Origin of the sequence: Streptomyces sp. NPDC059452, assembly GCF_042750035.1 — a bacterium.
GTDB lineage: Bacteria > Actinomycetota > Actinomycetes > Streptomycetales > Streptomycetaceae > Streptomyces.
The window spans coordinates 1-56654 of sequence record NZ_JBHYVE010000029.1; the positions used below are offsets into that span (position 1 = coordinate 1).

Annotated in this window: 51 protein-coding genes, 1 pseudogene and 1 riboswitch (1 of these 53 running past the window's edge); of the genes and pseudogenes, 34 read left to right on the plus strand and 18 right to left on the minus strand. The window is 71.2% G+C overall.

What is annotated here, in order from left to right; all coding sequences use genetic code 11:
• Positions 1-95: 95 nt before the first annotated feature.
• The 3 genes and pseudogenes from ACFW9Z_RS29785 to ACFW9Z_RS29795 all read right to left on the minus strand — a co-directional run.
• A pseudogene (locus tag ACFW9Z_RS29785) lies at positions 96-958 on the minus strand (IS5 family transposase); the annotation flags it as partial.
• A gap of 53 nt (positions 959-1011) precedes the next feature.
• Positions 1012-1704, minus strand: coding sequence for a class I SAM-dependent methyltransferase (locus tag ACFW9Z_RS29790; protein ID WP_384645780.1), 693 nt, complete (start codon positions 1702-1704; stop codon positions 1012-1014).
• 89 nt (positions 1705-1793) lie between these two features.
• Entirely contained in the window at positions 1794-2393 is a 600-nt protein-coding gene (locus tag ACFW9Z_RS29795; RefSeq protein ID WP_384645682.1) for a DUF3043 domain-containing protein, read from the minus strand.
• A 330-nt stretch (positions 2394-2723) separates the two neighbouring features.
• Here ACFW9Z_RS29795 and ACFW9Z_RS29800 point away from each other — a divergent pair, with 330 nt between their 5' ends.
• The 5 genes from ACFW9Z_RS29800 to ACFW9Z_RS29820 all read left to right on the plus strand — a co-directional run bounded on the left by ACFW9Z_RS29800 (position 2724) and on the right by ACFW9Z_RS29820 (position 9415).
• Positions 2724-3506 (plus strand): PspA/IM30 family protein, encoded by a 783-nt coding sequence (locus tag ACFW9Z_RS29800; protein ID WP_384645684.1) that lies wholly within the window; start codon positions 2724-2726, stop codon positions 3504-3506.
• Positions 3507-3516: 10 nt separating this feature from the next.
• Positions 3517-3795: a hypothetical protein gene (locus tag ACFW9Z_RS29805; protein ID WP_384645685.1), complete on the plus strand. Its 279-nt coding sequence runs from the start codon at positions 3517-3519 to the stop codon at positions 3793-3795.
• Positions 3796-4074: 279 nt separating this feature from the next.
• Complete coding sequence (locus ACFW9Z_RS29810) at positions 4075-5346, plus strand: sensor histidine kinase (RefSeq protein WP_384645686.1); 1272 nt, start codon at positions 4075-4077, stop codon at positions 5344-5346.
• The gene (locus tag ACFW9Z_RS29815) at positions 5343-6056 is read left to right on the plus strand and encodes a response regulator (RefSeq protein ID WP_384645687.1); all 714 of its coding nucleotides are present in this window, start codon (positions 5343-5345) and stop codon (positions 6054-6056) included. Before ACFW9Z_RS29810 ends, ACFW9Z_RS29815 begins: the two co-directional genes overlap by 4 nt.
• Before the next feature lie 194 nt (positions 6057-6250).
• Positions 6251-9415 (plus strand): efflux RND transporter permease subunit, encoded by a 3165-nt coding sequence (locus ACFW9Z_RS29820; protein WP_384645689.1) that lies wholly within the window; start codon positions 6251-6253, stop codon positions 9413-9415.
• 62 nt (positions 9416-9477) lie between these two features.
• Here ACFW9Z_RS29820 and ACFW9Z_RS29825 read toward each other — a convergent pair whose 3' ends face one another.
• Together ACFW9Z_RS29825 and ACFW9Z_RS29830 are read right to left on the minus strand one after the other, a co-directional pair.
• On the minus strand, positions 9478-9672 hold the full coding sequence (locus ACFW9Z_RS29825) for a DUF397 domain-containing protein (RefSeq protein ID WP_384645690.1): 195 nt from the start codon (positions 9670-9672) through the stop codon (positions 9478-9480).
• Entirely contained in the window at positions 9669-10496 is an 828-nt protein-coding gene (locus ACFW9Z_RS29830; protein ID WP_384645691.1) for a helix-turn-helix domain-containing protein, read from the minus strand. The genes ACFW9Z_RS29825 and ACFW9Z_RS29830 overlap by 4 nt, the downstream gene beginning before the upstream one ends.
• A gap of 148 nt (positions 10497-10644) precedes the next feature.
• Between ACFW9Z_RS29830 and ACFW9Z_RS29835 the strand changes: the two genes are divergently transcribed.
• Positions 10645-10944, plus strand: coding sequence for a hypothetical protein (locus ACFW9Z_RS29835; protein ID WP_384645693.1), 300 nt, complete (start codon positions 10645-10647; stop codon positions 10942-10944).
• A gap of 13 nt (positions 10945-10957) precedes the next feature.
• On the opposite strand, the gene ACFW9Z_RS29840 is transcribed toward ACFW9Z_RS29835, so the two are convergent.
• A complete protein-coding gene (locus ACFW9Z_RS29840) occupies positions 10958-13453 on the minus strand; it encodes a tetratricopeptide repeat protein (protein WP_384645694.1) in 2496 nt (831 codons plus the stop codon).
• A 292-nt stretch (positions 13454-13745) separates the two neighbouring features.
• On the minus strand, positions 13746-14924 hold the full coding sequence (gene nadA, locus ACFW9Z_RS29845) for a quinolinate synthase NadA (RefSeq protein ID WP_384645696.1): 1179 nt from the start codon (positions 14922-14924) through the stop codon (positions 13746-13748).
• Between the two features lie 251 nt (positions 14925-15175).
• Between nadA and ACFW9Z_RS29850 the strand changes: the two genes are divergently transcribed.
• Positions 15176-15532 carry an iron-sulfur cluster assembly accessory protein gene (locus tag ACFW9Z_RS29850; RefSeq protein WP_003969624.1) on the plus strand — a complete coding sequence of 119 codons (357 nt, stop codon included), beginning with the start codon at positions 15176-15178 and terminating at the stop codon, positions 15530-15532.
• A gap of 86 nt (positions 15533-15618) precedes the next feature.
• On the opposite strand, the gene ACFW9Z_RS29855 is transcribed toward ACFW9Z_RS29850, so the two are convergent.
• Both ACFW9Z_RS29855 and ACFW9Z_RS29860 read right to left on the minus strand, forming a co-directional pair.
• Positions 15619-17049, minus strand: coding sequence for a hypothetical protein (locus tag ACFW9Z_RS29855; RefSeq protein ID WP_384645697.1), 1431 nt, complete (start codon positions 17047-17049; stop codon positions 15619-15621).
• A gap of 462 nt (positions 17050-17511) precedes the next feature.
• Entirely contained in the window at positions 17512-17709 is a 198-nt protein-coding gene (locus ACFW9Z_RS29860) for a hypothetical protein (RefSeq protein ID WP_384645698.1), read from the minus strand.
• A gap of 157 nt (positions 17710-17866) precedes the next feature.
• Here ACFW9Z_RS29860 and ACFW9Z_RS29865 point away from each other — a divergent pair, with 157 nt between their 5' ends.
• Complete coding sequence (locus tag ACFW9Z_RS29865; protein WP_384645699.1) at positions 17867-18841, plus strand: carbohydrate kinase family protein; 975 nt, start codon at positions 17867-17869, stop codon at positions 18839-18841.
• On the opposite strand, the gene ACFW9Z_RS29870 is transcribed toward ACFW9Z_RS29865, so the two are convergent.
• Positions 18842-20224 carry a cysteine desulfurase/sulfurtransferase TusA family protein gene (locus ACFW9Z_RS29870; RefSeq protein ID WP_384645700.1) on the minus strand — a complete coding sequence of 461 codons (1383 nt, stop codon included), beginning with the start codon at positions 20222-20224 and terminating at the stop codon, positions 18842-18844.
• A gap of 272 nt (positions 20225-20496) precedes the next feature.
• Here ACFW9Z_RS29870 and coxB point away from each other — a divergent pair, with 272 nt between their 5' ends.
• The 4 genes from coxB to ACFW9Z_RS29890 all read left to right on the plus strand — a co-directional run bounded on the left by coxB (position 20497) and on the right by ACFW9Z_RS29890 (position 24976).
• Complete coding sequence (coxB, locus tag ACFW9Z_RS29875; RefSeq protein ID WP_384645701.1) at positions 20497-21468, plus strand: cytochrome c oxidase subunit II; 972 nt, start codon at positions 20497-20499, stop codon at positions 21466-21468.
• Positions 21465-23201, plus strand: a complete 1737-nt coding sequence (gene ctaD / locus ACFW9Z_RS29880) for a cytochrome c oxidase subunit I (RefSeq protein ID WP_384645702.1) — start codon at positions 21465-21467, stop codon at positions 23199-23201. Before coxB ends, ctaD begins: the two co-directional genes overlap by 4 nt.
• Positions 23198-23596: a cytochrome c oxidase subunit 4 gene (locus ACFW9Z_RS29885; RefSeq protein ID WP_384645703.1), complete on the plus strand. Its 399-nt coding sequence runs from the start codon at positions 23198-23200 to the stop codon at positions 23594-23596. Before ctaD ends, ACFW9Z_RS29885 begins: the two co-directional genes overlap by 4 nt.
• A 126-nt stretch (positions 23597-23722) precedes the next feature.
• Positions 23723-24976 (plus strand): Ig-like domain-containing protein, encoded by a 1254-nt coding sequence (locus ACFW9Z_RS29890; protein WP_384645704.1) that lies wholly within the window; start codon positions 23723-23725, stop codon positions 24974-24976.
• Between the two features lie 57 nt (positions 24977-25033).
• Here ACFW9Z_RS29890 and ACFW9Z_RS29895 read toward each other — a convergent pair whose 3' ends face one another.
• Complete coding sequence (locus ACFW9Z_RS29895) at positions 25034-25435, minus strand: hypothetical protein (protein ID WP_384645705.1); 402 nt, start codon at positions 25433-25435, stop codon at positions 25034-25036.
• Between the two features lie 187 nt (positions 25436-25622).
• Here ACFW9Z_RS29895 and ACFW9Z_RS29900 point away from each other — a divergent pair, with 187 nt between their 5' ends.
• From ACFW9Z_RS29900 to ACFW9Z_RS29925, 6 genes are all read left to right on the plus strand, one after another.
• Complete coding sequence (locus ACFW9Z_RS29900; RefSeq protein WP_384645706.1) at positions 25623-26243, plus strand: heme-copper oxidase subunit III; 621 nt, start codon at positions 25623-25625, stop codon at positions 26241-26243.
• Positions 26244-26298: 55 nt separating this feature from the next.
• On the plus strand, positions 26299-27108 hold the full coding sequence (locus ACFW9Z_RS29905) for a c-type cytochrome (RefSeq protein WP_384645708.1): 810 nt from the start codon (positions 26299-26301) through the stop codon (positions 27106-27108).
• Entirely contained in the window at positions 27105-28157 is a 1053-nt protein-coding gene (locus tag ACFW9Z_RS29910; protein ID WP_384645709.1) for a Rieske 2Fe-2S domain-containing protein, read from the plus strand. Before ACFW9Z_RS29905 ends, ACFW9Z_RS29910 begins: the two co-directional genes overlap by 4 nt.
• Complete coding sequence (locus ACFW9Z_RS29915) at positions 28154-29800, plus strand: cytochrome bc complex cytochrome b subunit (RefSeq protein WP_384645710.1); 1647 nt, start codon at positions 28154-28156, stop codon at positions 29798-29800. Before ACFW9Z_RS29910 ends, ACFW9Z_RS29915 begins: the two co-directional genes overlap by 4 nt.
• 123 nt (positions 29801-29923) lie before the next feature.
• Complete coding sequence (gene trpD, locus ACFW9Z_RS29920) at positions 29924-30988, plus strand: anthranilate phosphoribosyltransferase (protein WP_384645711.1); 1065 nt, start codon at positions 29924-29926, stop codon at positions 30986-30988.
• A gap of 75 nt (positions 30989-31063) precedes the next feature.
• Positions 31064-31181, plus strand: a riboswitch (SAM riboswitch).
• A gap of 208 nt (positions 31182-31389) precedes the next feature.
• Complete coding sequence (locus ACFW9Z_RS29925; RefSeq protein WP_384645712.1) at positions 31390-32772, plus strand: aminotransferase class V-fold PLP-dependent enzyme; 1383 nt, start codon at positions 31390-31392, stop codon at positions 32770-32772.
• Positions 32773-32829: 57 nt separating this feature from the next.
• Here ACFW9Z_RS29925 and ACFW9Z_RS29930 read toward each other — a convergent pair whose 3' ends face one another.
• Both ACFW9Z_RS29930 and ACFW9Z_RS29935 read right to left on the minus strand, forming a co-directional pair.
• Positions 32830-33111: an Lrp/AsnC family transcriptional regulator gene (locus tag ACFW9Z_RS29930; protein WP_003969641.1), complete on the minus strand. Its 282-nt coding sequence runs from the start codon at positions 33109-33111 to the stop codon at positions 32830-32832.
• Positions 33108-33857: a rhomboid family intramembrane serine protease gene (locus tag ACFW9Z_RS29935; RefSeq protein ID WP_384645714.1), complete on the minus strand. Its 750-nt coding sequence runs from the start codon at positions 33855-33857 to the stop codon at positions 33108-33110. The genes ACFW9Z_RS29930 and ACFW9Z_RS29935 overlap by 4 nt, the downstream gene beginning before the upstream one ends.
• A gap of 195 nt (positions 33858-34052) precedes the next feature.
• On the opposite strand from ACFW9Z_RS29935, the gene ACFW9Z_RS29940 reads away from it, so the two are divergent.
• From ACFW9Z_RS29940 to ACFW9Z_RS29960, 5 genes are all read left to right on the plus strand, one after another.
• Entirely contained in the window at positions 34053-34295 is a 243-nt protein-coding gene (locus ACFW9Z_RS29940) for a hypothetical protein (protein WP_015608051.1), read from the plus strand.
• A 39-nt stretch (positions 34296-34334) separates the two neighbouring features.
• Entirely contained in the window at positions 34335-35696 is a 1362-nt protein-coding gene (locus tag ACFW9Z_RS29945; protein WP_384645715.1) for an NYN domain-containing protein, read from the plus strand.
• 290 nt (positions 35697-35986) lie between these two features.
• The gene (locus tag ACFW9Z_RS29950) at positions 35987-37039 is read left to right on the plus strand and encodes an NlpC/P60 family protein (RefSeq protein ID WP_384645716.1); all 1053 of its coding nucleotides are present in this window, start codon (positions 35987-35989) and stop codon (positions 37037-37039) included.
• Positions 37040-37346: 307 nt separating this feature from the next.
• Complete coding sequence (locus tag ACFW9Z_RS29955; protein WP_384645717.1) at positions 37347-38375, plus strand: NlpC/P60 family protein; 1029 nt, start codon at positions 37347-37349, stop codon at positions 38373-38375.
• Positions 38376-38452: 77 nt separating this feature from the next.
• Positions 38453-39691 (plus strand): hypothetical protein, encoded by a 1239-nt coding sequence (locus ACFW9Z_RS29960; RefSeq protein WP_384645718.1) that lies wholly within the window; start codon positions 38453-38455, stop codon positions 39689-39691.
• Positions 39692-39745: 54 nt separating this feature from the next.
• Here ACFW9Z_RS29960 and ACFW9Z_RS29965 read toward each other — a convergent pair whose 3' ends face one another.
• The gene (locus ACFW9Z_RS29965; protein WP_384645781.1) at positions 39746-41074 is read right to left on the minus strand and encodes a glycosyltransferase 87 family protein; all 1329 of its coding nucleotides are present in this window, start codon (positions 41072-41074) and stop codon (positions 39746-39748) included.
• A 100-nt stretch (positions 41075-41174) separates the two neighbouring features.
• Here ACFW9Z_RS29965 and ACFW9Z_RS29970 point away from each other — a divergent pair, with 100 nt between their 5' ends.
• On the plus strand, positions 41175-42317 hold the full coding sequence (locus tag ACFW9Z_RS29970) for a glycosyltransferase family 4 protein (protein WP_384645719.1): 1143 nt from the start codon (positions 41175-41177) through the stop codon (positions 42315-42317).
• A 158-nt stretch (positions 42318-42475) separates the two neighbouring features.
• Here ACFW9Z_RS29970 and ACFW9Z_RS29975 read toward each other — a convergent pair whose 3' ends face one another.
• Positions 42476-44272: an AMP-dependent synthetase/ligase gene (locus tag ACFW9Z_RS29975; RefSeq protein WP_384645720.1), complete on the minus strand. Its 1797-nt coding sequence runs from the start codon at positions 44270-44272 to the stop codon at positions 42476-42478.
• Between the two features lie 279 nt (positions 44273-44551).
• Between ACFW9Z_RS29975 and ACFW9Z_RS29980 the strand changes: the two genes are divergently transcribed.
• The 6 genes from ACFW9Z_RS29980 (at position 44552) to ACFW9Z_RS30005 (ending at position 49698) form a co-directional block, all read left to right on the plus strand.
• A complete protein-coding gene (locus ACFW9Z_RS29980; protein ID WP_384645721.1) occupies positions 44552-45361 on the plus strand; it encodes a metallophosphoesterase in 810 nt (269 codons plus the stop codon).
• Between the two features lie 109 nt (positions 45362-45470).
• Positions 45471-45920: an SRPBCC family protein gene (locus ACFW9Z_RS29985; RefSeq protein ID WP_384645723.1), complete on the plus strand. Its 450-nt coding sequence runs from the start codon at positions 45471-45473 to the stop codon at positions 45918-45920.
• Between the two features lie 5 nt (positions 45921-45925).
• On the plus strand, positions 45926-47119 hold the full coding sequence (locus tag ACFW9Z_RS29990; protein ID WP_384645725.1) for an ArsA family ATPase: 1194 nt from the start codon (positions 45926-45928) through the stop codon (positions 47117-47119).
• Between the two features lie 96 nt (positions 47120-47215).
• On the plus strand, positions 47216-47704 hold the full coding sequence (locus ACFW9Z_RS29995; protein WP_384645726.1) for a DUF5304 domain-containing protein: 489 nt from the start codon (positions 47216-47218) through the stop codon (positions 47702-47704).
• Between the two features lie 145 nt (positions 47705-47849).
• Complete coding sequence (locus tag ACFW9Z_RS30000; RefSeq protein WP_384645727.1) at positions 47850-48791, plus strand: ROK family glucokinase; 942 nt, start codon at positions 47850-47852, stop codon at positions 48789-48791.
• A gap of 88 nt (positions 48792-48879) precedes the next feature.
• Positions 48880-49698 (plus strand): endonuclease/exonuclease/phosphatase family protein, encoded by an 819-nt coding sequence (locus ACFW9Z_RS30005; protein ID WP_384645728.1) that lies wholly within the window; start codon positions 48880-48882, stop codon positions 49696-49698.
• Here the strand turns inward: ACFW9Z_RS30005 and ACFW9Z_RS30010 are convergent.
• Both ACFW9Z_RS30010 and ACFW9Z_RS30015 read right to left on the minus strand, forming a co-directional pair.
• Positions 49665-50402, minus strand: a complete 738-nt coding sequence (locus ACFW9Z_RS30010; RefSeq protein WP_384645729.1) for a hypothetical protein — start codon at positions 50400-50402, stop codon at positions 49665-49667. The genes ACFW9Z_RS30005 and ACFW9Z_RS30010 overlap by 34 nt on opposite strands.
• Entirely contained in the window at positions 50395-51174 is a 780-nt protein-coding gene (locus ACFW9Z_RS30015) for an alpha/beta hydrolase (RefSeq protein ID WP_384645730.1), read from the minus strand. The genes ACFW9Z_RS30010 and ACFW9Z_RS30015 overlap by 8 nt, the downstream gene beginning before the upstream one ends.
• A gap of 227 nt (positions 51175-51401) precedes the next feature.
• Here ACFW9Z_RS30015 and ACFW9Z_RS30020 point away from each other — a divergent pair, with 227 nt between their 5' ends.
• From ACFW9Z_RS30020 to ACFW9Z_RS30035, 4 genes are all read left to right on the plus strand, one after another.
• Positions 51402-52181: a lysophospholipid acyltransferase family protein gene (locus ACFW9Z_RS30020; RefSeq protein WP_384645731.1), complete on the plus strand. Its 780-nt coding sequence runs from the start codon at positions 51402-51404 to the stop codon at positions 52179-52181.
• A 31-nt stretch (positions 52182-52212) separates the two neighbouring features.
• Positions 52213-53451, plus strand: a complete 1239-nt coding sequence (gene macS, locus ACFW9Z_RS30025; RefSeq protein WP_384645733.1) for a MacS family sensor histidine kinase — start codon at positions 52213-52215, stop codon at positions 53449-53451.
• Between the two features lie 125 nt (positions 53452-53576).
• Entirely contained in the window at positions 53577-54221 is a 645-nt protein-coding gene (locus tag ACFW9Z_RS30030) for a response regulator (protein ID WP_384645782.1), read from the plus strand.
• A gap of 126 nt (positions 54222-54347) precedes the next feature.
• Positions 54348-55343: a 2-hydroxyacid dehydrogenase gene (locus tag ACFW9Z_RS30035; protein WP_384645734.1), complete on the plus strand. Its 996-nt coding sequence runs from the start codon at positions 54348-54350 to the stop codon at positions 55341-55343.
• Between the two features lie 75 nt (positions 55344-55418).
• Here ACFW9Z_RS30035 and ACFW9Z_RS30040 read toward each other — a convergent pair whose 3' ends face one another.
• Positions 55419-56654: the 3' portion of an anthranilate synthase family protein gene (locus tag ACFW9Z_RS30040; protein WP_384645735.1), read on the minus strand. Its footprint extends 714 nt past the window's final position; 1236 of the gene's 1950 nt are visible here — the last part of the coding sequence; its start codon lies off the right edge, out of view; the stop codon is at positions 55419-55421.

Sequence of the window (56654 nt, forward strand, 5' to 3'; positions counted from 1 at the left end):
CCCGGTGCCCGGAGACGGGCACGCCGGGTTCGGGAGGCGGCTCGGGGAGACCCACTGGTGGAAACATCAGCAGGGCGCCCCGAGTCGACCTCACCGACGGCACGGGAGTTCTTCAGCCTGTTGATGGCCCTCTCGACGGTGTTGCGCTTCTTGTACCGCTCCTCATCGAAGCCCGGTGGCCGACCACCTCGCGATCCTTTGCGCAGGCGGGCGGCCCGACTGTCGGCCTTCTCCGGGATCGTGTGGTGGATGGCGCGTCGCCGCAGATACTGGCGGCAAGGGCCGTTGCTGTATGCCTTGTCGGCTGCGATGCTGTCGGGCTTCTTGCGGGGCCTGCCAAGTCCGGACCGGAGGACCCAGATCTTCTCCAGCACCGGTATGAACTGGGTGCAGTCGGCTCGCTGCCCCGGCGTGACGATCAGGGACAGCGGGCGGCAGCGGCCGTCCGCGCTCAGGTGGATCTTGCTGGTGAAGCCGCCACGCGAACGACCCAGGCCCTCGCCTCCCGCACCACCTCCACCAGCCGGCCGACGAGGCTCTGCCACGGAGTTTCGTCCTGGTGTTCCAGGGACTCGTCCCCCTTTGAGTCGGCAAGAGCCGGTGGGGGATCGATGCGGGCGCCGGCCGCGTGCTGGTGTGCGCGCACGATGGTGGAGTCCACCGAGATGTCCCAGTCGATCTCCCCTGCCGCGTCGGCCGCGGCCTGGACCTGCTGCAGTAGCCGTTCCCAGGTTCCGTCGGCAGACCAAAGCCGATGGCGCTCGTAGACCGTCTTCCACGGCCCGAACCGCTCTGGCAGATCACGCCAGTGAACCCCGGTCCGAACCCGGTGAAGAATCCCGTCGATCACTTGTCGATGATCACGCCACCGCCCACACCGGCCGTTACTCACCGGCAGGAACGGCCGAAGTCGCTCCCACTCGGCGTCCGACAGATCGCCACGTTCTCCCCGCCCCATAGCGGGAACAACGAGCAGATCAGGCGACAGTCACATGATCGGCCGGACAGCTCCTAGCCGCGCACCCCGCACAGATGCAGCAGCGCCGCGATGCCCCGGTACGGGTCGGTCCGCCCCGCCCGGTCCTCCAGGGTGAGCACCCGCTCCAGCTCGGCGGCGGGCAGCTCGGGCTCGTCGGCCAGGTTGTCCGTGAAGACCCGCACGCCGTACCAGGCGTGCAGCGGGGCGGCGATCCCGGCCAGGGTGGCCCGCAGCGCGTCGAGCCGGTCGGCGCGCACGGTGAGGCCGCGGCGGTCGGTGTACGTGGCCGTGTCGAAGGCCGCCAGGGCCGCGCCGAAGTCCCCGGTGAGGCCGGGGCGCATCGCGAGCGCGTCCGCGTTCCGTACGAGCAGCGAGAGCAGCCCGCCCGGTGCCAGCATCCGGGCCAGCCCGGCCAGCATCGGGTCGGGCTCCTCGACGTACATCAGGACGCCGTGGCAGAGCACCACGTCGAAGCTGCCCGGCAGGAAGTGGACGCCGGTCTCCCGGCCGTCGCCCTCGATCAGCCGGACCCGCTCCCGGATGCCCTCGGGCTCGGTCGCCAGGGCCTCGCGGGCCGCGCCGAGCTGCTCGGCGTCCGACTCCAGACCGGTCACCGAGTGACCGGCCCGCGCGAGGCGCAGTGCCTGGGTGCCCCGGCCCATGCCGACGTCCAGGACCCGCAGCCGCTGCCCGACCGGGAACCGCCCGGCTATCTGCTCGTCCAGCTGCCGGGCGACGAGCTCCTGCCGGACCGTGTCACGCACGCCGCCGGGGCTCGCCGGACAGACCCCGGTGGCGCCGGAGATTTCCGTGCTCAGGGCCGCTCTCCGCGCTTGACCTGCGGCTTCGGAAGCCGCAGACGACGCATCTGGAGCGTGCGCATCAGGCCGTAGGCGACGGCCCCGCGCTTGGGGGTGTCCGGGAAACGCTCCCGCAGCTGCTTCTTCAGGCGGATCGACAGACCGATCGAGTCGATCACGATCATGATGATCACACCCATCCAGAGCAGCAGCGAGATGCTCTGGATGTTCTGCACCTGGATCACGCTGAGGATCAGGATGATCACGGCGAGCGGCAGGAAGTACTCGGCGATGCAGAAGCGCGAGTCCACGAAGTCGCGGACGAAGCGCCGCACCGGGCCCTTGTCGCGGACCGGGAGGTAGCGCTCGTCGCCCGAGGCGAGCGCCTCACGCTGCCTGGCCAGGTCGGCGCGGCGCGCTTCGCGCTGACGCTTCATGGCCGCCTTGCGGTCGGTCGGCGCGCTGGACGCGGCGCGTCGGCGCTGCGTCTGGGCCTCGCTGCGCTTGGGGGTGGGGCGACCCTTGGGAGCCTGCGGGTCGCGGGGCTGCTTGGAGAGGTCCGCCGTCACCTTGTCGGTGGGGGCCTTCTCTGTCTTGGCACGGCTACGGAACACAAAACCCAAGGGTACGGGGTCGGGATGCGGGCTCGTGGACCGGCCGGGAACGATCCGGCAACGGACCGCGTCCTCAGAAGCACCCCGACAGGGGCAGAACGGGCGTTTGACCCCGCCTCCCCGGACCTTTCCGGGCCTCCGCCACGGGTTTCCCCGACCGCCTCCTACACCTTGGGCGGGAGCGGTCACGGGGTGCACTCGTCCTTGGGGAGGAGCACATCGGGTCCCGAACAGTGCGGTAATAGAGACAGGGCCCGTACTGTGGGTTCTATCGGGAGCGCTGGAGCTCAGTCCGTCAGAAGGGGGCGCGCGAAGCCCATGAGCGGTGTCATGAAGCGTATGGGGATGCTCTTCCGCGCGAAGGCAAACAAGGCCCTTGACCGGGCCGAGGATCCGCGCGAGACCCTGGATTACTCGTACCAGAAGCAGCTGGAGCTGCTTCAGAAGGTGCGTCGCGGCGTCGCCGACGTGGCGACGTCCCGCAAGCGGCTGGAGCTGCAGCTGAACCAGCTGCAGGGCCAGTCGTCCAAGCTGGAGGACCAGGGCCGCAAGGCGCTGGCACTGGGCCGCGAGGACCTTGCGCGCGAAGCGCTGTCCCGGCGCGCCGCCCTCCAGCAGCAGGTCACCGACCTGGAGACGCAGCACACCACGCTGCAGGGTGAGGAGGAGAAGCTCACTCTCGCGGCCCAGCGGCTGCAGGCCAAGGTCGATGCCTTCCGCACCAAGAAGGAGACGATCAAGGCGACCTACACGGCGGCCCAGGCGCAGACCCGGATCGGCGAGGCCTTCTCCGGCATCTCCGAGGAGATGGGCGACGTCGGCCTGGCGATCCAGCGGGCCGAGGACAAGACGCAGCAGCTCCAGGCGCGGGCCGGCGCCATCGACGAGCTGCTCGCCTCCGGCGCCCTGGACGACCCGACCGGCACGGCGAAGGACGACATCGCCGCCGAGCTGGACCGGATCTCCGGTGGTACGGATGTGGAGCTGGAGCTGCAGCGCATGAAGGCCGAGCTGGCCGGCGGCTCTTCGTCCTCGCAGCAGGCGATCGAGGGCGGTGTGCAGGACAGCACACCGCAGTCGCAGCAGTCCCCGCACAAGTTCGACAAGCAGTGAGGGCGGCGTCATGATCGTACGGATCATGGGGGAGGGCCAGGTCGAGCTGGCCGACAGTCACTTCGCCGAGCTGAACGAGCTGGACGATCTCCTGCTCAAGGAGATGGACAGCGGCGACGGCCCCGGCTTCCGCACCACGCTCCGCGCGCTGCTCGACAAGGTGCACGAGCTCGGCACCGCGCTGCCGGACGACTCCCTGGAGCCGTCGGAGCTGATCCTGCCGTCGCCCGACGCGACCCTCGAAGAGGTGCGCGCCATGCTCAGCGACGACGGGCTCATCCCCAGCTGACGGACTCGTCCCCGACGGCCGACGGACTCGTCCCCGACGGCCCACAGGGCTGGCCCCGACCGGCACAAGCGCACAGGCGGCACAGGCAGCACAGGCGGCTCAAGCGCACAGACACACGGGCGCCCCTGTCCGGAGAAGCGGTGCATACCGCCGCTCCGGACAGGGGCGCCCGTGTGCTCGCACCGCAGCCATCCCGCAGTCATACCGCAGGCGTATCGGAGTCGTATCGGCACACCGCCGAGACGGATCCCTACGCGACACGCCGTACCGTTGCTCGACGTGACCACCCTCCCCTCCGGGTTCGCATGTGCCCGCCGCTGGCTTCGGGACCACCCCCTCGCGTTCGACGCGACCCTGGCGCTCTGCGTCCTGATCGCGATGATCTGCGGTTCGTTCGCGGACCCGGGCAAGGGCCACGGGCCGACGTTCGGGACCCGCACCCCCGAGGTCTTCAGCGTGCTGCTGATGGTGCTCGCCGCCTCGGCCCTCGTGCTGCGCCGGCGCCGGCCCATGGCGGTCCTGGCGGCGACCGGAGTCCTCACGGCCACCGAGTACGTCTTCATCGACCCGCCGGCCCCGGTGGTGATGAGCACCGTCATCGCGCTCTACACCGTCGCCTCGCGCACCGACCGCCCCACCACCTGGCGGGTCGGCCTGCTGACCATGGGGATCCTGACGGTGGCCGCGATGGCCTTCGGCTCGACGCCCTGGTACAGCCAGGAGAACCTCGGCGTCTTCGCCTGGACCGGGATGGCGTCGGCCGCCGGGGACGCCGTACGCAGCAGGCGCGCCTTCGTCGACGCGATCCGGGAGCGCGCCGAGCGGGCCGAGCGCACCCGCGAGGAGGAGGCCCGCCGCCGCGTCGCCGAGGAGCGGCTGCGGATCGCCCGGGACCTCCACGACGTCGTCGCCCACCACATCGCCCTGGTCAACGTCCAGGCCGGGGTCGCCGCCCACGTCATGGACAAGCGCCCGGACCAGGCCAAGGAGGCGCTCGCCCACGTACGGGAGGCCAGCCGCTCCGCGCTCAACGAGCTCCGGGTCACCGTCGGCCTGCTCCGCCAGTCCGGCGACCCCGAGGCCCCCACCGAACCGGCCCCCGGCCTCGCGGTCCTGGACGAGCTGGTGGCCACCTTCCACAACGCCGGGCTCCCCGTCGAGGTGGCCGGTGCCGACCGGGGCCCCCGGCTCCCCGCCGCCGTCGACCTGGCCGCCTACCGGGTGATCCAGGAGGCCCTGACCAACGTACGCAAACACGCGGGCACCGGGGCCAGGGCGGAGGTGAGCGTCGTACGGGTCGGAACCACCGCCGAGATCACGGTGCTGGACAACGGCCGGGGGAGCGCGGGCCGCGAGAGCGGAGCCGCCCCCGACGGCGGCGGCCACGGCCTCCTCGGCATGCGTGAGCGGGTCACCGCCCTGGGCGGCGCCCTCACGGCGGGCCCTCGGTACGGGGGCGGGTTCCGGGTCCATGCGATCCTGCCCATCGAGGCCCGCACGGGTGAACCGGAACCGCCCGGCCCGGCGGCCACGACGGGGGAGCGCCGATGACGCAGACCGCAGAGACACCGCAGCCCCCCATCAAGGTGCTGCTCGCCGACGACCAGGCGCTCCTGCGCAGCGCGTTCCGGGTGCTGGTGGACTCCGAACCCGACATGGAGGTCGTCGGCGAGGCGGCCGACGGGGCCCAGGCGGTGGAGTTGGCCCGGGAGACCGGCGCCGACGTGGTGCTGATGGACATCCGGATGCCGGGCACGGACGGGCTCGCCGCCACCCGCATGATCAGTGCCGACCCGGCCCTGTCGGCGGTACGGGTGGTCATGCTCACCACCTTCGAGGTGGACGAGTACGTGGTCCAGGCCCTGCGCGCCGGGGCCTCCGGCTTCCTCGGCAAGGGCGCCGAACCCGACGAGCTGCTCAACGCGATCCGGATCGCGGCGGCGGGCGAGGCGCTGCTCTCCCCGGCGGCCACCAAGGGGCTCATCGCCACCTTCCTGGCCCAGGGCGGCAGTTCGGGGGAGGGGCCGGACAGCGCGGAGTACGCGGAACGGCTGGCCGCGCTCACCGTGCGCGAGCGGGAGGTGCTCGTCCTGGTCGCGGGCGGCCACTCCAACGACCGGATCGCCGAGCGGCTCCAGGTGAGCCCCCTGACCGTCAAGACCCATGTGAACCGGGCGATGGCGAAGGTGGCGGCCCGGGACCGCGCCCAGCTGGTCGTCATCGCGTACGAGTCGGGCCTGGTACGCCCCCGGGTGGAGTGACGGGGAGCCGGAGGGCGCGGAGGGTGGAGAAACGGCGTACTCCACCTGCGGTATGCGCGGCATAAGAAGGCAGCCCGGGGGCCGACGTACGGGCGGGCCGGGTCGGAGATCGTATGAGAGGGCGGGCTGTGTCCCGAAGCACCCAGTTGCAGCGCCCCCATCCGTCTCGTACGCCACAGAAGAGAGACCCACTCATGTCCTGGCTGTCCAGATTCAGCCTCGCGCAGCGGGCCCTGATCGGGCTGATGTCGATCGTCGCGCTCGTCTTCGGCGCGATAGCGATCCCGCAGCTCAAGCAGCAACTGCTGCCCACCATCGAACTTCCGATGGTCTCGGTGCTGGCCACGTATCCGGGTGCGTCTCCCGATGTGGTGGAGAAGCAGGTCGTCGAGCCGCTGGAGAACTCGCTCAAGGCGGTTGCCGGGGTCGAGGGCGTCACCTCCACCGCCAGTGAGGGCAACGCCCTCATCATGGCGACCTTCGACTTCGGTGACGAGGGCACCAAGCAGCTCGTCGCCGACATCCAGCAGGCGGTGAACCGGGCCCGCGCCTCGCTGCCCCCGACCGTCGACCCGCAGGTCATCGCCGGTTCGACGGACGACATGCCGACCGTGGTCCTCGCCGTCACCTCCGACAAGGACCAGCAGGCGCTCGCCGCCCAGCTGGACCGTACGGTCGTCCCGGCCCTCCAGGACATCGACGGCGTCGGCCAGGTCATGGTGGACGGGGTGCAGGAGCTCCAGGTCTCCGTCGTCCCCGACGACAAGAAGCTGGCCGAGGCCGGACTGAACGCGGGCGCGCTCTCCCAGGCACTCCAGGCGGGCGGCGCCACGCTGCCGGCCGGTTCCTTCTCCGAGGCGGGCAAGAGCCGGACCATCCAGGTCGGCGGCGGCTTCACCTCCCTGAAGCAGATCGAGGACTTCCAGGTCACCCCCCAGCCCCAGCCGGGCGCTTCGGATGATCCGGCTGATCCGGCCGGGCCCGTCCGGATCGGTGACGTCGCCGAGGTGAAACAGGAGCCGTCCACCGCGGTCTCCATCACCCGGACGAACGGCCGGCCGAGCCTCGCCGTGATGGCCACGATGGACAAGGACGGCAGCGCCGTCGCCATCTCGGACGCCGTCAAGGACAAGCTTCCCGACCTCCGTAAGGACCTCGGAGCCGGTGCCGAGCTGACCGTCGTCTCCGACCAGGGCCCGGCCGTCTCCAAGTCGATCTCCGGCCTCACCACCGAGGGCGCGCTCGGCCTGGTCTTCGCGGTCCTGGTGATCCTGGTCTTCCTCGCCTCGATCCGCTCGACCCTGGTCACCGCGGTCTCCATCCCGCTGTCGATCGTCCTCGCGCTGATCGTGCTCTGGACCCGCGACCTGTCGCTGAACATGCTCACGCTCGGCGCGCTGACCATCGCGATCGGCCGGGTCGTCGACGACTCGATCGTGGTCCTGGAGAACATCAAGCGCCACCTCGGCTACGGCGAGGAGCGCCACGCGGCGATCATCACCGCGGTCAAGGAGGTGGCCGGAGCGGTCACCTCCGCCACCCTCACCACCGTTGCCGTGTTCCTGCCCATCGGCCTGGTCGGCGGCATGATCGGCCAGCTCTTCGGCTCGTTCTCGCTGACGGTCACCGCCGCGCTGCTGGCCTCGCTGCTGGTCTCGCTCACGGTGGTTCCGGTCCTCTCGTACTGGTTCCTGCGCGCCCCCAAGGGCACCCCCGAGGACGCGGCCGAGGCCCGCCGCCTCGCGGAGGAGAAGGAGGCGGCGAGCAAGCTCCAGCGCCTGTACGTCCCCGTCCTGCGCTTCGCGACCCGCCGCCGGATCACCAGCCTGGTCATCGCCGGGGCGGTGCTGCTGGCCACCTTCGGCATGCTCCCCCTCCTCAAGACCAACTTCTTCGACGCGGGCGAGCAGGAAGTCCTCACCGTCAAGCAGGAGCTGGCCCCCGGCACCAGCCTCCAGGCCGCCGACGAGGCGGCCCGCAAGGTCGAGCAGGTCCTCACCGACGACAAGGGCGTCAAGGACTACCAGGTCACCGTCGGCTCCTCCGGCTTCATGGCGGCCTTCGGCGGCGGTACGGGCGCCAACCAGGCTTCCTACCAGGTCACGCTGAAGGACGCGGCGGACTACGAGGACGCCCAGGACCGCATCGCCGAGGCCCTCGGCAAGCTGGACTCCATCGGGGACACCACCATCGCCGCGGGCGACGGCTTCGGCTCCCAGGCCCTGAGCGTCGTGGTCAAGGCGTCCGACGCCGACGTCCTGAAGAAGGCGGCCGAGGCGGTCCGTACCGAGGTCGCCACGATCAAGGACGTCACCGACGTCCAGAGCGACCTGGCCCAGAGCGTCCCGCGCATCGCGGTCACCCCCAACGAGAAGGCGGCGGCAGCCGGATTCGACTCGTCGACCCTCGGCGGGATCGTCGCCGGAGCCGTACGGGGCACCCCGGCCGGCACCGCGATGCTGGACGACACCGAGCGCGACGTCGTCATCAGGTCCGCCCGCCCGACCGCCACCATGGCCGAGCTGAAGGCCCTCCCGCTCGGCCCGGTCAAGCTCGGCGACATCGCCACGGTGGAGCTCGTCCCCGGCCCGGTCTCCATGACCCGCATCGACGGCCAGCGTGCGGCGACGATCACCGCCAAGCCGCTGGGCGACAACACGGGCGCGGTCAGCACCACCCTCGCCACGAAGATCGACGCACTGGACCTCCCCGAAGGCGCCACCGCCACCATCGGCGGCGTCACCGAGGACCAGAACGAAGCCTTCATGCAGCTCGGCCTCGCCATGCTGGCGGCCATCGCGATCGTCTTCATGCTGCTGGTGGCCACCTTCCGGTCGCTCGTCCAGCCGCTGATCCTGCTGGTCTCGGTCCCGTTCGCGGCGACCGGCGCCATCGGCCTCCTGCTCATCACGGGCACCCCGCTGGGCGTCCCCGCGATGATCGGCCTGCTGATGCTCATCGGCATCGTGGTCACCAACGCGATCGTGCTGATCGACCTGATCAACCAGTACCGCGCCCGGGGCCTCGGCATCGTCGAAGCCGTCATCGAGGGCGGCCGCCACCGCTTCCGCCCGATCCTGATGACGGCCCTGGCCACCATCTTCGCCCTGCTCCCGATGGCGCTCGGCGTCACCGGGGACGGCGGCTTCATCTCGCAGCCGCTGGGCATCGTGGTGATCGGCGGCCTGATCAGCTCGACGCTGCTGACCCTGCTGCTGGTACCGACGCTGTACGCGATCGTCGAACTCCGCAAGGAACGCCGAGCGAAGAAGAAGGCCGCCAAGCGCGCGGCGAAGACGGGCGAACCGGCCGAGCCGGACCAGGAGAAGACGAAGGAGACCCAGCCCTCAGGCGTGTAGCCGACACGGTCATTCGAAACAGGGGCCTGTCCCACACGAGTGCGTGGGACGGGCCCCTTCGGCTACTTGACCGAGGAGACGAACGCGCTCCAGGCGGGGGCCTGGACGATGAGTGCGGGTCCGGTGGGGTTCTTGCTGTCGCGTACGGGGACGAGTCCGGGGAAGTCGTCGCTGACCTGGACGCATTCGCCCCCGCTCGCGTTGCTGTAGCTGCTGCTGCGCCAGCGGGCGGTGCTCAGCTCGGGGGAGTAGGTCATGGTCGGTAGCCCTTCAGTGCGGTACGAATCCGTTCCGCCGACTCGTCCAGCGTGAGGGAGTTGGCCCGCAGCACCTCGTAGTGCCGCCGCCACCTCTTCACTGCGACCGGATCCTCGTAGAGATGACCGGTCAGGAAGCCCTCTTCGTACGCCAGGCGTGTGTCGTTCGGCAGAGTCAGCAGAGTCAGCGCGCCACCCAGCAGCCGGTGGAGCCCAGCGCTGAACGGCATCACCTGAACCTTACTGTTCGGAGTGTCCACCTGCTCCAGCAGCGAAGCCAGTTGCTCACGCATACAGTCCGGACTGCCCATCTGCCGCAGCAGCACGCTCTCGTCGATGATTGCCCAGCGGAATGGCGGGTTCTCCGACCGCAGTCGCTCCTGACGGGACAGCCGCGCTGCCACGAGCTCCTCGACCTTCTCCGGGCCGAGGCTTTCGTCGCAGCGGATAAGGGTGCGCGCGTACTCCTCCGTCTGCAACAACCCCGGCAGCGCCTGCGCCCCGTACTGCTCTATTACCTCGGCCTGGAACTCGAAGTCCATGTACCGCTGGTACTGGTCCGGGTGGATCTCGTGCCGGGCCAGTTCGTACAGCCCGTGGAAGTGCTCGCCGGTCCCGAAGGCGATGTCCAGCCGGTCGGGGATGTCCGGCGGCGGCATCAGCTCGGCCGTCTCGATCCGGCCCAGCGTGCTCTTGCTGGAGTTGACGATTCCGGCGAGCCGGACGAGGGACAGGCCCGCCCGTTCACGGTGGCGGCGTTGCTCGGAGCCGAAGTAGTGGCGGGCGGAGACGTACGGGGTGAGGGGCTGGGGTTTGAACGTCACGTGCGTGCCTTTCGTGTGTCCCGTTCCCAAGGCCGGGACAGCGGCGCTCTGTTGGGGAGCTGTTCCCCAGGGCGACGATTGCGGCACACACCGTAACCGTCCTCTCGTGCGGTGCACCAGAGGGCCTTCTCCGGAGGTAGCGACCGAGATGATGTTCGACGCCAAGGGCCGGGCCATGCGACTGCTCCCGTGGACCAACGACTTCGGGGCGCCGTGCTGGCTCAGCACGACGAACCCGAACAGCCGCGTCTCCCGGATGGCCGACGAGCTGGAGGCCTCCATGATCGCCTCGGCCGAGGAAGTGCTGTCCGAGGCGCGGGAGTTGCTGGCGGACTCCGTGGTGGGGGAGCAGGAGCTGCGCTTCGCGGGCACCCGGCTCGCCGAGTCGCTGGGGGACACCCTGCGGATCGCGGCGAGCCGGGGCGGACGGCTGGAGAGCGCCGACTGACGGGCGGTGGGCCTCAGGCCTCCCCGCCCAGCGCCTGGATGATCCGGAGCAGCGTCTCCTCGTGGCGTTCGGGGTGGCGGGTGATGACGGTGCGTGTCTCGTTGAGGAGGCGGGTGCGGGTTTCCTCGTCGGCCTTGTGGCGGAGGGCGGCCAGGTCGTCCGGGTCGAAGCCCTCGGTCTCGCCCGAGAGGACCAGGGCCACCTGGGCGTGGGTGAGGGAGGAGAGGCGGTCGCGGAAGACCTGGCCCTCGATGCCTCCGCCGTGCATCAGCGCCGTACCGTCCCCGGCCTCCAACGCCCGGTCCACGTAAGCCTGGAGGGCCTTCCGGTCCGCCACCAGGCGGTACGCGGCGTCCAGGCCCTCCGTGCGGCCGATGTCGAGCATGGCGACGTGGGCGAGGGGGGTGTCCGGGGGCGGCTGTACGGTCAGGAGGCGCGGGTGCTCCTCCAGGTAGGCCCGTGACTCCGTCCAGTCCGCGCACTCCAGCCACTCCGCCAACTGCTCGGACAGGATCAGCTGATCGTAGGCGGCGGTCACCCCGTGGACGAGGACGGCGTCCCGGAGCATCGCGTGCCGCTGCGCGCCGTGCGGGTCCAGGATCGCCAGCTCGTCCAGGGCCGTCGCCGCCTCCTCGCCGCCGAGGACTTCCGCGTTGCCGGACCAGAAGTCGCGTGAGCGGGGCCAGTTGGGCGTGAACATCCAGGCGCTGACGAGGTCCAGCGTCTCCGGGCGCAGGGTGAGCCAGTCCGGTACGGGCGTGAAGGTCTCGTCCTCCCAGGCCGTGTGCACCGCCGCGAGGTCTCCGTACCCGCGCAGCGCCTGCCGGGCCCGTACGGTCACGGTGTCCGCGCCGCCCGCCTCCTCCGCGTCCTCGTCCAGGAACGTCACCAGCTCCTTCAGCCCGGTCGCGGGCCAGGGGTCGGGGCAGCGCAGCAGGAAGGCGCTCCGCTCCACGCGCAGGCGCCGGGCGGTCCCCGGCCGGGCCTCCGCGAGCTCCTTCACCGTCTCGTCGAACTCCTCGATCGCCGCAGCGTGCTCGCCGGTACGGGCGAGCGCCCGGGTCAGGTCGTCGAGAGCCGAGACGAGGGGGGCGTCGGAGGCGCCGGGCCCCTCCAGCGCCAGGGAACGGTGGAGCGCCACCGCCTCCCAGAACGCCTCCACCGCCCCCTCCGCATCGCCGTTCGGCTCCAGGTGCGCGCCCAGGGTCTGGAGGGCGTGGGCCAGGTCGGGCAGGAACGCGTCCCCCTGCTCCCGCAGAAGCTCGACGGCCTCCCGCGCCGGAGGCAGAGCCTCCTCCGGGCCGCCCGTGGAGGCCAGGCCCCGGGCGAGGGTGCCCAGGGCGGCGGCGAGGCCGGGGCGGAAGGACTCGGGGTCCTCGGCGGCGAGCTCGCGGTGCAGGGCCACGGCCTCCTCCGCCGCCCGGAGCGCCGCCGCCGGGTCCTCGGCCTTGTCGAGGTGACCTGCCAGGTCGTTGAGTACGGAGGCCAGGTCCGGGTGGAAGACGGCCGGTTCCGGTACGGCGAGCTCGCGGAGGAGGGCGAGCGCTTCCCGGGTCGCCTCGATCGCCCCCGAGGTGTCGCTCACGGCCGCGCGGTGGTTCCCGAGGGCGTGGAGAGCGGCGGCTAGCCGGGGTCGGAACGCCTCCGGGTCCTGCGTGGCGAGGCCCCGGAGGAGACCCACCGCCTCCTCCGCCTGGGGCACCGCCTCCACCGGCTCCCCGGCGCCCACCAGATGGGTGGCGTAGCTCAGCAGGTAGGCGGCGAGCGCCGGGACGGAGGCGCCCGGCTGCTCCTCCTCGACCAGCTCCCGCTGGAGCCGTACGGACTGCTTCGCGAACGGTGCGGCCGTCGCCCGGTCCCCGGTGTCGGCGATCCGGTCCCCCAGGGCGCCCATGGCCAGGGCCAGCTCCGCCTGGAAGTGCCCCGGCCGCTTCCCGCCGAGCTCGGCGTACGTCCGCGCCGCCTCCTTCGCCGGGGGGAGGGCGCCGTCGTGGTCCCCGGTGGCGGAGAGCCGGTTCGACAGCTCGTGCAGGGCCCCGGCCAGCTCGGGCAGGAAGCCGCCGCCCGGACGCTCCTCGTCGAGTTTCCGGTAGAGCTCCACCGCCTCCTGGGCGGCCGTGACGGCCCCCTTCCGGTCCCCGGCCTTGGCGCGGAGCGCGGACAGGCTGCTCAGGGCGGCGGCCAGGTCGGGGAGGGAGGCGCCGAGATCGCGCTCGGCGTCGCCCCGGCGGCTGCGGACCACTTCCTCCGCGTGGTGAAGCGCGTCGGCGGGGGTGTCCCAGTCCCCTACGGGGCCCTCATCTACGGGACTCTCACCCACGGGCCCGGCCGTCGCCCGGCCGCCGCCGGCCCCAGCCGCCCCACGGCCCGCGTCGACCCCAGCCGCCGCACCGTCCTCGGCCACCCCACGGCCCTCGTCAGCCCTGGCAGCCTCACGCCCCTCACCGCTGACCGCAGCCGTCCCGTGGCCCTCAGCGTCCAGACCCGTCCCACGGTCCTCGTAACTCATGCCCGCCCCACCGTCCTCGCCGTTCATTCCGGTCGGCCTCGTTGTCGGCCCCGTCAGTTCCGCCCACGCGCCTCCGCCCGCCCCGCCCGGACGGAGATTCGCTGCGGTGAGTAGCAGCGTAGTTACAGGAGAGGATGGTCCGGGGGCGTATGGAGGAGATTCAGCCTGATGGAAATGTCCGGCCGGGCAGCGAAAAGCCCCGGTATGCCGACCAGGTCGGCATACCGGGGCTCTGGGGCCCACCGGGGCTCAGGGGCCCGGCGACGGGCGCAGGCGCCCCGCACGGTTTCCGCTACGGCAGCGCCAGCATCCGCTCCAGCGCGAGCTTGGCGTACTTCTCCGTCTCCGGGTCGACCTCGATCCGGTTGACGAGCTTGCCCTCGGCCAGCGACTCCAGCGTCCAGACCAGGTGCGGCAGGTCGATGCGGTTCATCGTCGAGCAGAAGCAGACCGTCTTGTCGAGGAAGACGATCTCCTTGTCCTCCGCGGCGAAACGGTTCGCCAGGCGGCGGACCAGGTTCAGCTCCGTGCCGATGGCCCACTTCGAGCCGCGCGGGGCCGCTTCCAGGGCCTTGATGATGTACTCCGTCGAGCCGACGTAGTCCGCCGCCGCCACGACCTCGTGCTTGCACTCCGGGTGCACCAGCACGTTGACCCCGGGCATCCGCGCCCGTACGTCCTCGACCGACTCGACCGAGAAGCGGCCGTGGACCGAGCAGTGGCCGCGCCACAGGATCATCTTCGCGTCGCGCAGCTGCTCGGCGGTGAGGCCGCCGTTCGGCTTGTGCGGGTTGTAGAGGACGCAGTCCTCCAGGCTCATCCCCATGTCCCGTACCGCCGTGTTGCGGCCCAGGTGCTGGTCGGGGAGGAAGAGGATCTTCTCGCCCTGCTCGAAGGCCCACTCCAGGGCCCGTTTCGCGTTCGACGACGTACAGATCGTGCCGCCGTGCTTGCCGGTGAAGGCCTTGATGTCGGCGGAGGAGTTCATGTACGAGACGGGCACCACCTGATCGGCGACCCCGGCCTCCGTCAGCACGTCCCAGCACTCCGCGACCTGCTCGGCGGTGGCCATGTCGGCCATCGAGCAGCCCGCGGCCAGGTCCGGCAGCACGACCGCCTGGGCGTCCGTGGTCAGGATGTCGGCGGACTCGGCCATGAAGTGCACACCGCAGAAGACGATGTACTCCGCCTCCGGGCGCGCCGCCGCGTCACGGGCGAGCTTGAAGGAGTCGCCGGTGACATCCGCGAACTGGATGACCTCGTCGCGCTGGTAGTGGTGGCCGAGGACGAAGACCTTGTCCCCGAGCTTCTCCTTCGCCGCGCGGGCGCGCGCGACCAGGTCCGGGTCGGAGGGGGAGGGGAGGTCGCCGGGGCACTCGACGCCTCGCTCGCTCCTCGGGTCGGCCTCCCGGCCGAGCAGCAGCAGCGCGAGGGGTGTCGGCTGTACGTCCAGGGGCTGGGCCGTGGTCACGTCACGCACCCTTTCTTCTCTGCGTTCTGCTCTGCGCTTCTGCGAACGCGCCTTTTCGTCTATTTGACGCTATCTATCATAGCTTCTTCGTGTCACTTTGACGATGCCGATAGCGTCGATGTGACGCATCCCCCGAGCGGCCGGGTGTGCGAGCATGAAAAGGAACAGACAAGCGCTTGGCCCGGAATGAATCCGCGGCGCAGGCGGTTGAACCGTCGGCAAGCAGTCCGTACAACCCGGGAGAGAAGCAGATGTCCGTATCGGACGAGACCACCACCGTGAGCGACGGCATCCTCCTGTCCGACGCCGCCGCAGCCAAGGTCAAGGGCCTGCTGGAGCAGGAAGGCCGCGAGGACCTGGCGCTGCGCGTCGCCGTCCAGCCCGGCGGCTGCTCCGGCCTGCGCTACCAGCTCTTCTTCGACGAGCGTTCGCTCGACGGTGACGTCGTCAAGGACTTCGACGGTGTCAAGGTCGTCACCGACCGCATGAGCGCCCCGTACCTGGGCGGCGCCTCCATCGACTTCGTGGACACCATCGAGAAGCAGGGCTTCACGATCGACAACCCGAACGCCACCGGCTCCTGCGCCTGCGGCGACTCGTTCAGCTAGCCGCTGCGAGCACGGAACGCGTACGTACGAGGGCGGCCCCGGGATCCACTCCCGGGGCCGCCCTCGTACGTTCTGCGCGAGACGTGTCAGCTGCGCGGCACCGTCGCCCCGCTCGCCGCGTCGATCACCGTACGGTCGCCGAGCGGTTCATCCAGCGTCACCGTCCGCTTCAGCTCCTTGGCGATCATGATGCAGGCGCCGTCCTTCTGCTTCTCCTCCTTGATGGTGACCCGCACCTGACCCGGGCTCTCCTCGGCGCTCGCCGTGTACGTGGAGCACACCCCGCCCCAGAAGGTCACCTCCAGGGTCCGGCCGTCGGCCGCGTACGAGGTCGCCTTCCGGTCGCCCGAGGGCGTCGGCGTGGTCGGCTTCTCGACGAACTCCGGCGCCACCGCGATCTGCGTGACCGTGCTCTCCGGGCCGCGCGGCGCCTCACGGACGGTGAACAGCCAGGTCGGTACGAGGGTCTGCCGGCCGTCGATGTAGTGCAGGGCCAGCCCGAACACCGCGTCCTCGACCGTCCGCGTCACCGGGGCCCGCTTGCCGTTCGACGGTACGCACTGCATGTCCGTGGGCTTCGGCTCACCCTCCAGCGGTACGGGGGTGGCGCAGCCGCCGATGTCCCGGCCCCCGTCCCCCCGGGCCCGGCTCGCCTCGTTGAGCTGCTTCAGGGCCTCGTCCGCCCCGATCGCCGGGTAGGTGTCCCCCTTCTCCAGCGCCTTCAGCTGCCCGCTGCCCCCGGCCACCTTGCCGTCCGGGCCCACCTGGATCCCGGTCGACCAGCCGTACGTGGGCAGCCCGTCCACCTTCGGATCGGCGTTCACCACGCGTACGTCACCCATGAGCTGGCCCGCGTTGAGCGCCGCGTCGTCCTGGCCGACGGCCTTCAGCACGGGCACCGCGGCGGCCTTCGCGGCCTTCTCGCTCACCGGCTGCCCGTCCGCCTCCGGCGGGCTCTGGTTCGCGCACATCTTCCCCGGCTCGCACGGCTCCACGGGCGTGGTGCGGGCGAACGTCCAGGTGCCCGGGGCCTGCTTGGTGACCTTCAGGAGCGCACCGGGGCCGTCCTCGTCACCGACCACCCAGGACGCGTCCACGGTGCGCGGGGTCCCGGGGATGCCCAGCGCCTTCGCCAGCCGGGCCACCTCCGCCGCCGCGACCGTCCCCGTGGCGCGGTGGACCGCCGCCTCGTCCGGGCCGTCGGGGAGCTGGCCCGCCGCCCGGTAGACCACGGGCGGACCGCCCGGGTCCGGTTCGCCCGGGGCGATGCCCGGGGGCGGGGTGCTCGGGTCGCCGGGCGTGGCCGGGGCCCTCTCGGCGGCGTCCAGCGCCAGCACGGGGGCCGCCGCGTCGCGGGCGGCGCGGTCCGCGGTGCCGCCGTCACCGGAGGCGGTGGAGGCCCAGTAGGCCCCGCCGCCCCCGGCCAGCAGCACCGCCGCTGCCACCGAGGCCACCGCGAGCGGCGGACGCCGCCGCCGGGGGCCGGTCACGTCGTTGTCGGGTCGCTCGGTGCTCACCGGATCGCTCCTTCGACTGCGTTGCCGTCGCGTTCACTGACCGCGTGCCCCCGGACGGGGACACCGGTGGGACGGAGCAGAGCGAGATGCGGTTCCCGTACGACGCCGAACGGGGTGCGGGCCCCGTACGGTTCGCACCGGAATCGGGGCCGCCGCGTCCCGAAAGGGAACACACTGCCGGAGTCGCCACGACCCGCACGCGGACCCCGTACGGTTCGGACCGGAAACGGGCCCGCCGCGACCCGAACGGCGGGAGTCCCCGCACGTTCGCGTCGAACACCGAGCCGCCACGACCCGGCCCCGGACCCCCTACAGTTCGCGCCGACAGCGAGGCCGCCCCGACCCGGGCCGGGCGTCGCCACCGTACGGTTCACGCCGAAATCCGGGCCGCCGTGGCCGGACGCCGACCCCGTACGGTTCGCGCCCGATCCCGGCCGTCGTGGCCGGATCCGGCGGCCGGGCTCAGTCCCCGTACTCGGACATCGCGTCGATCAGCCGCGCCGACGCGGGCGGCACCGTCACCCCGTGGATCAGGGAAGGCTTCACCGGAGCGGTGACGGTCCTCGCGGGCGCGGCCCAGTGCGGGGCCATCCGCGCGCAGTCCCCGCGCAGCTCGGCAAGGCTCACTTCGGTCTCTCGCGATGCGGTGTGCTTCGACATATCCGCACCGTAACCACGGTCCCGCTCAGGTAGAAAGCCCTACTATCGGGTAGTTTTTCCTTTTCCCGGCCGGAGGACTCACCCGGTAGCGTGAACTGTCACGCCGTCCCGGAGGGCGCATCACGGCCCTTCGCCTCCCCGCAGGAGAAGCCTCCCCGTGCGTATCGCAGTCACCGGCTCCATCGCCACCGACCACCTCATGACCTTCCCCGGCCGCTTCGCCGACCAGCTGGTCGCGGATCAGCTGCACACGGTCTCCCTCTCCTTCCTGGTCGACAACCTCGATGTGCGCCGGGGCGGTGTCGCCGCCAACATCTGCTTCGGCATGGGCCTGCTCGGGACCAAGCCGATCCTCGTGGGCGCCGCGGGCTCCGACTTCGACGAGTACCGCGCCTGGCTCGACCGGCACGGCGTCGAGACCGGTTCGGTCCGGATCTCCGAGGTCCTGCACACCGCCCGCTTCGTCTGTACGACCGACGCCGATCACAACCAGATCGGCTCCTTCTACACGGGCGCGATGAGCGAGGCCCGGCTGATCGAGCTGAAGAGCGTCGCGGACCGCGTCGGCGGCCTCGACCTCGTCTCGATCGGCGCGGACGACCCGGAGGCGATGCTGCGCCACACCGAGGAGTGCCGCTCGCGGAACATCCCGTTCGCCGCCGACTTCTCGCAGCAGATCGCGCGGATGGACGGCGACGAGATCCGCATCCTGCTGGACGGCGCCACGTACCTCTTCTCCAACGAGTACGAGAAGGGGCTCATCGAGTCCAAGACCGGCTGGAGCGACGAGGAGATCCTCTCCAAGGTCGGCCACCGGGTCACCACCCTCGGCTCCCGAGGTGTCCGGATCGAGCGGGTCGGCGAGCCCGTCATCGAGGTCGGCTGCCCGGAGGAGGACGTCAAGGCCGACCCGACCGGCGTCGGCGACGCCTTCCGGGCCGGGTTCCTCTCCGGTCTCGCCTGGGGCGTCGGCCTGGAGCGCGCCGCCCAGGTCGGCTGCATGCTCGCCACTCTGGTCATCGAGACGGTCGGCACCCAGGAGTACACCCTGCGCCGCACCCACTTCATGGACCGCTTCACCAAGGCGTACGGGCACGAGGCCGCCGCCGAGGTCCAGCAGCACCTGGCGTGATCAGCTGAGCCGGCGGACCACATAGGCCGAGCCCCGGTCCGCCGGCTCCTCGCCCACGTACTCCTGCTCGCGCATCTCGCACCAGGCGGGGATGTCGAGCCGGGCCGCCTCGTCGTCGGCGAGCACCGTCACCGTGGCGCCCACCGGTACCTCTCCGATCACCTTTGCGAGCTCGATCACCGGGATCGGGCAGCGACGGCCGAGCGCGTCCACCACCAGGGAGGCGACCGGCGCGGGGGAGGGGGGTGTGGAGACCGGGGCGCCGAGCCGCTCCCGTACCTCCGCGACCACCTCGGGCACCACCTCCAGGAAGCGGTCCACATCCGCCTCCGCCGTGCCCAGCGGCAGCGAGACCCGGACGTTCCCCTCCGACAGCACGCCCATCGCCTTCAGCACATGGCTCGGCTCCAGCGTGCTGCTGGTGCAGGACGAACCGGACGATACGGAGAATCCGTGCCGGTCCAGCTCATGGAGCAGGGTCTCCCCGTCGACATAGAGACAGGAGAAGGTGACCAGATGCGGCAGCCGCCGCTCCGGATCGCCGACCACCTCCACATCGCCCACCCGCTCGGCCACCACCGACCGGATCCGGTCCACCAGCCCCCGCAGCCGCACCGCTTCGGCCGCCGCCTCGTCCCGTACCGCACGGAGCGAGGCCGCCGCCGCCACGATCGCCGGAAGGTTCTCGAACCCCGGCGCCCGGCCCGACTCCCGCTCCCCGGCCGGGCCTTGCGGGGCGAACCGCACCCCTTTGCGTACCGCGAGCAGCCCCACCCCGGCGGGCCCGCCCCACTTGTGCGCGCTCGCCGTCAGCAGGGACCAGCCGCCCGCCACCCGCCCCCACCCCAGCGACTGGGCCGCGTCCACCAGCAGCGGCACCCCCGCCTCGGCGCAGAGCGCGGCCACCTCCTCCACCGGCTGCTCGGTCCCCACCTCGTGGTTGGCCGACTGGAGGCAGGCCAGCGCGGTGTCGGGGCGCAGCGCTCCGGCGTACGCCGCCGGGTCCACCGCCCCCGACCGCTCCACCGGCACCTCGGTGAACGACCCGCCCGCCGCCTCGTGGGCCGCCGCCGAATGGAGTACGGAGGAGTGCTCGACCGCCGAGAGGGCCAGATGGCGGCCGACACGCCGACGCCCCGAAAGAGCCCCGGCGATTCCCGCGTGCACGGCGCTCGTCCCCGAAGAGGTGAAGACCAGCTCGTCCGGGCGGCAGCCGACGGCTTCCGCGGCGGCCTCCCGGGCGGCGTCCAGCAGTAGCCGGGCGCGCCGCCCCTCGCGGTACAGACGGGCGGGATCGGCCCAGCCCTCGTCCAGCGCGGCAAGCAGCGCCTGACGTGCGACGGGGTGCAGGGGGGCGGCGGAGGCGGCGTCGAAGTAGGGCACGCCGCCACGCTAGCCCGCACCCGTCCCCGTATCGGCGGCGGCCGCCCGGCCCGGCCGGGAGAGAGGGCGTCAGATGGCTGCCGGAGGCCCGGATTCCACCCCTTCGGGGAGTCGGGCGGCGCGTTGGGCACCCTCCCCGCGCGACCCCAAATAGCGTCCAGTAGGGTTTGGTCCGCATAAACATCCAAACCCCTGCCCGCGACAGGGACGGCGACCGACCAGTAGAGACGGGCGCGCCGACCGTGCGGGCGAGACTCTCGGGAAGGCGCTACGTGAGTCCCAACGGCTCCGACCGCTCGTCGCGGCGCCCGATGCGGCGGAAGCTGCCGCAGGTGCTGACTGCGGGCCTGGTCCTGGCGACGGCCTCCGGTTGTTCATACAACTGGGAGGATTTTCCCCGCCTCGGTATGCCCACCCCGGTAACGGAAGAGGCCCCTCGGATCCTCTCCCTCTGGCAAGGCTCGTGGGCGGCAGCGCTCGTCACGGGTGTCCTTGTCTGGGGGCTGATCCTCTGGAGCGTCTTCTTCCACCGGCGTAGCCGGACCAAGGTGGAGGTACCTCCGCAGACCAGGTACAACATGCCCATCGAGGCGTTGTACACAGTGGTTCCCCTCATCATCGTCTCGGTGCTCTTCTACTTCACCGCGCGTGATGAGTCGAAGCTCCTTGAGCTCTCCGACAAGCCGGCCCACACCATCAACGTGGTCGGCTACCAGTGGAGCTGGGGCTTCAACTACATCGAGAAGGTGGAAGGCCAGCCCGCCCCGGCGGGTGACGAGATCCCCAAGGAGCTCGCCGCCATCCCCAAGAAGTTCCAGGATGCCTTCCCCAAGGACGCCACCGGCGTCTACGACGCGGGCATCCCCGGGACACGCAACCCCCAGAACGGCAACCCGGGTCCGACCCTGTGGCTGCCGAAGGGGGAGAAGGTCCGCTTCGTCCTCACTTCGCGTGACGTTATCCACTCCTTCTGGGTGGTGCCGTTCCTCATGAAGCAGGACGTCATCCCGGGCCACACCAACGTCTTCGAGGTCACTCCCAACCGGGAGGGCACCTTCATGGGCAAGTGCGCCGAACTCTGTGGTGTCGACCACTCCCGGATGCTCTTCAACGTCAAGGTCGTCTCCCCGGAGCGGTACCAGCAGCACCTCAAGGAGCTGGCTGAGAAGGGTCAGACGGGCTACATGCCGGCAGGCATCGAGCAGACCGACCCGGCCAGGAATTCGGAGAAGAAGCAACTGTGAGCATCCTCAACGAACCTCAGGGTGCCGCACCGGCAGACGACTCGTACGAGGACGAGCTGCCCGTACGGCGCAAGCAGCCGGGAAATGTCGTCGTCAAGTGGCTGACCACCACCGACCACAAGACGATCGGCACGCTCTACCTGATCACGTCGTTCGCCTTCTTCATCATCGGCGGACTCATGGCGCTCTTCATGCGCGCCGAGCTCGCTCGTCCCGGCACGCAGATCATGTCGAACGAGCAGTTCAACCAGGCGTTCACGATGCACGGCACGATCATGCTGCTGATGTTCGCGACGCCGCTGTTCGCCGGGTTCGCGAACTGGATCATGCCGCTCCAGATCGGGGCGCCCGATGTGGCGTTCCCGCGGCTGAACATGTTCGCGTACTGGCTGTACCTCTTCGGCTCGCTCATCGCGGTGGCCGGCTTCCTCACCCCGCAGGGCGCCGCCGACTTCGGCTGGTTCGCCTACGCGCCGCTGAACGACGCCGTCCGCTCGCCGGGCATCGGCGCCGACATGTGGATCATGGGTCTGGCCTTCTCCGGCTTCGGCACGATCCTCGGCTCGGTCAACTTCATCACCACAATCATCTGCATGCGCGCACCCGGCATGACGATGTTCCGCATGCCGATCTTCACCTGGAACGTCCTGCTGACCGGTGTTCTGGTCCTGCTGGCCTTCCCGGTTCTCGCCGCCGCGCTCTTCGCGCTGGAGGCGGATCGTAAATTCGGTGCGCATATCTTCGATTCCGCCAATGGCGGCGCGCTGCTCTGGCAACACCTCTTCTGGTTCTTCGGACATCCAGAGGTGTACATCATCGCCCTGCCGTTCTTCGGAATCATTTCCGAGGTCATCCCGGTATTCAGCCGCAAGCCGATGTTCGGCTACATCGGTCTGATCGCCGCGACGATCGCCATCGCCGGTCTTTCGGTGACGGTGTGGGCGCACCACATGTATGTGACGGGCGGCGTCCTATTGCCGTTCTTCTCCTTCATGACATTCCTCATCGCGGTGCCGACCGGTGTGAAGTTCTTCAACTGGATCGGCACGATGTGGAAGGGCTCACTGTCCTTCGAGACACCGATGCTCTGGGCCGTCGGCTTCCTGATCACCTTCACCTTCGGTGGTCTGACCGGCGTCATCCTGGCCTCGCCCCCGATGGACTTCCACGTCTCGGACTCGTACTTCGTCGTCGCGCACTTCCACTACGTCATCTTCGGCACCGTGGTCTTCGCGATGTTCTCCGGCTTCCACTTCTGGTGGCCGAAGTTCACCGGCAAGATGCTGGACGAGCGGCTCGGAAAGATCACCTTCTGGACGCTGTTCGTGGGCTTCCACGGCACGTTCCTGGTGCAGCACTGGCTCGGTGCCGAGGGAATGCCGCGTCGCTACGCGGACTACCTCGCCGCCGACGGCTTCACCGCGCTGAACACGATCTCCACGATCGCGTCCTTCGTGCTCGGCCTGTCGATGCTGCCGTTCTTCTACAACGTCTGGAAGACCGCCAAGTACGGCAAGAAGGTCGAGGTCGACGACCCCTGGGGCTACGGCCGTTCGCTGGAGTGGGCGACCTCCTGCCCGCCCCCGCGGCACAACTTCCTCACCCTGCCGCGGATCCGTTCCGAATCCCCGGCGTTCGACCTGCACCACCCGGAGATCGCGGCGCTCGAACAGCTTGAGCACCACTCCGAGTCGGACAAGGCCCTCGCCGGCGGCAAGGAGGCAGGCAAGTGAAGATCCAGGGACAGATGTTCATCTGGCTGAGCGTCTTCATCCTCATCATGGCCGGCGTCTACGGCGTGTGGTCGAAGGAGCCGGTCGGTACCACGGCGCTCTTCCTCGCCTTCGGCCTCTCGATCATGATCGGCTTCTACCTGGCCTTCACGGCCAACCGGGTCGACGCCATGGCCCAGGACAACAAGGAAGCGGACGTCGCCGACGAGGCGGGCGAGCTGGGGTTCTTCTCCCCGCACAGCTGGCAGCCGCTCTCCCTGGCGGTCGGTGGCGCCTTCGCCTTCATGGGCGTCGTCTTCGGCTGGTGGCTGATGTACTTCTCGGCTCCGCTGCTCCTGTTCGGCCTCCTCGGCTGGGTCTTCGAGTACTACCGGGGTGAGAACCGCACCCAGTGACACCCTCCCGGGGGTGACACCGCACTACCCCACGAAGGGCCCGCGTCGCAGTAGGCGACGCGGGCCCTTCGCTCGTTCGGAGTCACTGAACGCGCTGGAACGGACGAATCTTCTTAGCGTGGGGCCATGAACCACACGCCGCGCATCCGCACCGTAGTGAGCTGCACTCTGCTGGTCGTGACCCTCGGCGCGGGTGCGACTGCCTGTGGCGGCTCCGACGGACATCCGCTGTCGACCAAGCCGTACGACGCGGGGGACCAGGTCTCCTTCAACGGCCCTTCCAAGAACGAGAAGGCCGACCCCGACAAGCCGCTGGAAGTCACCGTCAAGGGTGACGACGGCCGCATCACCGACGTGAGCGCCGTCGACACGGGCGGCCGCCACCTCGCGGGCGAGCTCTCCGCCGACGGCAGACGCTGGCGCTCCACCGCCCCGCTCGCCGCCGGTACCGGATACACCGTCAGGGTCTCCACCGAGAACGGGGACGGCGCCCCCGGCACCCGTACGCTCTCGTTCGACACCTCCTCGCCCAAGAAGCTGCTGAAGGTGGCCTTCGGCCCGCAGGCGGGCACCTACGGCGTCGGACAGCCCATCACGGCGGAACTCAGCGCTCCGGTCACCGGCAAGGCGGCCAGGGCCACCGTCGAGCGCGCTCTGAAGGTCCGCTCCACCCCGGCGGTCACCGGCTCCTGGTACTGGGTCGACGACAAGAAGCTGCACTACCGCCCCCAGGAGTACTGGCCCGCCAACGCCACCATCGAGGTCCGCTCCAACCTGACGGGCATCAAGGTGACCAACGCCCTGTACGGGGCCGAGGCCAAGCCCCTGAAGATCACCACCGGCGACCGCATCGAAGCCCTCACCGACGCCTCGACCCACACCATGACGGTCCTGCGCAACGGAGAAGTGATCAACACCATTCCGGTCACCACCGGCAAGCCCGGCTTCTCCACCCGCAACGGGGTCAAGGTGGTGCTGGCCAAGGAGTACTACGTACGGATGCGCGGGGAGAGCATCGGCATCGCGGCCGGCTCCTCGGAGTCGTACGACCTGCCGGTCTACTACGCCGCCCGGGTGACCTGGAGCGGGGAGTACGTCCACGCCGCGCCGTGGTCCGTCGGCTCCCAGGGCAGCGCCAACGTCAGCCACGGCTGCACCGGGATGAGCACGGGCAACGCCGCGTGGTTCTTCGACACCGTGCGCCAGGGCGACATCGTCAAGGTCGTCGGCAGCGCGGGGGAGACCATGACCCCGTTCGGCAACGGGTTCGGGGACTGGAACCTCTCCTGGGAGAAGTGGCAGAAGGGCAGCGCCCTGAACGAAGGGGTGCCGGACAGCCCGCAGACGCTCCAGGCCGCCCGGCTGCGCCCCCATGTCTGAGACCGCCGAGGGGCGCCCCGCCGCGCGGGACGCCCCTCAGAAGGCCACAGGGGCCTCTCAGGCCTCCACGGAGAGCCGGCCGCGCAGCAGGGCCGCCAGCGCGTCGGCGAACTCCACCGGGTCCACAGGAAGCGTCACCGCGGCCTCGGCGCGGCTCCAGGTGGCCAGCCAGGCGTCCTGCGGGCGGCCGATCAGCAGGAGGACCGGCGGGCAGTCGAAGATCTCGTCCTTGATCTGCCGGCAGACGCCCATCCCGCCGATGGGAGCCGTCTCGCCGTCCAGGACGCAGACGTCGACCCCGCCGTCGTCCAGCGCCGCCAGGACGGCCGGAAGCGTCGCGCACTCCAGGAACCGCACCGGTGGGACGTCCGCGGCGGGCCTCCGCCCGGCTGCCAGCTTCACCTGCTCGCGGATGTTGGCGTCGTCGCTGTAGACCAGGACCGTGGCGGTCGCCTGCATTGTTCCTCCGTGACATCTGTGTCTTCGGGGCTCTCGGGGCATGAACCGATGCGCGGATCGTACTCCGCCCGACCGGCCGTCAGCACCGGTAAGGACACCGATTCGATGGGCCGTTCGGGCAGGACACACGGGACTGACACACCGAACGGCACCCCCCGGAGTGAGGGCGGGATAAGCGACCGACATAATGTCGGTCGTGGCGACAGCAACGACAGTAGAAACCGGGCACGCGCACCCGTCGGTCAATCGGCCGAACCTCACCAGCGTCGGAACCATCATCTGGTTGAGTTCCGAGCTGATGTTCTTCGCGGCCCTCTTCGCGATGTACTTCACCCTTCGATCGGTGATGGGACCCGAATACTGGAAGGAGATGGCCGGTCATCTGAACTTCCCGTTCGCGGCCTCGAACACCACGATCCTGGTGCTCTCCTCACTCACCTGCCAGCTCGGCGTCTTCGCCGCCGAGCGGGGCGACGTGAAGAAGCTCCGCACCTGGTTCATCGTGACGTTCGTGATGGGATCGATCTTCATCGGCGGCCAGGTCCTGGAGTACGTCGAGCTGGTCAAGGAGGCGGGGCTCTCCCTGTCGTCCGACCCGTACGGCTCGGTGTTCTACCTGACCACCGGCTTCCATGGTCTGCACGTGGTGGGCGGTCTCATCGCCTTCCTGCTCGTTCTCGGCAGGACGTACGCAGCCAAGAGGTTCACCCATGACCAGGCCACCGCGGCCATCGTCGTGTCCTACTACTGGCACTTCGTGGATGTGGTGTGGATCGGTCTGTTCGCAACGATCTACATGATCAAGTAACCGGGCTCGCACCCACCCACCATCGACGCAGAAGATCCTGACACCGGGGTAATCCGTGAAAAAGCTCTCCGCACGACGACGCCATCCGCTGGCGGCGGTCGTCGTACTACTCCTCGCGCTGGCGGCCACCGGGGGGCTGTACGCCGCGTTTGCGCCTGCGGGCAAGGCGCAGGCCGATGAAACCGCCCAGTCCCTCGCCATCGACGAGGGCAAGAAGCTCTACACCGTAGGCTGCGCCAGCTGCCACGGAACCGGCGGTCAGGGCACCACCGACGGACCGTCCCTCGTGGGCACGGGCTCCGCCGCCGTCGACTTCCAGGTCGGTACGGGCCGTATGCCCGCGCAGCAGCCGGGCGCCCAGGTACCGAAGAAGAAGGTCATCTACACCCAGGCGGAGATCGACCAGCTCGCGGCGTACGTCGCGTCGCTCGGCGCCGGTCCGATCACGCCGACCGAGAAGCAGGTCGACCCGGCCGGCGCGGACATCGCCAACGGTGGCGAACTGTTCCGCAACAACTGCGCCCAGTGCCACAACTTCACCGGCAAGGGCGGCGCGCTGACACACGGCAAGTACGCCCCGGACCTCGAAGGCGTGAGCCCGAAGCACATCTACGAGGCCATGCAGACCGGCCCGCAGAGCATGCCCTCCTTCCCCGACACGACGATGCCGGAGCAGGAGAAGAAGGACATCATCGCGTACATCCAGGCCGTGAACGGTTCGGAGACGGCGAGCCCCGGTGGCCTCTCCCTCGGCGGTCTCGGTCCGGTGAGTGAAGGTCTGTTCGCCTGGATCTTCGGACTCGGCGCACTCGTCGCAACTGCCGTTTGGGTCGCGGCCCACACCGCTAAGGCCAAGAAGTCATGAGTAGCCAACAGATTCCAGAAGACAACCTGCCGGTAGTGCAGGAGACCGCGCACGGCGCGGTGGAGGGTACGGACGACCCGTTCGCCGACCCGGGGCTGCCGGCCCACAAGCCGCGCATCCAGGACCTCGACGAACGCGCCGCGAACCGCTCGGAGCGGGCCGTCGCGTTCATGTTCCTCCTCTCGATGCTGTCGACGGTGGGCTTCATCGCCTCGTACGTCATCTTCCCGGTGGACAAGATCGTCTACATCTGGCCCTTCGGCCATGTGAGTCCGCTCAACTTCTCCCTGGGACTGACGCTCGGCTTCGCGCTCTTCTTCATCGGAGCGGGCGCAGTCCACTGGGCGCGCACCCTGATGTCCGACGTCGAGGTCGCGGCCGAGCGCCACCCGATCGAGGCGACCCCCGAGGTCAAGGCCCAGGTCCTCGCCGACTTCAAGGCCGGTGCCGAGGAGTCCGCGATCGGCCGCCGCAAGCTCATCCGTACGACCCTCTTCGGCGCGCTGGCCCTGGTGCCGCTCTCCGGTGTGGTGCTGCTGCGCGACCTCGGCCCGCTCCCGGAGAAGAAGCTCCGCACCACCATGTGGGCCAAGGGCAAGACCCTGGTCAACATGAACACGGGGCAGCCGCTGCGCCCGGAGCACGTCTCCGTCGGGTCGCTGACCTTCGCCATGCCCGAGGGCCTGGAGGAGGACTCGCACGACTTCCTCCAGCAGATCGCCAAGGCCGCCCTGATGATCGTCCGCATCGAGCCGGACGACATCAAGGACAAGCGCCAGCGCGACTGGGCGCACGACGGCATCGTCGCCTTCTCCAAGATCTGCACCCACGTCGGCTGCCCGATCAGCCTGTACGAGCAGCAGACACACCACGTGCTCTGCCCGTGCCACCAGTCCACCTTCGACCTCTCCGACGGCGCCCGCGTCATCTTCGGTCCGGCCGGCCACGCGCTCCCGCAGCTGCGGATCGGCGTGAACAGCGAGGGCAACCTCGAGGCGCTCGGTGACTTCGACGAGCCCGTCGGTCCTTCCTTCTGGGAGCGCGGATGAGTACTGCGACAACGAATCCGCCCGCCGACCAGGCGGGACCGCGCAAGGCACCCGCGGGTGAGCGGGTCGCCGACTGGGCGGACGGCCGGCTGGGCATCTACGGCCTGGCCAAGGCCAACATGCGCAAGATCTTCCCGGACCACTGGTCCTTCATGCTCGGTGAGGTCGCGCTCTACAGCTTCATCATCATCATCCTCACGGGTGTGTATCTGACGCTGTTCTTCCAGCCGAGCATGAACGAGATCGTGTACCACGGTCCGTACGAGCCCATGCAGGGCATCCGGATGTCGGAGGCCTACGCCTCCACGCTGAAGATCAGCTTCGAGATCCGCGGTGGTCTGCTCGTGCGGCAGATCCACCACTGGGCCGCGCTGATCTTCCTGGCCGGCATGTTCGTGCACATGATGCGCGTCTTCTTCACGGGCGCCTTCCGCAAGCCGCGCGAGGTCAACTGGCTGTTCGGCTTCCTGCTCTTCGTGCTGGGCATGTTCACCGGCTTCACCGGCTACTCCCTCCCGGACGACCTGCTCTCCGGTACGGGTGTCCGCTTCACGCAGGGCGCGATCCTGTCCGTGCCGATCGTCGGTACGTACATCTCCATGTTCCTGTTCGGCGGCGAGTTCCCCGGCCACGACTTCGTGGCCCGGTTCTACTCGATCCACATCCTGCTGCTGCCGGGCATCATGCTCGGCCTGCTGGTGGCCCACCTGATCCTGGTCTTCTACCACAAGCACACGCAGTTCGCGGGTCCCGGCAAGACCAACCAGAACGTCGTCGGCATGCCGTTGCTGCCGGTCTACATGGCGAAGGCCGGAGGCTTCTTCTTCCTGGTCTTCGGCATCATCGCGATCATCTCGGCGATCGCCACGATCAACCCGATCTGGGCGCTCGGTCCGTACCGCCCGGACCAGGTGTCCACCGGCGCCCAGCCCGACTGGTACATGGGCTTCGCCGAGGGTCTGGTCCGTGTCATGCCCGGCTGGGAGATCGTCTTCTGGGGCTACACGCTCAACCTGGGCGTGTTCATCCCGCTGGTCGCCTTCGGCGGTGTGCTCGGTGCCATCGCGGTCTACCCGTTCATCGAGTCCTGGATCACCGGGGACAAGCGCGAGCACCACATCCTGGACCGCCCGCGCAACGCCCCGACCCGTACGGGCCTCGGCGTCGCCTGGATCACGGCGTACTTCATCGGCCTCGTCGGCGGTGGAAACGACCTGTGGGCCACGCACTTCGACCTGTCGATCAACGCCATCACCTGGTTCGTCCGGATCTTCTTCTTCGCCGGACCGGTCATCGCGTTCATCGTCACCAAGCGGATCTGCCTCGGCCTCCAGCGCCGGGACAAGGAGAAGGTGCTGCACGGTCGTGAGACCGGCATCATCAAGCGCCTGCCGCACGGTGAGTTCGTGGAGATCCACGAGCCGCTCTCCCGGGAGCAGCTGCACACGCTCACCGCGCACGACCAGTACAAGCCGGTCGAACTCGGCCCCGAGGTCGACGAGAACGGCGTCAAGCGCAAGATCTCCCCGGTCCAGAAGGTGCGGGCCAAGCTCAGCAAGGGCTACTTCGGCGAGAACAACCAGATCGCCAAGCCCACCGCCGAGGAGTACAAGGAGATCACCGAGGGCCACGGCCACCACTGATCGCCTGAACTGATCGCCACCGCGGGAGCCCCGTCCATTCGATGGACGGGGCTCTTCGCGGTCCCGGCGGCTGGATAGGGTGGAGCCGGACTCTTACCGGCTGTGGACCCCCTGGAGCGGACCATGAACGTTGTGACCCCGAGCGGCGGCGACAGCGTGGCGGACCGTTCCTGGCCCGGCCTGCTGAACCCCCTGCTGCGCGGCGAGAACCTGTCCGTGGCGGACACCGCCTGGGCGATGGACCGCATCATGAGCGGTGAGGCGACCGACGCGCAGATCGCCGGCTTCGCGGTCGCGCTGCGGGCCAAGGGCGAGACCGTCGAGGAGGTCACCGGGCTGGTGCGCGCGATGTACGCGCACGCCAACACCATCCACGTACCGGGCCGTACGGTCGACATCGTCGGTACCGGCGGCGACCTCGCCAAGACGGTCAACATCTCGACCATGTCGGCCATCGTCATCGCCGGGACCGGCGCCAAGGTGGTCAAGCACGGCAACCGGGCCGCCTCCTCGGCGAGCGGCTCCTCCGACGTACTGGAGAAGCTCGGCGTCAACCTGGAGCTGACCCCGCAGCAGGTGGTCGAGGTCGCCGAGGCGGCGGGTATCACCTTCTGTTTCGCCGTGAAGTTCCACCCCGCCCTGCGGTACGCCGCCAAGGCCCGCAGGGAGCTCGGCGCGCAGACCACGTTCAACATCCTGGGCCCCCTCACCAACCCGGCCCAGGTGCGTGCCCAGGCCGTCGGGGTGGCCGACGCCCGGATGGCGCCCATCGTCGCGGGCGTCCTCGCCGAGCGGGGCAACTCGGCGCTGGTCTTCCGCGGGGACGACGGGCTCGACGAGCTGACCACCACCGCCACCTCCCGGGTCTGGGTGGTCCGGGACGGCGCGGTCCGCGAGGAGCCCTTCGACCCGCGTGACGTCGGGCTGCCGATCGTCCCCGTCGAGGCGCTGCGCGGCGCCGACGCCTCGTACAACGCCGATGTCGCCCGTCGCCTGCTGGACGGCGAGACCGGTGCGGTACGCGAGGCGGTGCTGCTCAACTCGGCGGCGGCGCTGGTCGCGCTCGACCCGGGGCCCGGCACGCTCACCGAGCAGATCGCGGCGAAGATCCTCGTCGCGGCCGAGGCCATCGACTCCGGGGCCGCCAAGCGCGCCCTGGAGCGCTGGGTGGCGGCCAGCAACGCCTGAAATCGCGCAAGGGCGCAGTCCGGGATCCGGACTGCGCCCTTGCGCGTGCCCGTACATATGGCAAGATGCTGCGCAGGTCATGAGTGACAGCGACTACGGCCCCGGCCCGCTGTCCGGCAACCCTCCGTCCGTGGCGGGGTGCCCCGGGTGAAGACCAGGCCGTAGGCAGCGAGGTCTGCGGCAAGCGCGGGCCCCTCGGCATCCAGTGGATGCCAGCCCCCGGGGTCCTGGTCCCTAGGGAGCCTCTTGTGAGCAAGCGAATGCGCTAGGGCGTGTCCCAGGGCTTCTGTGTGCCCTGGGCTGATCGCCCTTCTTCCGCGCACCCTCTTTTCCTTTCCTTCTCCGCGCCGCCGCGTATCCGCAGGCGCGTTGATTTCGCCTGCCTGTTACGGGAGTTCGCCATGTCTGTCTCCACCGCTGCCATCGACCCGTCGGTTTGTGCCCCGCTGCCCGTTCTGGGGCAGGATGTCACCGTTCCGCTCGTCACCGGCGGTGAAGTCACCTACGCCGCACTCGACTACGCCGCCAGCGCCCCGGCCCTCCAGCGGGTCTGGGACGATGTCGCCGCGTACGCCCCGTACTACGGCAGCGTCCACCGCGGGGCCGGATACCTCTCGCAGCTCTCCACCGACCTCTTCGAGAACAGCCGCCGTACGGTCGCGGAGTTCCTCGGCTGCCGCGCCGACGACCAGGTCGTCTTCACCCGCTCGACGACCGACTCCCTCAACCTGCTGGCCGCCGCGCTTCCCGCCGACTGCCAGGTGTTCGTGTACGAGACCGAGCACCACGCCTCCCTGCTGCCCTGGCGCGACGCCCGGGTCACCTACCTCAACGCGCCCCGCACCCCGGGCCAGGCGGTGGAGACCCTGGAGCGCGCGCTCGCCGACCGCGACCCGTACGGCCCCGCCCTGGTCTGCGTGACCGGCGCTTCCAATGTGACCGGCGAGCTCTGGCCGGTCGGGGAGCTGGCCGCCGCCGCCCACGCGCACGGCGCCCGGATCGTCCTCGACGCCGCCCAGTTGGCCCCGCACCACCCCGTCGACATCGCCGAACTCGACGTGGACTGGGTCGCGTTCTCCGGCCACAAGCTGTACGCGCCCTTCGGCTCCGGGGTCCTCGCGGGCCGCGCCGACTGGCTCCGGGCGGCCGAGCCGTACCTCGCCGGCGGCGGCGCCTCCCGCAAGGTCGCCCGGCGCGCCGACGGCGGAGTGGACGTGGACTGGCACACCACGGCCGCCCGCCACGAGGCCGGTTCGCCCAACGTGATCGGCGTCTACTCCATCGCCTCCGCCTGCAAGGCCCTCACCGAGGCGGGGTTCGACTCCCTGGTGGCCCGGGAGCAGGAGCTGGTGGCCCGGGTCCGCGCGGGGCTCGCCGAGGTCCCCGAGGTCCAGGTGCTCTCGCTCTTCGGCGACGACGCGCCCCGGGTCGGGGTCATCTCCTTCGTGGTGCGCGGCTGGAACAGCTCGCACTTCGCCGCCGCCCTCTCCGCCGAGTACGGCATCGGCGTCCGCGACGGCCTCTTCTGCGCCCACCCGCTGGTGCGCACCCTCCTGGGCAGTGACCCGCAGGACCCGGGCGAGTGCGGCGCCCCCGAGGCCGAGCCGGGCGAGAGGTCCCTCAACGCCATCCGGGTCAGCTTCGGGGCCGGTACGCCGGACGAGCACATCGAGCGGTTCCTGCGCGCGGTCACCGAGCTGGTCCGCGAGGGCGCCCAGTGGAAGTACCGCACCGAGGACGGCCGCTGCGTCCCGGACCGGGGCGAGGGAGCCCGTACGGTCTGACAACACCTCGGCCGGGGACGGGTGCGCTGCCCGTTCCCGGCCGACGTACGTACAGTTCTACGCGTCCAGGCCGATCGCGAACGCCGCTTCCAGGTCGTGCTGGGAGTACGTACGGAACGCCACATGCGTGTCGGTGCCCTCGACGCCCGGGATCTTGCTGATCCGGCCGGGGATGACATCGGCGAGGTCGTCGTGGCGGGCGACCCGGACCATGGCGATCAGGTCGTAGGTGCCGGTGACGGAGAAGACCTCGCTGACACTGTCCAGCGCGGCGATGGCCTCGGCGATCTCCGGAATCCGGTCCACGCTGGTCTTGATGAGCACGATCGCGGTGATCACGGCTGGCTGTCTCCCTCGGTGGCCGTGGCTGGAGCCTTCACTCTAGCCCCACCCCGATAACGCCCCCAGGCGTAGAGGAACCCCGCCGCGAACCCCGCCACATGCGCCAGATACGCCACCCCCGGCCCGGCGTCCGCCGCCTGGGCGGCCGCCCACTGGAGCCCGAACCAGAAGACCAGCACGATCCAGGCGGGGAAACGCAGCGGCAGAAAGAAGAGGAACGGGAACAGGCTGGTCACCCGGGCCCTGGGGAAGAGGTAAAGGAAGGCGCCGAGCACCGCCGAGATCGCGCCCGAGGCGCCGACCAGCGTCTGGCCCGAGTCCGCGTGCACCGCCGCGTAGCAGACCAGGGCCAGGTAGCCGCACCCCACGTAGAAGAGGGCGAAGTGGACCCGGCCCATGCGCTCCTCGGCCATCGCCCCGAACACGTAGAGGAAGAGCAGGTTGCCCAGCAGGTGCAGCCAGCTGCCGTGCACGAACAGCGCGGTGAACGGGGTCAGCAGAGCGCGCGCCGAGCCCTCCCACAGCTCGGCCGGGATCACGCCCCACCGCTCGAAGTACCCGGCCTGCGCGGCGAGCAGCGCGTCCTGGCTCCCGTAGGCGGCGCCGAATCCGGCCAGCGGGCTGATCAGGAAGACCGCGCAGCACAGGGCGATCAGCCCGTACGTCACCGGCGCCCCGCCCTCCGTCCGCTCCCGGGCCCTTCCGGCCACGGCCCGCCAGTGGAACTGTCGCCCGTCGATCATGTACAGAGCATGACGTACCGGTGGAGAACGGGACGGAGCGCCTCGCCGTCCCGATGCCTATACGCGAGGCCGTAGGGTTACGCCAGGACTTCCGCAGTTCGACGGCGCACCGCGAGATCCTTGACGTAGGACAGGAAGAGACGCGGCGGCACGCCCGGCGCGCGCTTGCCGGAGACGACGAAAGAGGACGCAACGATGACGACGGTTCCCCTGCCGACCGACGGGACCCGCTGGCGCTGCACCCTGTGCGGCAATCTCACGCGCTTCGACGTGACGCGGTCCTCCAAGGTCGTGGAGTACGTGCACCTCGACCTGGCCGGGGAGTCCAGTGTCGAGGAGCGGGAGGTGGTCAGTGAGACCATCGAGTCGGTCCGCTGTCGTTGGTGCAACGCGGTGGATCAGATCGAACTGGTGGACAGGCCGGGTGCCGCCTCCTGAGGGAGCGCACCGACAGACATATCTATGGGGTGACGGACGGTGGATCAGCCGACCAGCGGCGCCGAACCGGCCGATGCGGCCGACGGCGGTGCAGAGGCGCTCGACCGTCCGCTGCCCGAAGGCGTACGGCGGCGGGTCATCGCCCTGGTCTCGGACGCCTTCGGCGGCCTGACCGTCGCCGAACTGCCCGCCCAGTTGCGGCAGTATGCCCGGTTCACCCCGACCCGGCGGGCCAAGTTCGCCGGGAACGCGATGGCCGCCGCCCTGGAGAGCGACCCGCTCTTCCGGCAGCGCATCGGTGAGCGGCTGAGCCAGGCCCAGCCGGAGCTGGCCGGTGCGCTGGAGGCGGGCTCGCCGCCCGCCGCCGCCGACCCCGTCGATGTGGCCGCCGCCGCCTATGTGCTGCGCCCGGTCGGCTGGGTCAAGCTGGTCGAGGCGGCCGGCGAGGAGGTCCAGCGGGCCGACGCGGAGCGGGTGGACGAGGAGACCCGGCGCGAACTGGCCCAGCTCCGCGAGGAGCTGGAGCGGGCGCGCGCCCACACCCGTACCGAGACCGAGCGGCTGCGCACCGAGCTGGACGCGGCCCGCAAGGAGTCCGAGTCGCTCCACCGCAAGCTCCGCAGTGCGCTGAGCGAGGTCAAGCGCGGGGAGGCGGCCCTGCGCCGCGGCGCCGCCGAGGCCGAGGCCCAGCGGGCCGAGGCGGCCGCCCAGCTCTCCGCCGCCGAGAGCGAGTCGCGTCGGCTCAAGCACCGGCTCGGCGAGGCGGAGGCGGCCCTGGAGGCGGGCCGCAGGGCCTCCCGCGAGGGGCGCTCGATGGAGGACATGCGGCTGCGGCTGCTGCTCGACACGGTCCTGGACGCGGCCTCGGGGCTCCGGCGCGAGCTGGCCCTGCCCCCGGTGACGGCCCGCCCGGCCGACAGCGTGGACGCGGTGGAGCCGGGCCGGATGTCGCCCAAGGACATTGCCGCCAGGGCGCTTTCCGAGACGGACCCGGCGCTGCTCGACCAGTTGCTGGCACTGCCGCAGGCCCATCTCATCGTGGACGGCTACAACGTCACCAAGACCGGCTACCCCCAGATGCCGCTGGAGAAGCAGCGGTTGCGGCTGCTGGGCGGCCTCTCGGTGCTCGCCGCCCAGACCGGGGCCGAGATGACCTGTGTCTTCGACGGCGCCGAACTGGCCGCCCCGGTCCTGCTCGCCCCGCCGCGCGGGGTGCGGGTGCTGTTCAGCAAGGCGGGGGTCACGGCGGACGAGCTGATCCGTCAACTGGCCCGCGCGGAACCGCCGGGGCGGCCCGTGGTGGTCGTCTCCACCGACCGCGAGGTGGCGGACGGGGTGGCCAAGGCCGGGGCGAGGCCGGTCGCGTCCGTCTTGCTCCTGAAGCGCCTTTCGCGCGTCTAGTTTCAGATGTGCGACATGTGTGACATGCCGCTTTTTTGGGAACGTACCGTCAAGTCGTCACTACACGTGGTGCGGTGAGAGTAAAGAAGTGCCTGATGTGACAAGAAAAATCCTGTGAGGATTTGAACTGATCACAAGAGGGTCACTAGGGTCGGGCCTCGAACCTTCGCACGGTTGATCACCCATTGGGGGTGGCGGCGAAGGAACCGCCGAGTCCGTGAGTCCACGGAGCCGGGGATTCTTTCCCCACAGCCCGGTAGGCGGCTCTGAGGAAGAAGGAGCTCGCCTTCGTGGCGTCCCACCGTCGTCCCAAGCAGCCGAGCCGCACCCGCGTGACCGTGCTCACCGCGACCGCCGCCGCAGCCGTGGCCCTGTCGTCCCAGACCGCCCAGGCCGACCCCAAGCCGACCAAGAACGAGGTCAAGGCGAAGGTCGACAAGCTCTACCACGAGGCCGAGGCGGCCACCGAGAAGTACAACGGAGCCAAGGAGCAGCAGGACAAGCTCAAGAAGCAGGTCGACGCGCTCCAGGACAAGGTCGCGCGCGGCCAGGACGAGCTCAACGACCTGCGCGGCGAGCTGGGTTCCATCGCCACCGCGCAGTACCGCTCCGGCGGCATCGACCCCTCGGTCGCCCTCTTCCTCGCCTCGGACCCGGACAGCTTCCTCGACCAGGCCTCCGCGCTCGACCAGCTCACGGTCAAGCAGACGGAGTCGCTGCAGAAGATCCAGGCCAAGCAGCGCACCCTCGCCCAGCAGCGCAAGGAAGCCCAGGACAAGCTCGGCGACCTCGCCGACGTCCGCAAGGCGCTCGGCGAGAACAAGAAGAAGTACCAGGGCAAGCTGGCCGACGCGCAGCGGCTGCTCAACAGCCTGACCGCCGCCGAGCGGGCGAAGATCCAGGAGGAAGAGGCGGCGAAGGAGCGCGCCAGCCGCGCCACCAGCGAGCGGGTCCAGCTCGGCAACCAGACCCCCGGCGGCAACGAGGCCCCCGCCTCCGGCCGTGGCGCCGCCGCCCTCAGCGCCGCCGCCACCCAGCTCGGCAAGCCGTACGTCTCCGGCGGCTCCGGCCCCAACTCCTACGACTGCTCCGGGCTGACCCAGTGGGCCTTCGCCCAGGCCGGTGTCTCCATCAGCCGCACCACGTACACCCAGCAGAACGACGGCACCCGGATCGGCCGCAGCCAGCTCAGGCCGGGCGACATGGTCTTCTTCAACGGCCTGTCGCACGTCGGCTTCTACGCGGGCAACAACCAGGTCCTGCACGCCCCCAAGCCGGGCACCGTCGTCCGCTACGAGTCGATGGACTACATGGGCACCTTCCAGTTCGGCGTCCGCGTCTGACGCCACGGCGCCTTCAGTTCGCCGCTGCGGTGCCCTCAAGTGACGCCATGGCACCCGCGCCCGACGCCCGAACGAGGGAATCGCCGCGCCCCACGCTGACGCCCTGCCCCGCCGGAGACCGAGGTCACCGGCGGGGCAGCGCTGTTCGACGCCCCTTTCGCCACCGGCGAGGTCTTTGGCCCGCGCGTAGTCGTCCGATTACTGTCTGGCTGCTGTGCGGCTCCCGCTCATCGGTCCGCCCGTCCCGGGCGGCAGGGGCCGCGCGTTACTGCGTCAACTGCGTCAGCGGAAGGAAGTGCGGCTTCCTGTGGTGTCCCATCGCCGTCCCACCCAGTCCGGCCTCCATCGGGGCGTCCGCGCCACGGTCGTCTCGGCGGCCGCCGCCACCGCGGCCGCGACCCTGACCGGGGCCCCGGCGAGCGCCGACCCCAAGGACACCCGCGAAAGCGCCAAGGCCGCCGTCGACCGGCTCTACGGCGAGGCGGAGCGGGCCACCGAGCGGTACAACGAGGCCGGGGAGCGGGTGGCACGGCTGCGCGCCGAGGCGGACCGGGCCCAGGACGCGGCGGCCCGGGGCCAGGAGTCCATCAACCGGATGCGCAACTCGCTGGGCGCGATGGCGGGCGCCCAGTACCGCACCGGCTCCATCGACCCGGCCCTCGCCCTGCTGCTCTCCTCCGACCCGGACACCTATCTGGAGCGGGCCGCCGCCCTCGACCGGGCCGGGGCCCGCCAGGCGCTGACCCTGGACAAGCTCCGGCACGCCCAGCGCGGCGTGGCCCAGACCCGGGCCGAGGCCAACCGCGCCCTCACCGAGCTGGAGCGCAACCGGGCCGCCGTCACCCGCCACAAACGCGCCGTCGAGGCCAAGCTCCGCCAGGCCCGGCAGCTGCTCGACTCGCTGCCCGCCGAGGACCGCGCCGCCTTCGACCGGGCCTCCCGCTCCGGCCGTGACGCCGCCCCCGACCTCTCCGGCGTCGCCCCCGGCTCGGGCCGGGCGATGTCCGCCGTCTCCGCCGTTCACCAGGCGCTCGGCAAGCCGTACGTGTGGGGCGCCAACGGCCCCTCCGGCTTCGACTGTTCCGGCCTCATGCAGTGGGCCTACGCCCAGGCCGGGGTGAGCCTGCCCCGCACCTCGCAGGCCCAGCGGTACGCGGGCCGCATGGTGCCCCTCTCCCAGGCCCAGCCCGGCGACCTGGTCGCCTACCGGGCCGACGCCAGCCACATCGGCATGTACGTGGGCAACGGCCAGGTCATCCACGCCCCCTACCCGGGCGCCGCGATCCGCTACGACCCGGTCGGCATGATGCCGGTCTCCTCGGTGACCCGGATCTGACGCTTCCCGGCCACCGGGCCGGGCCGCCGCCCGTGACTGACCGTACGATCGGCAGGGTGGCCGGACGAGGACGAGGTGTGCGCGGGGGACGCCCCCGGTTCCCCCGGCGTGCGGCGGTGATCGTGCTCGCCGCCCTGCTGACCACCGCCTCCGCCTGTGCCGCCCCGGCCGAGGCCGACACCTCCCTCACCGTCCGCGAGATCGACGCCACCCTGGAGCGCCGCGCCGCCGCCGTCCTCGCCCGGGACCCGGCGGGCTACCTCGACGCCCTCGCCCCCGACGCCCGGAAGCTGCGGGCCGCCCAGCGCACGGAGCTCGCCAACCTCGCCGACGTACCGCTGGAGTCCTGGACGTACGAGGTGAAGGGCGAGCCCGAACAGGACGGCGACTGGGCCACCGCCGAGGTCGAGCTGAGCTACCGGATCGACGGGTACGACACCGCTCCCGTCGCCACCCGCCGCACCCTGGAGCTGATGCGGGACGGCGAGCGGTGGCACATCACCGCCGACCGGCCCGCCAAGGGCGCCTCCGACCAGCTCTGGACCCAGGGGGCGGTGGCGGTCGTCCGGGGCGCCCACAGCATCGTCCTGGGCGTCGGACGGCCCCAGGAGGAGCTGCGCCGGGTCGCGGACACCGTGGACCTCGCGGTACCGGCCGTCTCCGACGCCTGGCCGGGGGAGTGGGCGCGCCGGGTGGTCGTCCTCGTCCCGGACTCCGTGCGGTCCATGGCGGACCTCCTGGGCTCCCCGGAGACCAGCTACCGGGGCATCGCCGCCGTCACCACCGGAGAGGCCGGTGCCACCGGGGAGCGCCCGGCCATCGCGGACCGGGTGATCGTCAACCCGCAGGCGTACGCCACCCTCGGCAGCTTCGGCCAGCGGGTCGTCCTGACCCATGAGACGACCCATGTCGCCACCCGGACCAGCACCTCCACGGCCACCCCGGTCTGGCTCTCCGAGGGCTTCGCCGACTGGGCCGCCTACCGGGCGGAGGACCGCGACCCCGACCTCATCGCCCCCGACCTGGCAGGCGCGGTCCGCGGCGGGGACGTACCCGACGGACTCCCCGTCGACAAGGACTTCGGCTTCGACGGCGACCCGGACAAGCTCGCGCGGGCCTACGAGAGCGCCTGGATGGCCTGCGAGCTCATCGCGAGCCGGTGGGGCCAGGAGAAGCTGACCGCCTTCTACGCGGCCGTGGGGGCCCATCCGGAGCGGGACGGGGCGGTCGAGCAGGCGATGGACGCGGTGCTCGGCACGACCCCCGAGGAGTTCACCGCCGACTGGCGCGCCTACCTGAGCGCCCGGCTCGGCTGACCTGCCCGAGTACCGGGGCTCGGCCGACCTCCCCGAGTACCCGGCTCGGCCGACCTACCTCAGTGCCCGGCTCGGCTGATTCCCGTGAACCGGCTGCGGCCCCGCCGCTTGCCCGGAGCGTGCCCCCGGCACCGTCTCCCGCCACAGCCGCCGCGCGGCGATCACCGAGGCCGCCACCAGCAGACCGTTCCGTACGAACAGGAGCCCCACGCCCCACGCGTCGCTCGCCACCACCTCGGCGAAGCAGAAGGGGAACTCCAGCACCGTCACCCCGGCCGCCACCAGCACCAGCACGGCGGGCCGCACCATCCCGCCGTCCCGGAACGCCAGGCAGACCGCCGCGAGCCCGACCAGCCACACCACGTACTGCGGGCTGATCACCCGGCTCGTCGTGGTGAACAGCAGCACCGCCGTGAACGCGGCCTGCGCCGGGGTGTGGGCCGCGAAGTCACGGGCCCGCAGCCGCCACACCAGCAGCCAGCCCAGCGCCGCCACGGCCAGCCCCAGCGCCAGCGTCGAGACCAGCTCCACGTGCGGCCCGAGGAACTCCATCGAGCCGTACCGCAGCTCCACCCGCCCCTCCCAGCCGAACTGCCGCCACACATGGAAGACCAGCGCCCCCAGCGACTCGATCTCCGTGCCCCGGTCCCGCTGGAAGGCCAGGAACGCGTACGCCCCCGGCATCCACAGCGCGAAGCCCACCGCGAGCCCGGCCGCCGTCAGCGCCGCCGCCGACCAGGCCGCCCGGGTCGGCCGCCCCCGCCGGACCCCCACCAGCACCAGCGCGGGCCACGCCTTCAGCAGCGCCCCGAACGCGGCCAGCGCCCCCAGCACCTTCGGGTGGCGCACCCCCGCCAGCAGCGCCGCCACCGCCACCGCCGTCACCATCAGGTCGTAGCGGGCGTACACGGTCGGCCCCAGCAGCGGCACCCCCACGACCCACACCCACGCCCCCGCCGCCCTTATCCCCGGCCGCCGCCCCGCGTACAGCAGCAGCCCCAGCACCAGGGCGTCGCAGAGCAGGACGAGAACATAAAAGGCGCTCGCGTAAGCGAAGAAGGGCAGCAGGGCGGGGGAGAGGATGGCGAGGGCGGCGCCCGGCGGGTACTGCCAGGTGACGTCGTCCAGCGGGTAGGTGCCGGTGAGCAGCGTCTCGTACCAGCCCCGGTAGATCACCGACACATCCACCGTGACATCGAGGCCGCCCAGGGTGAACACCCCGAACACCCAGAGCAGCAGCGCCGCCCGGGTCAGCGCCCAGACCGCGCACGGCAGGAGTCCGTACGGGAGGGATCCGTACGGGAAGGATCCGTACGGCAGCAGTCCGTACGGGAGGAGTCCCGCGCCCCTGGATGGTCGCCCCGCCATCGCCGCCGCCCTCATCGCCTCGGGGGCCGTCTCCGGCCCGGGGTCCGGCGGCCCATGATGCCGGGGGGTGAGGGCGGCGGCCGTGAAGCGCGGCCGTTCGGTACTGTCAGCCGCGATGGACAAGACCCTGATCGTGACCAACGACTTCCCGCCCCGCCCCGGTGGCATCCAGGCGTTCCTGCACAACATGGCGCTGCGCCTGGACCCCGACCGGGTCGTCGTCTACGCCTCCACCTGGAAGCGCGGCGAGGAGGGCGCGGCGGCCACCGCCGCCTTCGACGCCGAGCAGCCGTTCACCGTGGTCCGCGACCGTACGACGATGCTGCTGCCGACCCCGCGCGTCACCCGGCGGGCCACCGCCCTGCTGCGCGAACACGGCTGCACCTCCGTCTGGTTCGGCGCCGCCGCCCCGCTCGGCCTGATGGCCCCGGCGCTGCGCCGCGCGGGCGCGAAGCGGCTCGTCGCCACCACCCACGGGCACGAGGCCGGGTGGGCCCAGCTGCCCGCCTCCCGGCAACTGCTGCGCCGGATCGGGGAGGGCACGGACACGATCACCTATCTGGGTGAGTACACCCGCTCCCGGATCGCCGCCGCCCTCACCCCGGACGCGGCCGCCCGCATGGTGCAACTGCCGCCGGGCGTCGACGAGAAGACCTTCCACCCGGCGTCCGGCGGCGACCGCGTCCGCGCCCATCTCGGGCTCTCCGACCGCCCGGTGGTCGTCTGCGTCTCGCGCCTGGTGCCGCGCAAGGGCCAGGACACGCTGATCCTGGCCATGCCCGCGATCCTCGCGCAGATCCCGGACGCGGTGCTGCTGATCGTCGGCGGCGGCCCGTACGCCAAGGACCTGGAGCGGCTCGCGGTGGAGACCGGGGTGGCGGACTCGGTGCGGTTCACCGGGCCGGTGCCGTGGGCGGAGCTGCCCGCGCACTACGGGGCCGGGGACGTCTTCGCCATGCCGTGCCGGACCCGGCGGCGGGGGCTCGACGTGGAGGGGCTCGGGATCGTCTACCTGGAGGCGTCGGCGACCGGGCTGCCGGTGGTGGCCGGGGACTCGGGCGGCGCCCCGGACGCGGTGCTCGACGGCGAGACCGGGTGGGTGGTGCGCGGGGGCAGCGCCGAGGAGTCGGCGGAGCGGATCCTGACGCTGCTGGGGGACGCGGAGCTGCGGCAGCGGATGGGGGAGCGGGGCCGCGCCTGGGTCGAGGAGAAGTGGCGCTGGGACCTGCTCGCGGAGAAGCTGAAGACCCTGCTGTGAGTACGCGGTGGCGGGCCGGGACGTGAAGCCTTGCCGCCCGCCGCGGCCGTACGGCGTTGTGCGTACGGAGAAGGGGCCCGCGCTCTCGACGGCGCGGGCCCCTTCTCCGTACGCGTAACGGCTGTCACGCGCGACAGATCTCGTACGCGTAACACCGCTCACGCGCGGTAGATCGACTCCACCTCGTCCGCGAAGTCCTTCGCCACCACGTTCCGCTTCAGCTTCAGCGACGGGGTGATGTGGCCCGCCTCCTCGGTGAACTGGGCGGGCAGGATCCGGAACTTGCGTACGGACTCGGCCTTGGAGACCGCCGCGTTGCCGTCGTCCACCGCCCGCTGCACCTCGGCCAGCAGCTCCGCGTCCTCGCGCAGCGACAGGGCCGTCGAACCGGCCGGCTTGCCGTGCTCCTCGGCCCAGCGGCCCAGGAACTCCTCGTCCAGGGTGACCAGCGCGCCGATGAACGGGCGGCCGTCGCCGACCACCATGCACTCGGCGACCAGGGCATGGGCGCGGATGCGGTCCTCGATCACCGCGGGGGCCACGTTCTTGCCGCCCGCCGTGACGATGATCTCCTTCTTGCGGCCGGTGATCGCGAGGTAGCCGTCCTCGTCGAGCGTGCCGATGTCCCCGGTGTGGAACCAGCCGTCGGCCAGCGCCTCGGCGGAGGCCGACTCGTTCTTCCAGTACCCGGTGAACAGGTGCTCGCCGTGGAGCAGCACCTCGCCGTCGTCCGCGATCCGGACCACCGAGCCGGGCAGCGGCTGGCCGACCGTACCGATCTTCTGCCGGTCCCACGGGTTGAAGGCGGTGGCCGCACAGCTCTCGGTCAGTCCGTAGCCCTCCAGGACCGTGAAGCCGATGCCCCGGTAGAAGTGGCCGAGCCGCTCGCCCAGCGGGGCGCCGCCGGAGATCGCGAACTCGCCCTTGCCGCCCAGGACGTTGCGCAGCTTCCCGAAGACCAGCTTGTCGAAGAGCTTGTGCTTCAGTTTCAGCCCGAGCGAGGGGCCCTGCGGGGTGGACAGCGCCCGGCTGTAGGCGATCGCCGTGTCGGCGGCCCGGTCGAAGATCTTGCCCTTGCCGTCCGCCTGCGCCTTGGCGCGGGCCGCGTTGTAGACCTTCTCGAAGACCCGGGGGACCCCGAGGATCAGCGTCGGCCGGAACGAGGCCAGCTCATCGGTGAGGTTCTTGATGTCGGGGACGCAGCCGAGCCTGATCGGGGCCATCACCGAGGCCACCTCGACCATCCGGCCGAAGACGTGCGCGGCGGGCAGGAACAGCAGCACCGAGCACTCGCCCGTACGGAACAGGGGCTTCAGCCGCTCCACCACGTTGCCGCACTCCGCGAAGAAGCTGCGGTGGGTGAGCACACAGCCCTTGGGGCGGCCCGTGGTGCCGGAGGTGTAGACGATGGTCGCCGGGTCGTCCGCCTTGGCGCTGACCATCCGCGCGTCCATGGTCTCGTCCGAGACCTCGGCGCCCGCCTCGACCAGGGCCTGCACCGCGCCCGCGTCGATCTGCCAGACGTGCGCGAGACCCGCCAGCCCCTCCCGTACGGAGGCCACCGAGGCCGCGTGCGCGTCGCTCTCCACGATCACCGCCACCGCCCCGGAGTCGGCGAGGATCCACTGCACCTGCTCGGCGGAGCTGGTCTCGTACACCGGTACGGTCACCGCGCCCGCGCTCCAGATCGCGAAGTCCAGCAGCACCCACTCGAACCGGGTGCGGGACATCAGGGCGACCCGGTCGCCGGGCTCCACGCCCGAAGCGATCAGCCCTTTGGCGGCGGCTCTCACCTCGGCCAGGAACTGGGTGGCGCTGACATCGCTCCAGGCACCGGCCACCTTGCGGCTCATCACCGCGACGTCGGGATGCTGAGCGGCGTTGCGGCGGATGAGATCCGTCAGATTCCCGTCCGTCGGGACCTCGTACAGGGCCGGAAGGCTGAACTCGCGCAAGACTGCTGCTCCTCATCGGGCTCCGGTGCCACGGCTCTGTGTGACGCACCGGCTGCGGTCCAAGAATGGCGGGTGCTCAGCGGGGTGAGCACGACTGGACTGCCCGGACGTTACCCATCGGTACCAGGTTCCCGATAGGGGGTTCCGGCCAGATGTCTTATGCATCACACAGATAAATGGCCCTTTCGCGCACAGTAGTCCACCGCCGCGACGACTCGGAAGTAACCGCAGGTCCGGCCGGTCTACCCCGTCGACGGCCGCCGCTCTAGGGTGATCCGCATGCGAGGCAGCGAAACGGCCGGGCCTGCGGCGGGCGCACGGCGCTCCACCCGGATCCACGTGGTCAGCGACGTGCACGGCAACACCGAGGCCCTGGCCAGGGCCGGGGACGGCGCCGACGCCCTGATCTGCCTCGGTGACCTGGTGCTCTTCCTGGACTACGCCGACCACTCGCGCGGCATCTTCCCCGCCCTCTTCGGCCAGGAGAACGCCACCCGCATCGTCGAGCTGCGCACCGCCCGCCGCTACGAGGAGGCCCGCGCCTTCGGCCGCGAGCTGTGGCAGGGCCGCGACCGCAACACCGAGATCATCGGCGCGGTGCGCAAGCAGTACGCCGAGCTCTTCGCCGCCTTCCCCACCCCGACGTACGCCACCTACGGCAACGTCGACGTCCCCCGTCTCTGGCCCGAGTACGTCCACCCCGGCACCACCGTGCTGGACGGCGAGCGGGTGGAGATCGGCGGCCGGGTCTTCGGCTTCGTCGGCGGCGGGCTCAGGACCCCGATGAACACGCCGTACGAGATCAGCGACGAGGAGTACGCGGCCAAGGTCGAGGCGCTCGGCCCGGTCGACGTGCTCTGCTCGCACATCCCGCCCGAGGTCCCCGAGCTGACGTACGACACCGTCGCCCGCCGCTTCGAACGCGGCTCCACCGCCCTGCTGGAAGCCATCCGCACCACCCGCCCCCGGTACGCGCTTTTCGGCCATGTTCACCAGCCGTTGGTCCGCCGGATGCGGATCGGCACCACCGAGTGCGTCAACGTCGGCCACTTCGCCTCCACCGGGACGCCCTGGGCGCTGACCTGGTGACCGGAAGGGCCCGGGGCGTGGACCGGAGCGCGGCGGGCACGCGATAGCCTGCACAGCGGCAGGCTTCTGCCGAACGCGACCGGTTACACCGCACTGGAGGGCCACGGCGATGGCTGAACACACCAGCTCGAGCATCACGATCGAGGCGGCACCGGCCGACGTCATGAGCGTGATCGCCGACTTCGCCCGCTACCCGGAGTGGACCGGCGAGGTCAAGGAGGCCGAGGTGCTGGCCACCGACGACCAGGGCCGCGCCGAGCAGGTCCGCCTCGTCCTGGACGCCGGAGCCATCAAGGACGACCACGTCCTGGAGTACACCTGGCTGGGCGACAAGGAAGTCAGCTGGACCCTCGTCAAGTCCCAGATGCTGCGCTCCCTGGACGGCACGTACGCGCTGGCCCCGATGGCCGGCGGAGTGCGCACCGAGGTCACCTACAAGCTCGCCGTCGACGTCAAGATCCCGCTCCTCGGCATGATCAAGCGCAAGGCCGAAAAGGTCATCATCGACCGCGCGCTCGCCGGTCTCAAGAAGCGCGTCGAGTCCATCCCGCAGGGCTGAGCGCCATGCGTACGGTCCTGGTCACCGGCCCCGGCGGCGCGGGCCGTACCACCCTCGCCGCGGCGAGCGCCCTGGCCGCCGCCGCGAGCGGCAGCCGCACCCTCCTGGTCTCCGCCGAGTCCATACCCGGCTTCCCGGACGGTACGGAACCCACCGGGGTCACCGACCGGCTCGACCACGCCCGTATCGACTCCGGCGAGCACTTCCGGGCCGAACTCACCGAGCTCCAGCAGCGCGCCTCCGGCCTTCTGGACCTGGTCGGGGCCGGGCGCCTGGACGGCGAGGAGCTGACCGAGCTCCCCGGCTCCCCGCAGCTCGCCCTCCTGCACACCCTGCACCGCGCCGCCGCCGGAGACTGGTCCACCGCCGGTTACGACACCCTCGTCGTGGACCTCCCGCCGCTCACCGAAGCCCTCGCGCTGCTGGCCCTGCCCGAGCAGCTCCGCCGCTATCTGCGCCGGCTGCTCCCCGCCGAACGCCAGGCCGCCCGCGCCCTGCGCCCGGTCCTCGCCCAGCTCGCCGGGGTCCCGATGCCCGCGCAGTGGCTGTACGAGGCCGCCGCCCGCAAGGACGAGGAGCTGGCCGCCGTCCAGGCCCTGGTCGAGGACCGCGCCACCACGCTCCGCCTGGTCGCCCAGCCCGGACCCGCCGCCGCGGACGCCCTGCGCACCGCCCGCACCGGCCTCGCCCTGCACGGGCTCCGCGCCGACCTGCTGGTGGCCTCCCGCGTCCTGCCCCGCCACTCCTCGGACCCCTGGTTCGCGGATCTCGCCGCCCAGCAGGAGAAGTGCCTGGGCCACTGGCACGAGGAGTGGGCCCCGGAGATCCCGGTCCACGAGGCCGCCCACCTGGGGCACGACCCCCGTACCGCCGACGACCTGGCCGCGCTCGCCGTCCCCGCGCCGGACGAGCGCGAGGCGGGCCGGGCGGAGGACCCGTGGTGGATCGAGGGGGAGCCGGGGGAGAGCGGCACTCCGGCCGAGCTGACCTGGTGCCTGCCGCTGCCCGGCGCGGCCAAGGAGGACCTGCGCCTGGTCCGCCGGGGCGAGGAACTGCTCCTGACCGTGGGCCCGTTCCACCGGATCGTCAAGGTCGCCTCGGCCCTGCGCCGCTGCACGGTCTCCGGCGCGGCCCTGACCGAGGGCGTCCTGCGGGTCCGCTTCACCCCGGACCCGGCGCTCTGGCCGCGTACCTCCTGAACGGTCTGCGGCCATTCGGGTAACGTCGGTGGTACGCGTTACGAGCCCCGCCGGCCCGCCGCCGGCGGCCGGCACCCCGCCTCGCAGGAGTCCGCCATGAGTGAAGCCACCGATCGTCCCGTCGACGGCGACGCGTGGGCCGACGCCTGCGCCGAGGACCTCGCCGCCGAGAAGGCCCGCCGCCGCGCGCAGTACGGCCCGCAGCCCGGCTCCGCCGCCGAGGAGCTGCGCAAGCTGGTCGACGCGGTCGCCGACAAGGTCTCCTCGCTCCAGTCCCCGCTGCTCGGCGTCGCCGCCCAAGGCGCGGTGCAGCAGGCCATCCGGCAGGCCAAGGCCGCCGTTGAACCGGTCATCGAACGCAACCCTCAGGTCTTCGACCACCTCGCCGCCGCGGGCAACGAGCTGCTGGCCGCCTACCGCTCGGCGGTGGAGGGTCAGGAGAGCCGCTGGACCCGCACCGCCGCCGACCCCTCGGCGAAGCCCGCCGGGAAGGCCGCCGACGACCCGTCCGACCCGCGTGACGAGGGCCGTGGCGGGGGCCGCGACGAGGGCCCATCGGGCACCGAACGCATCGACCTGGACTGACCGGACACGACGGCCTGCACCGGGCCGGACGCAACCGCCTGTACCGGCCGGAAGCAACGGCCGGGACCGACCGGTCCCGGGCCGGGCGGGGCCGCGCCTCGGGTACGGTTGCCCCTAGCGGGGCTCGACCGAAACTGAGGGATTCATGGGACTCACCATCGGCGTCGATATCGGCGGCACGAAGATCGCGGCTGGAGTGGTCGACGAAGAGGGCCGGATCCTCTCGACGTTCAAGGTGGCGACGCCCCCGACGGCCGAAGGCATCGTCGACGCGATCTGCGCGGCGGTGGCCGGGGCGAGCGAGGGACACGAGGTGGAGGCCGTCGGCATCGGTGCCGCCGGTTACGTCGACGACAAGCGCGCCACCGTCCTGTTCGCGCCCAACATCGACTGGCGCCACGAGCCGCTCAAGGACAAGGTCGAGCAGCGCGTCGGCCTGCCCGTCGTCGTCGAGAACGACGCCAACGCGGCGGCCTGGGGCGAGTACCGCTTCGGCGCCGGCCAGGGCCACGACGACGTCATCTGCATCACGCTCGGCACCGGCCTCGGCGGCGGCATCATCATCGGCAACAAGCTGCGGCGCGGACGCTTCGGCGTGGCCGCCGAGTTCGGTCACATCCGGGTCGTCCCGGACGGTCTGCTCTGCGGCTGCGGCAGCCAGGGCTGCTGGGAGCAGTACGCCTCCGGCCGCGCGCTCGTCCGGTACGCGAAGCAGCGCGCCAACGCCACCCCCGAGAACGCCGTCGTCCTGCTGGGCCTCGGCGACGGCACGGTGGAGGGCATCGAGGGCAAGCACATCAGCGAGGCCGCCCGGCAGGGCGACCCGGTCGCGGTCGACTCGTTCCGCGAGCTGGCCCGCTGGGCCGGAGCCGGACTGGCCGACCTGGCCTCGCTGTTCGACCCGTCCGCGTTCATCGTCGGCGGCGGTGTCTCGGACGAGGGGGAGCTGGTCCTCGACCCGATCCGCAAGTCGTTCCGGCGCTGGCTGATCGGCGGCGAATGGCGCCCGCACGCCCAGGTGCTCGCCGCCCAACTCGGCGGCAAGGCAGGGCTCGTGGGCGCGGCCGACCTGGCCCGTCAGGGCTGAGCGACCCGGTCGGAGCCGAGCACGACGCATCAGGCGCCCGCCGCCGCCCTCCGGGGCAGCGGCGGGCGTCCGCCGTATCGTGGCCCCCATGGTCCTGACGCCGCTGCCCGACCCCCGTACCGGGCCGGACGGTTCAGCCGTGGTCCGCGTGCTGAGCTACAACGTCCGCTCCCTGCGCGACGACACCGCGGCCCTGGCCCGGGTCATCCGCGCCTGCGCCCCCGATCTCGTCCTCGTCCAGGAGGCGCCGCGCTTCTTCCGCTGGCGCAAGGCGGCCGCCCGGCTGGCGAGGGACAGCGGCCTCGTGGTCCTCGGCGGCGGCGCCCCGGCCGCCGGACCGCTGCTGCTCTGCTCGCTGCGCGTCGCCGTCGAGCGCACCGAGGACGTCCTGCTGCCGCTCACCCCGGGGCTGCACCGCCGGGGCCTCGCCACCGCCGTCGTCAGGATCGGCGGGGCCCGGCTCGGGGTGCTGAGCTGCCATCTGAGCCTCCAGCGGGAGGAGCGCGTCGCCCAGGCCGGGATGGTGCTGGAGCGGCTGGGAGCGATGGGCGTCGAGCACGCCGTGGCGGGCGGCGACCTCAACGACGTACCGACCGGGAAGGCGTTCACGCACCTGGCCGGGCGGCTTCAGGACTGCCGGGCCGCCGCCCCGTGGGGCGGCGAGCTGACGTTCCCGCCGGACAAGCCCCGTAAACGCATCGACGCGGTGTTCGCGACCCAGGGCATCGAGGTGCTCGGCTGCGGTGTGCCCGCCGGGCTGCCCGGGGTGACCGACACGGACCTGAGGGCGGCCACCGACCATCTGCCGGTCCTGGCCGCCCTCAGAGTCCCCGCAGGTCACACGGCCGCGCCCCGCCCCGGCCGACCGGGCGGCTACACCACCGCGCCGCGCCCCGGGTCGCCGTAGGTGTCGTCATCGTCGTCGTGCGGCATCCGCGCCACCAGGGTGACGAAGCCGCCGAGGAAGCCGCCGATGCAGAGCGTGGTGAGCCACCACGTCATCTCCCACTGGAAGAGCACCGCCAGCAGCATCAGGACCGGCCCGCCGATCACCGCGAGCCAGGCGAACTTCGCCGTGACGTCGGCCTCCGGCAGCGGCGGCGGCTCCGGGGGCACGAAGTGGCCCTCCTCGCCCTCGTCCGGGACGTCGATGCCGTCGTCCTTGGACTCGGGCAGCTCGTAGTCCCGGGGCCCGGCGACACCGGGCGCGAAGACGACGGAGCTGCCGAGCGGCTTCTTCTCCGGCGGCTTGGGGGGCGTCTTGCCCGACCCCTTGTCCGCCGGGTCCCCGGCCCGGCCGTTGTCCGGCCCCACCACGTTGCGCTGGTCGTCCTCCAGCAGGGCGAGGTCCTCGACCGACTTGAAGGGCTTGGCCCCCGGCGGGTCCGGCGGCTCCTCCCCGTACCCCGCGACGATCGCGGCCCAGGCCGCGTCCTCGTCGATCACCGGCTCCTCGTCCGGCCGCTTCTCCGGCTTCTCCGGTCCGGCCCCTTCCGGGACAGCACCCTCCGGGACAGCCGCCTTCGTCCCCTCAGGGACGGCCGCGCTCTCCGTGGGGCGCGGTTCGCGCTCCTCGTCGCTGCCTGTGCGTTCCGCGTCGTGCTCAGCCACCGGACGTGCTCCCCTTCTTCCCGACGTTCGGTGCGAGACGGCCGATGAACCGGTAGCTCTCATCGAAGATCCGCTCCGCATCATGGTCCAACGTCGCGACGTGGTAGCTCTGTTCCAGCAGGATCTCCGAGACGTCCGTGGAGGAGATCCGGCTCAGGATCCGCGCGCTGTCCGCGGGCGGTACGACATGGTCCTGCGGGCTGTGCAGCAGCACCACCGGCTGGGTCACCTGGGGCAGCTCGCCGTCGACCAGCTTGAAGAACTTCCGCACCGAGTGGGCGCAGTGCAGCGGCACCCGGTCGTAGCCCACCTCGTGCGAACCGGGGAGCGCGATGTCGTCGGCCAGCCCCTTCGTCGTACGCACCAGATGGCGCGCGACCGGCAGCGCGTAGGCGGAGAGGCCGTGCACCTTGTTGGCCGGGTTGACCAGCACCAGACCACTGATCGCGTCCCCGTGCTTGGCCGCGAGCCGCAGGCTCAGCGCACCGCCCATGGAGAGCCCGAAGACGAAGACCCGCTCGCACTTCTCGCGCAGCACCCGCAGCTCGCGGTCCACCTCCGCGTACCAGTCCTGCCAGCCGGTGACCGCCATGTCCTCCCAGCGGGTCCCGTGGCCCGGCAGCAGCGGCAGCGAGACGGTCAGCCCGCGCTCGGCGAGGTAGTCGGCCCAGGGGCGCAGCGACTGCGGCGAGCCGGTGAAGCCATGACAGAGGAGGACGCCGACCTCTCCGCCCTCGTGGCGGAACGGCTCGGCTCCAGGGAGGACCGGCACCGGGGTCTCCTGTTCGTGAGGTGAGGCGGGGGCGGGGCGCGCAGCGGGGGCGTGCTTGACGGATGACTTCACCGTACGCGACCGGACCGACACCGACCAGGGCCGTCACGGCCCCCGCACCCGGCCCCGTACGGCCCGTCGGCAGCGGGCCACGGCCTGTGCCGGGCCCGAGGGGGGAGCAGGGCACAGGTTAAGGTCTGACCGACAGCACACAGGAGGCACCACAGTTGATCTACGGCGCAATGAAGTTCTCCATCGGCGGGTCCCTGAAGCTCGCCTTCCGGCCGTGGGTGGAGGGTCTGGAGAACATCCCCGAGCGGGGGCCGGCGATCCTCGCGAGCAACCACCTCTCCTTCTCCGACTCGTTCTTCCTCCCCGCTGTCCTGGACCGCAAGGTCACGTTCATCGCCAAGGCCGAGTACTTCACGGCCCCCGGAGTGAAGGGCAGGCTCACCGCCGCCTTCTTCAAGGGCGTCGGCCAGCTCCCCGTGGACCGCTCCGGAGCGCGCGGCGCCGGTGAGGCCGCCATCAAGGCGGGCATCCAGGTCGTCGAGAGCGGCGGCCTCTTCGGGATCTACCCCGAGGGCACCCGCTCGCCCGACGGCCGCCTCTACCGGGGCAAGCCCGGCGGTCTGGCCCGGGTGGCGCTGGCCACCGGCGCCCCCGTCATCCCGGTCGCGATGATCGACACCGAGAAGATCCAGCCGCCCGGCCAGGTGGTGCCCAAGCTGATGCGCCCCGGCATCCGGATCGGCAAGCCGCTGGACTTCAGCCGCTACCAGGGCATGGACGGCGACCGCTTCATCCTGCGCTCGGTGACCGACGAGGTCATGTACGAGATCATGAAGCTTTCCGGCCAGGAGTACGTCGACATCTACGCCACCGCCGCCAAGCGCCAGATCGCCGACGAGGCGAAGGCCAGGGCGGAGGAGGCCAAGCGCGACCGGAAGCAGCAGGCACAGGCAGGGACGGGCGACGAGAGCGGAACGGAACGGTCCGGCGCGTAACCGCGTCGTTCACCGTCCGGGGGGTGGGTTCATGGCCAAGCGTGTGCGGGTCGTACGGATGTCGGTCGAGCAGCCGCTGTGGCGGGCGCTGACCGGCTACCGCGTGCTGACCATGGTCTACGCGGTGGTGCTGGCCGTCTTCGGCCGGGAGAAGTTCGAGCGGCCCTGGGTGGCCTTCGCCTACCTCGCGTTCCTCTTCGTGTGGACGCTCGCCACCCTGCCCAAGGTCCGCTCGGCGGCGAGCTGCACCAAGCGCTTCCTCGGCGCGGACCTGGTGGTCGCGCTGACCGGGATCATGCTCACCCCGCTCGCCGACATCCACTCCCAGACCTTCGACGGGCCGACGCTCCCCTCGATCTGGACGGCCGGGGCGGTCCTCGCCTTCGCGATCAAGGGCGGCTGGCGGTGGGCGGCCTTCGCCTCCACCTTCGTCGCCGCCGCCAACATCATCCAGCGCGGCGACCCCAGCCGGGACACCTACCACAACGTCCTGCTGGTCTGGGTCGCCTCCATCGCCATCGGTTACGTCGTCGAGGTCGCCCGGGCCAGTGAGCGCACCCTGGCCCGCGCCCTGGAGATCGAGGCCGCCACCCGCGAACGGGAACGGCTCGCCCGCGACATCCACGACAGCGTCCTCCAGGTCCTCGCCATGGTGCAGCGCCGGGGCACCGCGATCGGCGGTGAGGCGGCCGAGCTGGGCCGGATGGCCGGGGAGCAGGAGGTCGCCCTGCGCACCCTGGTCTCCAGCGGACTGGTGCCGCCCACCCGGGTCTCCGAGGACGCGGCGGAGGGGGCCGTCGTCCGCACGGTCGACGTGGACGAGGAGCCTTCCGCCGAGGACGGGGTCACCTGCGATCTGCGCGCCCTGCTCGCCCCGCACGCCGGCTCCCGTACCAGCTTCGCGGAGCCCGGCGCTCCGGTCCTCCTGCCGGCGGCGGCCGCCCGCGAGCTGGCCGCCGCTGTCAGTGCCGCCCTGGACAATGTGAGGGTGCACGCCGGAGACCGGGCCCAGGCGTGGATCCTGGTCGAGGACGAGCCCGGCGAGGTGATCGTCACCGTCCGGGACGACGGCCCCGGCATCCCTGAGGGCCGCCTCGCCCAGGCGGAGGGGGAGGGGCGGATGGGAGTCGCGCTCTCCATCCGCGGCCGGCTGCGCGATCTCGGCGGCACGGCCGAGGTGATCTCGGTGCCGGGACAGGGCACCGAGGTCGAGTTGAAGGTCCCGAAAGCACTGAAGGTTTCCCGGGGGAAGGCAGGAACGGCCCGATGAGTACGCAGAACGCACCACAGGACGCAGGGCAGGACACCGCACCACAGGACGCACGGCAGGACAACGCACCACAGGACGCGCCGAAGCAGGACGGCACGGAGGCCGCCGGCCGGCCCATCCGGGTCATGGTCGTCGACGATCACCCGATGTGGCGCGACGCGGTCGCCCGCGACCTGGCCGAGTCCGGCTTCGACGTCGTCGCGACCGCCGGGGACGGCCCGCAGGCGGTCCGCCGGGCCGGAGCCGCCCAGCCGGACGTCCTCGTCCTGGACCTGAACCTCCCCGGCATGCCCGGCGTCCAGGTCTGCAAGGAGCTCGTCGGCTCCCACCCGGGCCTGCGCGTCCTGGTCCTCTCCGCCAGCGGCGAGCACGCCGACGTCCTGGAGGCGGTGAAGTCCGGGGCCACCGGCTATCTGCTGAAGTCCGCCTCCACCCAGGAGCTGACCGAGGCCGTCCGCTCCACCGCCGACGGCGACCCGGTCTTCACCCCGGGCCTCGCGGGCCTGGTCCTCGGCGAGTACCGCAGGCTCGCCTCCGACCCCGTACCCGCCGCGCCGGACGAGCCCAAGGCCCCGCAGCTCACCGACCGGGAGACCGAGGTGCTGCGGCTGGTCGCCAAGGGGCTCTCGTACAAGCAGATCGCCGAACGCCTGGTCATCTCGCACCGCACGGTCCAGAACCATGTGCAGAACACCCTCGGCAAGCTCCAGTTGCACAACCGGGTGGAGCTCGTGCGGTACGCGATCGAGCGCGGCCTCGACGACATCTGACCGGACGGACCGACCGGGACCTCCGAGGGGGCCGTCCGGCCCCTGCGCGCCCGGGGGCAGCGCCGTATATTCGCGATATCCGGCCCTGCCCCCGTCCCGCGTACCGACACAGATCGGAAGAACCCCGTGGAAATCCTGGCCTTCGGTGTGCAGTCCGACGAAAAGCCCCTGATCGAGAAGGCCTTCCAGGGGCTGCACGAGGTCCGCTGCCTGGACGTCTTCCTCAACCGCGACACCGCCCCCATCGCGGCGGGGTACGAGATCATCTCCACCAGCGTCAACGCCGACCTGGACGCCAAGGTCCTCCAGACCCTGGCCGCCGGCGGCACGCAGATGATCGCCCAGCGCTCCACCGGCTTCAACAACATCGACCTGGAGGTGGCCGAGCGGCTCGCCCTGCGCGTCGCCCGGGTCTCGTACTACTCGCCGTACTCGGTCGCCGAGTTCGCCTGGACCCTGGCCATGGCGGTGAACCGGCGGGTCATCCGGGCCGCGAGCCGCACCCGCGACTTCGACTTCCGCCTGGACGGGCTGCTCGGCCGGGACATGCACGGCCGGACCGTCGGCGTGGTCGGCACCGGCAAGATCGGTGAGGCGTTCACCCGGATCGCCCACGGCTTCGGGATGAAGCTGCTCGGCTGGGACGTCGTGGAGAACCCGGCCTGCCTGGAGCTGGGCATGGAGTACGTGGAGAAGGAGCGCCTCTTCGCCGAGGCCGACCTGATCAGCCTCCACGTCCCGCTGCTGCCCGCCACCCACCACATCATCAACGAGGCCGCCCTGAAGTCGATGAAGGACGACGCGATCCTCGTCAACTCCAGCCGGGGCGGCCTCATCGACACCGCCGCCCTGGTCACCGAGTTGCGCGCCGGGCGCTTCCTCGGGGTCGGACTCGACGTGTACGAGGCGGAGGCCGGGCTCTTCTTCCTGGACAAGTCCCTGGAGGGCGTCGACGACGACACCCTGGCCCGACTGGTCACCTTCCCCAACGTCATCGTCACCTCGCACCAGGCGTACTACACCGAGGACGCGGTGGGCCAGATCATCGACGCGACGGTGCAGAACGTCACCGACTACCTGGCCCGCCGCCCCAGCGAGAACGTGCTCGTACCGAGAACGTGAGCCTGGCCGCTCAGCCCGGCACCGGCAGCCCCGAAGATGTGAGGCCGGGGACGGACGCGGCACGGCCTCCCGGACTCAGCCCGGCACCGGCAGCCCCGCCAGTAGCTCCGTCACGATCGCCGCCCCGCACACGGTCAGCACCGACTCCGGGTGGAACTGCACCGAGGCGAAGCCGGGCCCGCGCAGCGCGTGCAGCTCACCGCTCTCCTCATCCCGGCTCACCTCGATCCCGTGCGCGGCCAGCTCGACGGCGGCCGGGGCGTCGCAGCGGGCGGTGAAGCTGTTGTAGAAGCCGACCGTCTCCGGCCGCCCGAACAGCTCGATCCGGGTCTGCGCCCCCTGGTACGGCTCCGCCTTGCGTACGATCTCCAGGCCCAGCTCCGCCGCGATCAGCTCGTGCCCCAGGCAGACGCCCAGCAGCCCGTACCGGTGCTCCCGTACCAGCCCGGCCGCCAGCTCCCGCAGCAGCCGCATCTTCGGGTCCGTGAGATCGCCCGGATTACCGGGGCCGGGGCCCAGCACCACGGGCCCCTCGTGCGCCCGGACCACCTCGCGCAGCCCCGGCTCGTCGTACCGCCGCACCGAGACATCGAGCCCCGAGGAGCGCAGCAGGTGTGCCAGCATCGCGGTGAACGTGTCCTCCCCGTCCACCACCAGCGCGTGTCCGGCCAGCTCCTCGGTGCGCTCCTGCATCCGCAGCCAGAACGGGGCCAGCGAGCCGCGCCGGTCGTCCAGTGCCGCCTGCACCCGGGGGTCGGCCGCCAGCCGGGGACGGTCCGCCTCCGCCTCCGGCCGCCCCGGCCGCACCCCCAGCGCCGCCAGCACCCCGGCCGCCTTGGCATGCGTCTCGGCGACCTCGCTCTCCGGGTCCGAATGGCGTACGAGGGTGGCGCCGACCGGCACCTTGAGCGAACCGTCGGGGGCGATGTCGGCGGTCCGGATCAGGATCGGCGAGTCCAGCGTCTGCGCCCCGTTCGCGTCCCGGCCCAGCAGGGCCAGCGCGCCCGCGTAGTAGCCGCGCCCGCCCCTCTCGTACCGCTCGATCACCCGGCAGGCGTTCTGTACCGGGGAGCCGGTGACGGTGGCCGCGAACATGGTCTCGCGCAGGACCTCCCGTACATCCAGCGAGGACCGTCCCCGCAGCTCGTACTCCGTGTGGGCGAGGTGGGCCATCTCCTTGAGCCGGGGCCCGACCACCACCCCGCCCCGGTCGCCCACCGTGCACATCATCTTCAGCTCCTCGTCGACCACCATGGACAGCTCCTCGCTCTCCTTGCGGTCCCCGAGGAAGGCGAGCAGGCTTGTCGCGCT

Excerpts from the sequence above, each read along its gene's own strand:
- ACFW9Z_RS29800 (WP_384645684.1), top strand. The coding sequence starts at position 2,724 with ATGAAGCGTATGGGGATGCTCTTCCGCGCGAAGGCAAACAAGGCCCTT.
- ACFW9Z_RS29805 (WP_384645685.1), top strand. The coding sequence starts at position 3,517 with ATGATCGTACGGATCATGGGGGAGGGCCAGGTCGAGCTGGCCGACAGT.
- ACFW9Z_RS29815 (WP_384645687.1), top strand. The coding sequence starts at position 5,343 with ATGACGCAGACCGCAGAGACACCGCAGCCCCCCATCAAGGTGCTGCTC.
- ACFW9Z_RS29820 (WP_384645689.1), top strand. The coding sequence starts at position 6,251 with ATGTCCTGGCTGTCCAGATTCAGCCTCGCGCAGCGGGCCCTGATCGGG.
- ACFW9Z_RS29825 (WP_384645690.1), bottom strand. The coding sequence starts at position 9,672 with ATGACCTACTCCCCCGAGCTGAGCACCGCCCGCTGGCGCAGCAGCAGC.
- ACFW9Z_RS29835 (WP_384645693.1), top strand. The coding sequence starts at position 10,645 with ATGATGTTCGACGCCAAGGGCCGGGCCATGCGACTGCTCCCGTGGACC.
- ACFW9Z_RS29840 (WP_384645694.1), bottom strand. The coding sequence starts at position 13,453 with ATGAGTTACGAGGACCGTGGGACGGGTCTGGACGCTGAGGGCCACGGG.
- ACFW9Z_RS29850 (WP_003969624.1), top strand. The coding sequence starts at position 15,176 with ATGTCCGTATCGGACGAGACCACCACCGTGAGCGACGGCATCCTCCTG.
- ACFW9Z_RS29860 (WP_384645698.1), bottom strand. The coding sequence starts at position 17,709 with ATGTCGAAGCACACCGCATCGCGAGAGACCGAAGTGAGCCTTGCCGAG.
- ACFW9Z_RS29890 (WP_384645704.1), top strand. The coding sequence starts at position 23,723 with ATGAACCACACGCCGCGCATCCGCACCGTAGTGAGCTGCACTCTGCTG.
- ACFW9Z_RS29895 (WP_384645705.1), bottom strand. The coding sequence starts at position 25,435 with ATGCAGGCGACCGCCACGGTCCTGGTCTACAGCGACGACGCCAACATC.
- ACFW9Z_RS29900 (WP_384645706.1), top strand. The coding sequence starts at position 25,623 with ATGTCGGTCGTGGCGACAGCAACGACAGTAGAAACCGGGCACGCGCAC.
- ACFW9Z_RS29910 (WP_384645709.1), top strand. The coding sequence starts at position 27,105 with ATGAGTAGCCAACAGATTCCAGAAGACAACCTGCCGGTAGTGCAGGAG.
- ACFW9Z_RS29915 (WP_384645710.1), top strand. The coding sequence starts at position 28,154 with ATGAGTACTGCGACAACGAATCCGCCCGCCGACCAGGCGGGACCGCGC.
- trpD (WP_384645711.1), top strand. The coding sequence starts at position 29,924 with ATGAACGTTGTGACCCCGAGCGGCGGCGACAGCGTGGCGGACCGTTCC.
- ACFW9Z_RS29925 (WP_384645712.1), top strand. The coding sequence starts at position 31,390 with ATGTCTGTCTCCACCGCTGCCATCGACCCGTCGGTTTGTGCCCCGCTG.
- ACFW9Z_RS29935 (WP_384645714.1), bottom strand. The coding sequence starts at position 33,857 with ATGATCGACGGGCGACAGTTCCACTGGCGGGCCGTGGCCGGAAGGGCC.
- ACFW9Z_RS29940 (WP_015608051.1), top strand. The coding sequence starts at position 34,053 with ATGACGACGGTTCCCCTGCCGACCGACGGGACCCGCTGGCGCTGCACC.
- ACFW9Z_RS29965 (WP_384645781.1), bottom strand. The coding sequence starts at position 41,074 with ATGAGGGCGGCGGCGATGGCGGGGCGACCATCCAGGGGCGCGGGACTC.
- ACFW9Z_RS29970 (WP_384645719.1), top strand. The coding sequence starts at position 41,175 with ATGGACAAGACCCTGATCGTGACCAACGACTTCCCGCCCCGCCCCGGT.
- ACFW9Z_RS29980 (WP_384645721.1), top strand. The coding sequence starts at position 44,552 with ATGCGAGGCAGCGAAACGGCCGGGCCTGCGGCGGGCGCACGGCGCTCC.
- ACFW9Z_RS29985 (WP_384645723.1), top strand. The coding sequence starts at position 45,471 with ATGGCTGAACACACCAGCTCGAGCATCACGATCGAGGCGGCACCGGCC.
- ACFW9Z_RS29990 (WP_384645725.1), top strand. The coding sequence starts at position 45,926 with ATGCGTACGGTCCTGGTCACCGGCCCCGGCGGCGCGGGCCGTACCACC.
- ACFW9Z_RS29995 (WP_384645726.1), top strand. The coding sequence starts at position 47,216 with ATGAGTGAAGCCACCGATCGTCCCGTCGACGGCGACGCGTGGGCCGAC.
- ACFW9Z_RS30000 (WP_384645727.1), top strand. The coding sequence starts at position 47,850 with ATGGGACTCACCATCGGCGTCGATATCGGCGGCACGAAGATCGCGGCT.
- ACFW9Z_RS30005 (WP_384645728.1), top strand. The coding sequence starts at position 48,880 with ATGGTCCTGACGCCGCTGCCCGACCCCCGTACCGGGCCGGACGGTTCA.
- macS (WP_384645733.1), top strand. The coding sequence starts at position 52,213 with ATGGCCAAGCGTGTGCGGGTCGTACGGATGTCGGTCGAGCAGCCGCTG.
- ACFW9Z_RS30030 (WP_384645782.1), top strand. The coding sequence starts at position 53,577 with ATGGTCGTCGACGATCACCCGATGTGGCGCGACGCGGTCGCCCGCGAC.